Below are 55,190 nucleotides of genomic sequence, written 5' to 3'. Positions count from 1 at the left end.
GTACCAGCTGTTCGTGCTGGAGCCGCAGGCGCAGCAGCGCCGCGCCGCCCAGGCTGAACAGGCCGCCGTCGCTGCAGCTACCGGCCTGCCGGTGGGCGAGGATGCCCCGACCGCCGGCTCCGGCCTGATCACCGACCGCGCCCAGGCCCTGGCCGCCTCGGCCCGGGTGCCGATCGAGACCCCGACCCTGAGCGGTTCGCTGTCGCTGCTGGGCGGCCGCGTCGACGACCTGTTCCTGAGTAACTACCGCCAGACGCTGGACGCCGACTCCCCGCCGGTGGAGCTGTTCCGGCCGCAGGGCATGGAGCACGCCTTCTTCGCCCAGTTCGGCTGGACGGCCCAGAACATCCCGGGCGGCGTGCCCGGCCCGAACACCGTCTGGCGCCTGACGTCGGGCGAGCGCCTGACCCCGGAAACGCCCATCACCCTGACCTGGGACAACGGCCAGGGCCTGCGCTTCACCCGCGAGGTCAGCGTCGACGACCAGTACGTCTTCACCGTGCGCGACACCGTCGCCAACCTGTCGGCCCAGCCCGTCACCCTCGCCCCCTACGGCCTGGTCGAGCGCGACGGCATCCCGTCGGACCTCGGCAAGCAGTTCATCCTGCACGAGGGCGCGATCGGGACCTTCGTCGACGGCGACCGCGCCACCACCCGCCAGATCAAGTACGGCGACTGGGCCAAGCGCCCGCGCGAGGAGTTCACCTCCACCGGCGGCTGGCTCGGCGTCACCGACAAGTACTGGCTGGCCGCTATCCTCCCGGACCAGGCCGACGAGGTGACCGGCGTCGTCACCATGCGCGGCGAGGCCGGGACCGGCGTTTACCGCACGCGCCTGCAGTCCGAAGCCGTGACGATCAATCCGGGCCGCCAGGTCACCGAGACCCAGCACCTGTTCGCCGGCGCCAAGCGCAACGAGATCCTCAGCGCCTATGAGGACAGCCTCGGCCTGCCGCGCTTCATCTACGCCATCGACTGGGGGATGTTCTGGTTCTTGACCCGGCCGATCTTCCTGACCGTGGAGTTCTTCTTCGGCATCCTCGGCAACTTCGGCCTGGCCATCCTGGCCCTGACCGTCGTGGTCAAGCTGATCATGTTCCCGCTGGCCAACAAGGCCTACGAGAGCCTCTCCAAGATGCGCACGCTCGCGCCCAAGATGGAGGAGATCAAGAAGAAGCACGGCGCTGATCCGCAGAAGCAGCAGCAGGAAATGATGGCCCTGTATCAGCGGGAGAAGATCAACCCGCTGGCCGGCTGCCTGCCCATCCTCGTGCAGATCCCGGTGTTCTACGCCCTGTACAAGGTGCTGTTCGTCACCATCGAGATGCGGCACGCGCCCTTCTTCGGCTGGATCCAGGACCTGTCGGCGCGCGACCCGTCGAACATCTGGAACCTGTTCGGCCTGATCCCGTGGAACCCGGACTCGGCCCCGCTGATCGGCGGCCTGATCGGCAGCGCCGCGACCGGCGGCTTCACCCTCGGCCTGTCGATCCTGGCCATCGTCTACGGCCTGACCATGTGGCTGCAGCAGGCGATGAACCCGCCGGCGCCGGATCCGGTGCAACGCCAGATCTTCTCGCTGATGCCGATCCTGTTCACCTTCATCATGGCCCCCTTCGCGGCCGGCCTGCTGATCTACTGGACGTGGAACAACATCCTCTCGATCCTGCAGCAGTATTTCATCATGCACCGCTTCAAGGCCGAGAACCCGATCGACGACTTCATCGCGAAGGTGAAGGCGCGCACTGCGTCGAAGAAGGCGTGACCGGCTCCTCAGCCGACACGCCCGGCGCGGAGGGCCCCGGCGCGGACGGGCCCGATCTCGAAGCTCTCGAGCGGGCGCGCGTCGTCTTCGCCCGCCCGGCCACCTTCGTGCTCGGCTGCGCCAAGATCGAGCAACTGCCCGATCCCGATCTGCCCGAGGTGGCCTTCGCCGGCCGCTCCAATGTCGGCAAGTCCAGCCTGATCAACGCCCTCGTGGGCATGAAGGGCCTGGCCCGCGCCTCCAACGAGCCGGGCCGCACGCGCGAGGTCAACTTCTTCGACCTGGACGGCAAGCTGCGCCTCGTCGACCTGCCGGGCTATGGCTGGGCCAAGGCCTCGAAGGGCGAGGTCAAACGCTTCCAGAACCTCGGCCGGGACTATCTGCGCGGCCGGGTCACGCTGAAGCGGGTCTATCTGCTGATCGACTCGCGCCACGGCCTCAAGGCCGTCGACACCGAGGCGCTCGACGCCCTCGACCTCGCCGCCGTGTCCTACCAGATCGTCCTGACCAAGGCCGACAAGCTCAAGAAGGGCGAGGGCGAGCGCATGATCGCGGCCACCCTCAAGGCGGTGTCCAAGCGCCCCGCCGCCTATCCCGAAGTGGCCCTGACCTCGTCCGAGACCGGCCTCGGCATGCCCGAGCTCCGCCTGGCCATCATGACCGCCACCGGGGTTGAGCCCTGAGGGCGGGGTCCCCACCTGCCGTCCATGACGCCCCTGTCCGTGCTCGATCTCGCTCCGGTGCCCGAGGGCTCCGGGACAGGCGAGGCCCTCGCCGCCACCCTTGATCTGGCCCGCGCCGCCGAGCAGGCGGGCTACCGCCGCTACTGGCTGGCCGAGCACCACAACATGCCGGGCATCGCCTCGGCCGCCACCAGCGTGGTCATCGGCGCGGTCGCGGCCGCCACCTCGACGATCCGGGTCGGGGCCGGCGGGATCATGCTGCCGAACCACGCCCCGCTGCAGATCGCCGAGCAGTTCGGCACCCTCGACGCCCTCTACCCCGGCCGTATCGACCTCGGCCTCGGCCGCGCCCCCGGCACGGACATGGCCACCGCCCGGGCCCTGCGCCGCACGCTGGAGGGCGACGTCGACCGCTTCCCGCAGGATGTGCTGGAGCTGCTGCAGTGGTTCGCCCCGGTCCAGCCGGGCCAGCGCGTCGCCGCCCATCCCGGCGAGGGTCGCGCCGTGCCGGTCTGGATCCTCGGCTCCTCGACCTATGGCGCGCAGCTCGCCGCCCGCCTCGGCCTGCCCTACGCCTTCGCCAGCCACTTCGCGCCCGGCGAGCTGATGTCGGCCATCGCCCTGTACCGCCAGCTGTTCCAGCCCTCGGAGCGGCTGGACCGGCCGCATGTCATGCTGGGTTTCAACGTCTTCGCCGCCGACAGCGAGGCGGAGGCCCGACGCCTGTTCAGCTCGGTGCGGCAGGCCTTCGTCAACCTGCGCTCCGGACGGCCCGGCAAGCTGCCGCCGCCGCGGGACGACTTCGAGGCGACCCTGACGCCGGAGGCCCGCGCCATGCTGGACGGGGCCCTGGCCTGCTCGGCCGTGGGGACCCCGGACCAGGTGCGGACCCGGCTGGCCGACTTCGTCGCCCGCACCGGCGCGGACGAGATCATGGTCACCAGCCAGATCTGGGACCCGGCGGCCCGCCGGCGCAGCTACGCCCTGCTGGCCGAGGTCTGGCGCGACCGGTCGGCGGCCGCCTGAACCGCGGCGCGCGGGGCGCGTGACAGGGGGGACCGCGCCCTGTATCTGCGCCGCCATGAGCGAACATCCCCGCCCCGCCAGCCCCAGCGAAAGCGAGAAGGACGCCCAGGCCTGGGCCACCGCCCGCACCCTGGCCGAGGCCCTGCCCTTCATCCAGGTCTATGACCGCGAGACCGTGGTCATCAAGTACGGCGGCCACGCCATGGGCGAGGAAGCCGTGGCGAAGCAGTTCGCCGCCGATGTGGTGCTGCTCAAGCTGATGGGCGTGAACCCGGTCGTCGTGCACGGCGGCGGTCCGCAGATCAGCGCCATGCTGGACCGGGCCGGGGTCAAGTCGAACTTCGTCGACGGCCTGCGCGTGACCGACGCCGACACCATGCAGGTGGCCGAGATGGTCCTGTCCGGCGCGGTCAACAAGGAGATCGCCCACTGGATCACCATGGCCGGCAAGGAGGCCGATGTGCGCGGCGTCGGCCTGTCGGGCAAGGACGCCGGCCTGCTGACGGTGGAGAAGACCACCCGCACCCGCCGCGACCCGGACAGCCTGATCGAGCACGAGGTCGACCTCGGCTTTGTCGGCGAGCCCACGAAGGTCGATCCCAAGCTGATCGCCGGCCTGATCGCCTCGGAGACCGAGGACTGGGTGCCGGTGGTGGCCCCGATCGGCGTGGCCGAGGACGGGCGCACCTACAACGTCAACGCCGACACCGTGGCCGGGGCGCTGGCCGGGGCCCTGAAGGCCAAGCGTATGCTGCTGCTCACCGACGTGCCGGGGGTGAAGGGCGCGGACGGCCAGATCATCCGCCAGATGACCGTCGGCGACGCCTCGCGCCTGATCGACGAGGGCGTCGCCACCGGCGGCATGATCCCCAAGCTGCAGACGGCCATGGCCGCCATCCGCGCCGGGGTCGAGGCCGTGGTCATCCTCGACGGCCGCCGCCCCCACGCCATGCTCGTCGAGCTGTTCACCGAGACCGGCGCCGGCACCCTGGTGAAGGCGGGATGACGTCGCACGACCCTTTTTCCTCCCCACAAGGTGGGGAGGGGGACCGCGAAGCGGTGGAGGGGCCCGGTCGCCAGGGCGACCGGAGGGCGGTGGAGGGGCCCGGTCGCCAGGGCGACCGGAGGGCGGTGGAGGGGCCCGGTCGCCAGGGCGACAGGCAGTCAGTCGAAGAGCGACAGAGCGCCGACAGCCCCTCCATCTCGCCGGCTCCGCCGGCGAGCCACCTCCCCATTCGCTCCGCGAACAGGGAGGAGAGTTTCGCCAATCTCGCCCATGTCGAGGCCTGGATCTTCGACATGGACGACACCCTGTACCCCGCCGAACAGGGGGTCATGCGGCTGGTGCAGGAGCGCATCAACGCCTTCATGGTCGCTGCCGTGGGCCTGCCGACCGACGAGGCGCGCACCCTGCAGCGCCAGTTTCTCGAGGAGTACGGCACCACCCTCGCCGGGCTGATGGCCAACTACGCCGTCGACCCCAGGCACTTCCTCGACGAGGTCCACGACGTGCCGCTGGACAGCCTCGAGCCGCACCCGGAACTGGCCGACGCCCTGATGGCCCTGCCCGGCCGCAAGTTCGTCCTGACCAACGCCGCCCGCTCCCACGCCGACCGGGTGCTGCACCGGCTCGGGATCACCCCCTGTTTCGAGGCCGTGCACGCCATCGAGGACATGGACCTGACCCCCAAGCCGGCCCCCTCGACCTTCCGCCGCTTCCTCGAGCTGCACGACATCGCCGCCCACCACGCCGTCTTCTTCGAGGACACGCCGCGCAATCTCGAGCCGGCCAAGGCCATGGGCATGACCACCGTGCTGGTCGGCGACGGCCGCGGCCGCCCTGTCGGCGACTGGATCGACCACATCACCCCGGACCTGATGTCCTTCCTCCTCCCCCACACGCGCTGAGGATTTCATGAGCCACGACCTCGTCTCCGTCATCGAAGCCGCCTGGGAGGACCGGGCCCAGGTCTCCGCCGCCACCCATGGCGAGGTGCGCCAGGCGGTCGAGCGCGCCCTGTCCATGCTCGATTCCGGCGAGGCCCGCGTGGCCGAGCGCGGCGTCGACGGGACTTGGACCACTCACCAGTGGCTGAAGAAGGCGGTGCTCCTGTCGTTCCGGCTCAACGACAACCAGATCCTGCGCGCCGGCGACCGCGGCATGAACAGCCCGGCCCCGGGCATCGGCCCCTTCTGGGACAAGGTGCCGAACAAGTTCGGCGACATGACCGCCACCGAGTTCCAGTCCGCCGGCTTCCGCGCCGTGCCCGGCGCCGTGGTCCGCCGCGGGGCCTTCATCGGCAGGAACGTCGTGCTGATGCCCAGCTTCGTGAACATCGGCGCGTACGTCGGCGAGGGGACCATGGTCGACACCTGGGCCACGGTCGGCTCCTGCGCCCAGATCGGGAAGAACGTGCACCTGTCCGGCGGGGCCGGCATCGGCGGCGTGCTGGAGCCGCTGCAGGCCAATCCGACCATCATCGAGGACGGCTGCTTCATCGGCGCCCGGGCCGAGGTGGCCGAGGGCGTCATCGTCCGCGAGGGCGCGGTGCTGGCCATGGGGGTCTATCTGTCGGGCTCGACGAAGATCGTCGACCGCGCCACCGGCGAGGTGTTCCGCGGCGAGGTGCCGGCGTACTCGGTCGTCGTCCCCGGCGCCCTGCCCGACCCGAACGGCGGCCCGTCGCTCTACTGCGCCGTGATCGTCAAGCGCGTGGACGCCCAGACCCGCGCCAAGACCGGCGTCAACGAGCTGCTGCGCGACTGACGCCCGTGCCCGGGCCTGTCCTCGATCCCGGTATTCTGGCCCTGCTCGGCGGCGGGCTGGGCCTGATCCTCGGCAGCTTCATCGGCCTCGTCGCCGACCGGCTGCCGCGGGACGAGGACGTCATCTTCCGGCCGTCGCGCTGCGACGCCTGCGGGACCCCGCTCAAGCCCTGGCACATGATCCCGGTGCTCAGCTGGCTGATCCAGCGCGGCCGCGCCGCCGACTGCGGCGCTCCCCTGTCGCCCCGTCTTCCGGCGGTCGAGCTGGCGGCGGCGGCGCTGGGCGTCTGGGCCGCCCTGCACCATCAGGGCGAGGTCTGGCCGGCGCTGGCCACCGCCCTGCTCGGCTGGCAGCTGCTTCTGATCGCCCTGATCGACGCCGAGCACTTCTGGCTGCCCGACCTGCTGACCTGGCCGCTCGCCCTCACCGGCCTCGCCGCCGCGGCCCTGCTGGCCCCCGACACACTGATGGAGCGCGGCATCGGTGTCGTCGCCGGCTTCGTCATTCTGTGGGCGGTGGGCTGGCTCTACGCCTGTCTTCGTCGGCGACAGGGGCTGGGCGGCGGCGACCCCTTCCTGTTCGGCGCCGCGGGGGCCTGGGTCGGCTGGATGGGGCTGCCCTCGGTGCTGCTGTGGGGCTCCGCCGCCGGGCTCAGCCTCGTGCTGGCGCGGGTCCTGCTGCGCCGCCCGGTGACCATGAGCGACCGCCTCCCGTTCGGGACCTTCCTCGCCGCCGGGATCTGGCTGGTCTGGCTCTACGGCCCGCTGGGGCTCTGAGCGCCACCTACCCCCGCAGCACGCCCTCGGCGCGCAGGGTGGCGTCAGCGTTCTCGGTCACGCCCAGCTCGCGCACGACCAGCCCGGCGCGCTCCAGCTCGGCCAGCCAGACGAACAGCGGACCGGTGCCCGCCCCGCTGACGGCGAAGCGCACCGTCCCGTCGTCGCCGGGGGTGAAAGCGGCCGTCACCCCCGCGGCGCTGGCGGCCGCCGCGGCGACGTTCTCGACCTCGGGAGCCGTGCGCCCGCCCGCGCCCGTGCTGCGCCCGGACAGGGCCGACAGCAGGGCATGGTCCGCCTCGGCCCGCATCAGGTCGCGCGCGGCGTCCTCGCGGAACGCCAGCAGGGGCGCCAAGATCGCAAACCAGCCGAGGAACAGGGCGATGGCCACGCCCATGCCCGCCAGCATGCGCTGCTCGCGCACGCTGCGCCCGGCCAGCCAGCCGCGCGCGCTCGTGAACAGGCCGCTCATGCCGCGCCCCCGACGATCAGATCGGCGATGAAGCCGCCCTCGCGCGGCTCCACCGTCTCCTCGGTCAGGCCGTAGCCGCGCGCCGTCATCCCCGCCTTGATCCGTTCCAGATCCCCCGGCTCCGCATAGGTCAGGGTCGCCCGCAGGGTCCCGCCCGCGTCGCTGACCAGCGCGTCCAGATCGGCGCTCGACACCCCCTCCATGGCCCCGAACAGGGCCGCGGCCGCCGCCGCCGCGCCCCCCGGCGGCGGCAGCTCGCCGGCCCGTCGCCGCGCCTCTGCGGCCGGATCGGCCCCGGGCGGCAGGTCGGGAAAGAGGCCCTGCGCCAGGGTCCGGCTCTCGGCCTCCAGCGCCCGGGCCGCGCCGCCGTCGCGCGCCCCCTCGGCCGCGAGCACCAGCAGCGGCGAGATCGCCAGCGCCGCCGCCAGCGTCAACGGCAGCCGCCAGCGCCGCCAGCCGCCCGCCTCGCCTCGCGCAGGCCCGGCGATCAGGTTCAGCGGCGGGTTGAGGGCGGCGGCGATGAGCAGCTGCTCCACCGCCTCCGGCCGCTCGACCGGGACGATCCGGCGCTCCCCGGCCAGCAACGGCGCCAACTCCGGCTCGACGCTGGCGCACAGGTCGCGGCCGCGCAGGGCCACCCGCGGGCCGAACCGCACGGCCGTCACGGTGTCGTCCGTCTCCGGTTCCGGGATCACCAGACTGTCCGGCAGCAGCACGTCCGCCTCCAGTCCCAGCGTCCGCACCCAGTCGCGCCAGCCCTCGACGGTCGCGCGCGTCGCCACCGCCGCCAGCCGGGGCGCGTCCGGCGCCCCCGGGGACAGGGCCAGCGTCAGCCGCTCCGGCTCCTCGGCCAGCCCCTCGCGCAGCGACAGCAGCGCCGCCGCCCGGGCCTGCGCCTCCGTGCGCGCCGCCACCTGCACCCGCCGCACCGTCACCTCGCTGCCGGGGACGATGACGACGGTACGCATCTCGCCCACCGGGACCGGGTCGCCCGGCCCGATCTGGCCGCGCGCCAGCACCTGGCCGGCGGCGTCGAGGCTCAGCCAGGGGGCGGGGTCGCCGGCGACCGGCGGCAGCAGGATCAGGCGCGTGCGCGACATGCCTCAGCCGGCGTTCCAGTTGCCGATGTCGGCGTCATTGCCCTCGCCGCCCTCGCGGCCGTCCGCGCCCCAGGACCAGACGTCGAACTGGCCGCCATGGGCCGAGGGCTGCCGGTACTGGTAGGGGTTGCCCCACGGGTCCTCCGGCAGCCGCCGCACATAGCCGCCCTGACGGTAGCGCTCCGGCTGGGCCAGCCCGGCCGGCGGCGCCACCAGCGCCTGCAGCCCCTGCTCGGTCGTCGGGAACACCAGGTTGTCGAGGCGATAGGTCTCCACCGCCTGCTCCAGCGTCGCCACGTCGGCCCGGGCCTTGCCGGTCATGGCCCGGTCCTGGCTGGGCAGGACGTTGATCGCCACCACCGTCGCCAGCAGGCCGATGATGACGATCACCACCATCAGCTCCACCAGGGTGAAGCCGGCGCGGCGGTCGGAACGACGGGTGCGGGGACGCGAACGGGTCATGCGGGGTCAGCCCAGGGTCAGGGTGTTGATCTGCAGGATCGGCAGCAGGATCGACAGGACGATGAGGGCGACGAGGCCGCCCATGATGACGATGATGGCCGGCTCCAGAAGGCTCAGCATCACCGCGGTGAAGGTGCGCACCTCGCGCTCCAGATAGTCGGCGGCGCGGTCCAGCAGGGTCTCCAGCCGACCGCTGCTCTCGCCCGAGGCGGTCATATAGACGAGGATCGGCGGGAAGACGTCGGCGCGGCGCATGGCGGCGGACAGGCCGCCGCCCTCGCGCACCGCCTCGGCCATGGCCACCGTCGAGGCCTTTAGCACGGTGTTCGGCACCGTCCGGGCGGTGATGGCCAGTCCCTCCAGCACCGGCAGGCCCGAGGCCAGCATGATCGACAGGGTGCGGGCCATGCGCGCGGCGTGCAGGTCGCGGGTCAGCCGGCCGAGCACCGGCGCCTTCAGCACCGCCCCGTCGAAGCGCAGCCGAACCGCCGGCCGGTGCAGCGCCGCCGCCCCCGCCAGCGCCGCCAGCAGACCCAGCAGCAGGATCAGCCAGCCCCAGTCCCGCAGCCCCTCGGACAGGCCGATGACGATGCGCGTCAACAGCGGCAGCTGCTGGCCCAGGCTCTCGAACTGCTCCACCACCCGCGGCACGACGAAGGCCATCAGCACCCCGATGACGCCCAGCGCCACGATGGCCAGCACCGCCGGATAGACCAGCGCCGTCACCACCTTGCCGCGGATCTCCGCCTGCCGCTCCAGCAGGTCGGCGAGCCGTTCCAGAATCGGCGCCAGCGCGCCGGAGCCCTCCCCCGCCGCGACCATGGCCCGGTACAGTGGCGGGAAGGCCCGCGGCTCGCGCCCCATGGCGTCGGACAGGCGGTAGCCCTCCAGCACCCCCGTATGGACGTTGCCCAGCACCGCCCGCAGCGCCGGCTTCTCGGTCTGCAGCGTCAGGGTGCGCAGGGCCTCCTCCAGCGGAGACACGGTCACCAGGGTGGCCAGCTGGCGCGTCACCAGCGCCAGGGTCCCGCCGCTCATCCGCCCGCGGCCCGGCCGCGCCGCTCCGGTCGCCGGGGCGCGTCCCGCCGGGGCGAGCTCGACCGGGGTCAGGCGGCGCCGGGCCAGCTCGGCGCGCGCCGCGGCCTCGTCAACGGCGGTCACCACCCCCGATCGGGTGCGGCCGGCGGTATCCACCGCTGTCCAGGCGAAGCCGGTGCTCACGCCGCCGCCTCGCGGCCGTCGGCGGCGGTCTCCTGCCGAGACACCCGCACCGCCTCCTCGACGCTGGTCACCCCCTCCAGCACCAGCGCCCGGGCCTGGGCCGCCAGCGTGTCCGCCGGCTTCAGGGCGGCGGCGGCGAGGGCGTCCTCGCCCGCGTCCTCCGCGATCAGCCGGCGCGCCGCGTCATCGACGCGCAGGATCTCGTAGACCCCCACCCGGCCGACATAGCCGGTCTGGTGGCAGTCGCCGCAGCCGTGCGGCCGCCACACGGTCTGGCCCGGCGTGACCCCCACCAGCCGCGCCGTCGCCGCGTCCGCCGGCTCGGCCCGCCGGCACGAGGGGCACAGCCGGCGCACCAGCCGCTGGGCCGCAATCAGCCGCAGGGTCGAGGCCAGCAGGAAGGGCTCCACCCCCATGTCGCGCAGGCGCGTCACCGCCCCGGCCGCGTCATTGGTGTGCACCGTCGACAGCACCAGATGCCCGGTCAGCGCCGCCTGCACGGCGATCGCCGCGGTCTCGGCGTCGCGGATCTCGCCGACCATGACCACGTCCGGGTCCTGCCGCAGGATGGCGCGCAGGCCCGCGGCGAAGGTCATGCCGACCTTGCTGTTGACCTGGGTCTGGCCAACCCCGTCCACGGCGTACTCCACCGGGTCCTCGACCGTCAGGATGTTGCGGCGGCCGTCGTTCAGCTGCTGCAGTCCGGCGTAGAGGGTCGTGGTCTTGCCCGAGCCGGTCGGACCGGTGACCAGCAGGATGCCATTCGGCTCGCGCAGCGCCCCTTCGAAGGCGTCAAGGGTGGCCGGGGCCATGCCCAGCTGCGCCAGCCCCAGCCCGGCCTGGGCCTTGTCGAGGATCCGCAGCACCACCCGCTCGCCGGCCCGCGACGGCAGGGTCGAGACCCGCACATCCAGTGTCCGGCCGCCCAGCGTCAGCGGGATGCGCCCGTCCTGCGGCACCCGCCGCTCGGCGATGTCCAGCCGCGCCATGACCTTGACCCGGCTGACCAGCAGGGGCGTCACCCGCGGGCTCAGGCTCAGCACCTCGCGCAGCACCCCGTCGACCCGCAGTCGCACCACCAGCGCGGTCTCATAGGGCTCGATGTGGATGTCCGAGGCCCCGACCCGCACCGCCTCGGCGATGACCCCGTTGATCAGGCGGATGATCGGCGCGTCGTCGCTGCTGTCCAGCAGGTCGGCGACGGCCGGGATCTCGTCGACCAGCCCGTCCAGCCCCGTCGGCATGTCGAGGTCGTCACCCGCGGCGAAGCCGTCGCCGGCGTAGATTTCCGACAGGCGGCGGTCGAACTCGCCGGCCTCGACCGTCTCCACCTGCAGCGGTCGGCCCAGCACCCGCCGCGCCTCGACCAGCGCCAGCGGGTCGGCCCCGCGGCGCACGGCCACCAGCGCCCGCTCCCCCTCGACGGCGAGCAGGGTCACGCCGTGACGTTTGGCGAAGCCATAGGGCAGCGCGGGCACGGTGGCGTTCACGGGATCGGCTGCCCCTCGATCCCCGTCGGCGGCTCGGGCGCGGCCGGCGGCTGGGTGCGGATGTAGTCGCGCAGCAGCACGTCGATCGACGGCTCGGCCGCCGGGTCGATGGCCAGCTGGCTGGCCCGCACCTGACCGTAGCGGTTGGCCGCCACCCGCGCCGCATCGGCTGGCCCGCGCAGGATCGTCGGCCGGATGAAGATCACCAGATTGGTCCGCTCGTTCGACCGGGAGGTCGAGCGGAACAGCGCCCCGACGCCGGGCAGATCGCCCAGCACCGGCACGCGGTCGGCGCTCAGGGTCTCGGCCTGCGACAGCAGCCCCCCGGCCACGGCGATCTCGCCGTCGCCGATGACGAGGGTGTTCTCCAGCTCGCGCTTGTTCAGCACCAGATCGGTGGCCGAGGCGGTCAGCGACCGGTTGATCGACGACACCTCCTGCCGGACATTGAGGGTGATCGAGCCGCCGGCATTGATCTGCGGCCGCACCGTCAGCTTGACGCCGATGTCCTGCCGCTCGGTGGTGGTGAAGGGGTTGGACTGGCCGTCCAGCAGGGTCCGGCCCGTCGTGATCGGGATCTCCTGCCCGACCAGGATCTCCGCCTCCTCGTTGTCCAGCGTCACCAGCGACGGCGTCGACAGGATGTTGGAGCCGGTGTCGGATTTCACCGCATTGACGATCGCGCCCAGCAGTACGTCGCCGACCTGGCCGCCGCCGCCACCGACCAGACCGTTCAGCGTCAGCAGGCTGTTCAGCGCCGCCTGCTGCACGCCCTGCCGCACCGGGTCATCGGCGTCGAGGCCATCAGCGGCAATGGCCCCGCCGATGGCGGTCAGCGGCGCAGGGGAATTGCCATAGCTGGTCACGAACAGCGGATTGCCGTCCTCGCCGGCCGCGCCCCACTGCACCCCCAGCTCGCGCAGGGCCTGGTCGGTCAGCTCGACCACGATGGCCTCGACCAGCACCTGCTGGCGCGGGCTGTCCAGCCGGCCGATCACCTCGGCGAGGGTCCGCTGCATCTCCGGCGAGGCGGAGATGACCAGGGCGTTGGCGCCCGGTACCCGCGCCACCGTGGCGAGGCGCTCGCCCGACGGCGTCGCGGCGGCGGCCACGGCCGGAACCGCTGCCCCCTCGCCCGTCGTCGGCGCCTCGGCCACCGAGGAGCGTCCGGCCGTCGTCGCCGTCACCGGCTGGCCGACGATCTCCTGCAGCACCGGCAGCAGCTGCTGGGCGTCGGCGTTCTCGAGGAACACCACCTGGATGTCCTGGGCGCTGGCGGCGCGGCCGTCGAGGTCGCGGGCCAGACCGGACACGCGCGCCACCGCCTCCGGATCACCGCGCAGCACAAGGGTGTTGGAGCTGATCACCGGCGTCACCGTGACCAGCCCGGGCGCGCCGCCCGGCCCGGCCAGCACCTCGTCCAGCACCCCGGCGATCTCGCGCGCCGAGGCGTTGTCCAGCGCCACCACCTCGAAGGCGGCGCGGTCGACGTCGATGCGGCCGATCAGGGCGCGGATGCGCGCCAGATTGTCGGCGAAGTCGGCCACCACCACGCTGTTGCCGGCGGGGTTGGCCAGCACCTGGCCCTGCGGCCCGACCAGCGGGCGGATGGTCTCGGCGGCCGAGGCGGCGTCGAGGTGGCGCAGGGCGAACACCTCGGTGGCGAAGCGCTCGGCGCCGACCGTGGCCGGCCCCTGCGCCGCGCCCGCCGCGGGGCTGATACGGTAGGCCCCCGAGGCGGTCGGCGTCACCACCAGACCGTTGGCGCGCAGGGTCGACAGGAACACCTCGAACAGCTGGGCCCGGCTGAGCGGCCGGTCGCTGGACACGGTCACTGTGCCCGACACTGCGGGATCGACGATGAAGGTCCGGCCGGTGGAGCGAGCGATGTCCTGGATGAAGGCCCGGATGTCGGCGCCCTGCACGTTCAGCGTCTGGCCGGCCTGCGGCGCGACGGGCGCGGCGCCCGCCAGCGGCGGCGTGGCGGCGGTGCTCAGGACCGCCAGCGCCGACACGGCGACGGCGAGCGGGCGGCGGGCGGCGGGCGGAAGCTGGATCAAGGGCCGGTCCTTCTGCCGGCGGAGGTCCCGGATGTCGGAAGCGATCGTTCCGGTCCCGGACGGACCCGCGCCGTCGTCGCCCCCCTCGGGCGCGACCGTTCCTTTAGCGCAGGCCGCCGTCGAGGGGCCTCACGGCCCGGTGACGGAACCGCGACAAGCGGATGACAGCGAGAGGCGCCTCAGGGGGCGCGCAGGGAGTCCCAGGTGCGGCCCGTCGCCGGTGCAGCGGCCTCGGTCCGCGCCTGCAGCCAGGCGAGGTTGGCGTCCGCCTGGTCCGGCGGCAGATTGCGGCGCAGCAGAGCCTCGGCCTCGGCCGCCTTCCCTTGCAGCCCCAGCACCAGGGCCAGGTTCTGCTGCACCTTGAGGCCGGCCCCCGGTTGGGCCGCGGCGCGGCGCAGCAGGGTCTCGGCCGCGGCCGCATCGCCGGCGGTCAGCCGCGCCATGGCGACATTGGCCAGCAGCGCCGGCTGATCCGGGGCCAGCCGCAGCCCCTCGGCCCAGGCCGCCTCGGCGTCGTCCGGGCGGCGCACCTGCTGATAGGCCACGCCGAGCAGCGACCAGACCTGCCAGTCGGTCGGGTCCAGATCGCGCGCCTGTTCCAGCGCGGCGATGCCGAAGAAGGCCTGCCCCCGCGCGATGTGCGCCCGCCCGGCGGTGAGCAGCAGGGCGCGATCGGTCGGCCAGCGCACCATGGCGGCGTCGGCCACGGCGGCGGCCTGGTCGGCCTGGCCCAGGTCGATCAGGGCGGCGGCCAGCTTCAGCGGCGCCTCGGCGTCGTCCGGCTGCGCCGCCATCTCGGCGCGCCAGAACACGGACCGGGTCAGGGCGTCGGCGCGGGCGATGTCCGCCCGCTGCTGCGGCGAGGCCGACGCCAGGGCGGCCGGGGCGGCGGCCGGCGGGGTCTGGGCGACGACCGGGCCTGCGAGGGCCAGGACGGTTGCGAGAACGGCGAGGCTGCGCGACATGGGTCGGGTCCGGATGCGGGACGTGAGCCGTGAGAGTCGCGCCCCGCCGTCAACCGACGGTTAACGTCCGGCCCGCTTCACGAAAGGCCTGCCATGCCCCGCGCCGATCTGTTCGCCCCCCACGACGCCCCCGCCCGCCCGGTCCGGCTGGTCGGCCCGGACGTGAAGCTGGACGGCGCGGCGGCCGCCTGGGCCGAGGCGCAGGGCTTCCGCGGCAAGCCCGGCCAGCTGCTGCTCGTCCCCGGCCCGGACGGGACCCCGGCCGAGGCCCTGTTCGGAACCGGCGAGCGCTTCGAGCCGGCCCGCTGCCGCGCCCTCGGGGCCGGCCTGCCCACCGGCGTCTGGCGGCTGGAGGGGCTCGCCCCCGACCTCGCCGGGCGCGCCGCCGTCGCCTTCGGCCTGGGGACCTACCGGTTCGACCGCTACCGCGCCCGTCCCGATGCCCCCGCCCCGCAGCTGGCCCTGCCCGAGGGCGTCGACGGCGCGCGGGTCGCGGATATCGTGGCCGCCGCCGCCCTGACCCGCGAGATGGTCGACACCCCGGCCGCCGACATGGGCCCGCTTCAGCTCGAGACCATCGCCCGCGAGATCGCCGGGGCGCACGCGGCCAGTCTGACCGTCATCACCGGCGACGCCCTGCTGGAGGCCAACTATCCGTCGGTGCACGCCGTCGGCCGCGCCGCCGACCCCGCCCGCGCCCCGCGCCTGATCGAGCTGGGCTGGAAGCTGGACCAGACCGCCCTGCCGCTGGTCGCCCTCGTCGGCAAGGGCGTGGTGTTCGACACCGGCGGCCTCGACATCAAGCCCGCCGTCGGCATGCGCAACATGAAGAAGGACATGGGCGGCGCCGCCCATGTGCTCGGCCTCGCCCGGCTGGTGATGCAGGCGGACCTCCCGGTGCGCCTCGTGGTCATCGTCCCGGCGGTGGAGAACGCCATCTCCGGCGACGCCTTCCGCCCCGGCGACATCCTCGCCACCCGTCAGGGCCTGACCATCGAGGTCGGCAACACCGACGCCGAGGGCCGGCTGATCCTCGCCGACGCCCTGACCCGGGCCGGGGAGCACAGCCCCGAGCTGACGCTGGACTTCGCCACCCTCACCGGCGCGGCGCGCATCGCCCTCGGGCCCGAGCTGCCGCCGCTCTATACCGACGACGAGGCGCTGGCCGCCGACCTGCTGGCCGCCGCCGCCGAAGTCGACGACCCCCTGTGGCGCATGCCCCTGTGGCGGGGCTACCGGCCGGCCGTCGAGGCCGAGATCGCCGACCTGCGCAACGATCCGGCCGGCTGGGCCCAGGCCGGCTCGGTCACCGCCGCCCTGTTCCTGCAGAGGTTCGCGCCGAAGACCGGGGCCTGGGCGCATCTGGACGTCTTCGCCTGGAACCCGCGCGGCCGCCCCGGCTGGCCCGAGGGCGGCGAGGCGCAGGGGCTGCGCGCCGCCTTCCGCCTGCTGGAGACGCGGTATCCCCGCTGAGGCCGCTGCTGTTAACGCGGCCTTCGCTCTCCCGCGCTAGTCAGAAGGCTCAAGGACGCGAGCCCGGCCGTTGACTGCACTTTCCGCCCTCGATCCGGAGACCACCCTCATCCTGGACGGCGTCGCCGCCCTGGAGCTCGAGGGGATTCTGCCGGCCCGGGCCTATCAGCCGGTCGTGCCGATGCAGGGCTGCGTCGCCGTCGCGCCGGTCCGGGAGCGCCCCGAGGACGACGGCCGCCAGCGTGACCAGCTGATCTTCGGCGAGATTTTCGACGTGTTGCACGAGGCCGACGGCTGGTGCTTTGGCCGCGGCCGCCGCGACGGCGTGGTCGGCTGGGTCGAGGCCCCCGCCCTCTCGGCGCCGGTGCTGCTGGCCACCCACCGGGTGTCGGCCCTGCGCACCTATGTCTATGCCGAGGCCGACCCACACAGCCAGCCGGTCATGCTGCTCAGCCTCAACGCCCTCGTCACCGTCCGCGGCGAGACCGGCGACTTCCTCGAGGTCGAGCGCGCCGGATTCATCGCCCGCAGCCATCTCGCGGACCTGCACGCCTTCGAGACCGACCCGGCCGAGGTGGCCGAACGCTTCGTCGGCGCGCCCTGGCAGGCCGGCGGCCGCGAAAGCCTCGGCCTCGATGACGCCGGCCTGGTGCAGCAGGCCCTCTACGCCTGCGGCCTCGGCTGCCCGCGCCGGGCCGACGACCAGGCTCGCAGCCTCGGCGTCGCCGTGTCTGCGGCCGAGGCCCGTCGCGGCGATCTGGTATTCTGGAACGGCCGCGCCGGCGTGCTGGTCGATGCGGGCCGGGTGGCCCACGCCAGCCTGGAAGCCCTGGCGGTGCGGATCGCCCCCCTGGTCGAGGTCGCCGCCGGCGCCGAACCGGCCTTCCGCCGCCCCTGAAGCGGCCTCCCCCTCCGGATCGCCCACGAAAAAGGGCGGCCCTTCCGGACCGCCCTGATCGTCTGGAGCCGTGCCGACGCCGTCAGGCCGTAGGCTGGGCCGGGCTCGTGGCTTCGACCGTCGGGGCCGCCGCGGCGCCCTCGACCGGCGCCTGGCCGTCGGCCGCCGCCTCGCCGCCTTCCACCGGGGCCTCGCCCTCGGCCGGAGCCGCCGCGCCCGGCTGACGCGCCGGATCCGGCGCCGGGATGGCGTAACCGCCCGACCCCTGCGAGCGCAGCCAGGCGATCAGGTTCACCCGGGTCTCCGTATCGCGGATGCCGGCGAACGACATCTTGGTGCCCGGGATGTGCCGCTGCGGCGCCTTGATGAACTGGTCCATCTCGTCATAGGTCCAGACCGGCGCCTCGGCCTTGTGCGCCGCGAAGGCGTCCGAATAGGCGAAGGCCGGAATGTGCATGACCGGACCGCCGATCACGGCCCACAGGTTCGGGCCGATGCCGTTGGCGCCGCCCTGGTTGACCGTGTGGCAGGCCTGGCAGCGGGCGAAGGCGGCCTCACCGGCGGCGAGGTCGGCGACCGGCAGGACGGTGCCCCAGTCCGGCGGCAGCTCGACTTCCGCGGCGCCCGACGCCTCTTCCGGCGCGTCGATGAAATAGCCCATCTTTTCCGGCGGCTTGGTCTTGTAGATGTAGCCGATCGCGTAGGGCATGCCGACCAGGACCATGGCCGTGGTCAGGCCCGCCGCGAAAATCTTGTTCCACTTCAGATCGCCGCTCATGCGCGTCGTCGCTTCCCGTCCAGTCTGAGTCGGGCCGGCGCAGGGCGCAGGCCTGTTGCGTGGGCGTCTGTTGCACGCTAGCGCGACCTTCGCAACCGGTCCGGAGGCGCCCCGGCGCCGCACGCCGCCGCCGGTCGACCCAGGAGCCCCGGATGAACCCCATCGTCGTCATCCCCGCGCGCATGGCCGCCACCCGCCTGCCAGGCAAGCCGCTGGCCGACATCGGCGGCCGGGCCATGATCCTGCGCGCCTGGGACCGGGCCTGCGCCTCGGGCCTGCGTGTGGCCGTGGCCGCAGGCGATCAAGAGATCGTCGATCTGGTGCGGGCCGCCGGCGGCGAGGCGGTCTGGACCGATCCGGCCCTGCCCTCGGGCTCGGACCGGGTTCGCGCGGCGCTGGAGACGCTGGACCCCGACCGCCGTCACGACGCCGTGGTCAATCTGCAGGGCGACATGCCCTTCGCCGACCCGGCCACCTCCACCCTGTGCGTCGAGCTGCTGGCCGAGGGCGGCGACATCGCCACCCTCGTGGCCGCCGAGGCCGATCCGTCGGACCGGACCAACCCCGATGTGGTCAAGGCCGTCCTCGCCCTGCCGGACGGCGCCGACCGCGGCCGCGCCCTCTACTTCACCCGCTCCACCCTCTACGGCGAGGGCCCGGTGTGGCGGCACATCGGCGTCTATGGCTACCGCCGTGACGCGCTCGACCGCTTCTGCGCCGCCCCGCCCTCGCCCCTGGAGCGCCGCGAGAAGCTGGAACAGCTGCGCGCCCTGGAGCTGGGCCTGACCATCCGCGCCGCCGTCGTCGCCGAAGCGCCGCTCTCCGTGGACAATCCCGCCGATCTCGACGCGGCGCGGTTGAAGGTGGCGTAGCGCCCCTCCCCCACCCCATCGTCATGGCCGGGCTCGTCCCGGCCACCCATAGACTCAGCCCTGCAAAGGTTCGCGCTTATGGGCCGCCGGGACGAGCCCGGCGGTGACGGTATGTTGGGGTGTGCGCGCGCTCACACGCCGCCGGGACAGGCCCGGCGGTGACGGTGAAAAATGCGGGCAGACAGTGCGCGCGGGCCCTCAGACCTCCGCCGTCTCCGTGCGCTTCTTCATCAGGGCGTCGAAGCTGTCCCACACGCCCTCGGCGCCGTGCCAGGCGCCCTTGGTCGCGGCCTTGGAGTACTCCGTCGCCCGGGCCTCGAAGAAGTTGGCGTGCTCCACGCCCGACAGCAGGGCCTGCAGCCACGGCAGCGGGTTCTCGGTCACGCCATAGACTTCCGGCAGCTTCAGCTGGCGCAGACGCCAGTCGGCGATGAAGCGGATGTAGGCCTTGATGTCATCGGGGGTCATGCCCTGCACTGGCCCCTGCTCGAAGGCCAGGTCGATGAACTTGTCCTCCATGGTGATGACGTGCTTGCAGCAGTCGACGATGTCGTCGGCCACGGCCTTGGTCACCGCCCCCGTCTCCTTGTTGAAGGCGTGGTACAGCTTGATGATGCCTTCGCAGTGCAGGCTCTCGTCGCGCACCGACCAGCTGACGATCTGGCCCATGCCCTTCATCTTGTTGAAGCGCGGGAAGTTCATCAGCATGGCGAAGCTGGCGAACAGCTGCAGCCCTTCGGAGAAGCCGCCGAACATCGCCAGGGTGCGGCAGATGTCGGCCTCGGTCTCGACCCCGAACTGGCCCATGTAGTCGTGCTTGTCCTTCATGGCCTCGTATTCCATGAAGGCGCCGAACTCCGCCTCGGGCATGCCGATGGTCTCGAGCAGCAGGGCGTAGGCGGCGATGTGGATGGTCTCCATGTTGGCGAAGGCCGCCAGCATCATCTTGACCTCGGTCGGTTTGAACACCCGACCGTAGCGCTCCATGTAGTTGTCCTGGACCTCGATGTCCGCCTGGGTGAAGAAGCGGAAGATCTGGGTCAGCAGGTTGCGCTCGCCGTCGTCCAGCTTGGCCGCCCAGTCCTTGCAGTCCTCGCCCAGCGGCACCTCTTCCGGCATCCAGTGGACCTGCTGCTGCTTCTTCCACATGTCGAAAGCCCAGGGGTACCGGAACGGCTTGTAGGCCGCCGAGGCGGTCAGCAGGCCGGGCAGGGCGGGCGTGATCGGCGTGATGGCGTTCATGGCGAGCGATTCCAGGGGAGCAGACAGGCCTCGCACCATGCGGCGCCCGGCCCGACTGGCCAAGCCCAAAATCGCTCATTTAGCGATCACATTTAGCCGCAGCCCCAGATGTAGTAGGTTGGCGCCAGATTCCTGGGGAGGGAAGCGGGGATGAGTTTCACGGTCTACGGCGCCGCCGGTTCAGGCTCGGTCCCGGTCGAGGCGACCCTCACCCTGCTCGACCTGCCCTTTACGGTGATCGAGGCGCCGACCTGGGAGGGAGAGGCCGAGCGGGAAAAGGTCGGGGTGGTCAATCCCATGCGGCAGCTCCCGGTCCTGATCACCCCTGAAGGCGAGGTCCTGACCGAAAGCGCCGCCATCCTGATCTGGCTGGCGGACCGGTACGCCTACCGGCCGGGCGGCGCAGCGCCCTTGGCCCCCGCGCCGGACGACCCGCGCCGCGGCCAGTTCCTGCGCTGGATGAGCTTCATCCCGGCGGCCATCTATTCGATGTACTGGGTGCGCGACGTCCCGTCCCGGCTGGCTGGCGACGATCCGGCGGACCAGGCCCGCATCCTTCATCTCACCGGCGAGCGGATCGCCGAATGCTGGGGCGTCATGGACCGGCAGATCACCCCGGGGCGGTTCCTGCTGGGCGAGCAGCTGACGGTGCTCGACCTCTATGTGACCGTGGCCAGCCGCTGGACCCCGCGTCGGCGACGCTTCGCCGAGGTCGCCCCGAACATGGCGCAGGTGGTGCAGCGCGTGGACGCCCTGCCGGCGCTGCAGGACCTCTGGTCCCGACGCTTCCCCTTCGCCGCCGGCTGGGAGGGCTGACCTCTCTCCTCCCCGTGAAACGGGGGAGCGGGCCCCTGCGAAGCCGCAGGCGAAGCAGGGTGGAGGGGGCGAGGTCAGGCGCTGCGCCCCCCACTTCACCCCCGTCATCCTCGGGCTTGACCCGAGGATCGAGCCCGACCGCCCCGCGACACCCCCCGCCCTCGCGCGACGGACCGCCTGACCCTCGGGTCAAGCCCGAGGGTGACGATGGCCCCCCTCTCCTCCCCCGCCCGCGGGGGAGGGGGACCGCGAAGCGGTGGAGGGGGCGAAGGACGAAGCGCAGTGCTGGCGGTCGCCCCCTCCACCATGCTGCGCATGGTCCCCCTCCCCCATACGCTCCGCTATGGGGGAGGAGAGGGACTTCAGGCCCCCTGGTCCACCGCCGCCCGCACCTGCTCGAGGAAGGCGTCGCGCGCGGCGCTGCGGGCGCGGCCGGTGGCGGTCGGCCAGGACGACAGGATCACCACCACCAGCCGGCGCTCCGGGTCGACGTGGATCTGCTGGCCGAAGATGCCGTTGGCCTCGAACCGCGTGCCCTCGGCGCGGGTCCACCACTGGAACCCGTAGCCCCGGTCGTTCTCCGGGAAGTCGACGTTCTGGGTCGTGGCCTGCTCGAACCAGTCCGGGCTGGCGATCTGGCCGCCCGGAACGGCGCCGCGCTCCAGCGCCATCAGCCCGACCCGGCCCCAGTCGCGCAGGGTGGCCGAGACGCAGCAGCCGCCGCTCTCCCTGCCTTGCGCGTCCAGCATCCAGAAGGCGGCGCTCTCCATCCCCGCCGGATCCCAGATCTTCGCTTTCAGATAGGCGGCCAGCGGCTGGCCGGTCGCCTGCGCCACCAGCGCCCCGATCAGGTTGGTCTCGCCGGTGTTGTAGTTCCAGCGCGCGCCGGGCGGGTGCGCCCGCTCCAGCCGGCGCATATAGGCCACCGTCGCATCCTCGCCCGGCGGCGGCGGCGTGAGGTAGAAGCGCGCCACGTCCGAGGTCGGGTCGGTATAGTCCTCGTCCCAGCGCGCGCCCGAGGTCATGGTCAGCACATGGGCCAGCGGCACGCCCTCATAGGCGCTGCCTGCGAGCTCGGGGATGTAGCGGTCCACCGGATCATTAACGCTGGCGATCTTCCCCTCCCCGATCGCCACGCCCACCAGGGTCGAGGTCAGGGACTTGGTCATGGAGAAGCTGTTCCACACGTCCTGCGGCGTCATGCCGAGGCCGTAGCGCTCCAGCCGCACACGCCCGTCCTGCAGCACCAGCACCCCGGCGATCCGCCCCGCCTCCATGTACGCCGTCGGATCAAGGCCAAGCGGCTCGCCGTCCGGCAGCGGCCGCGGGTTGGGCGAGGGCGCGATCCGCGCGTGGGGGATCAGCTCGGGCATGCGCCGCAGGTCGCGCTCGCGCCGCTCGGCCGGCCAGAACAGCACCTCCATGTCCGGCGGGATGGCGAAGGGCGTCGCGGCCGGCGCAGCAGGCGTGGGGGCGGGCGGAGTCTGCGCCCCGGCGGGAACGGCGGCGCCCACGACGGCGGCGGCGAGGGCGGGCAGGCAGCGACGCAACAGGGACATGGCGGGGCTCCGTTTCGACCCCGCGAGGAAGGCCCGGCCCCGACCCCGCGTCAAGCGCCGCGCCTCACTCCGGCGGCGTCCAGCGGGTGAGCACCGACCGCACCCGGCCATCACGGCCGACCTCGATCAGACCCGAGCGCACCGCCTCGCCCCCGGACCAGACCACCTCGGCCTCATAGGCGAAGTAGCGGGTCACGACCGTCGCCTGACCCCGCTCCACGGCGCCCACAGACAGCTCCGCCAGCGCCGGCGTGGCCCAGAAGGCGTCGACGTCGGCCCAGCCCCCGGCCGGCCGCGCCGCCAGCACCCGCCGCGCCGCCTCAACCGACAGCGTCTCCGGCGCCAGCATGGCCAGCAGGGGGGCATCGGCGGGGGTCAGGCTGTTCACATTGAACCGCGTCAGGCCCGTGGTCGGCAGGGCGCAGACCCGCGGCCGCAGCCGGGCGTAGGCCGCCGCCCCGACCCCCAGCCCGCGCAGCTCGCTCGGCTCCGCCAGCAGGCCGCCCTCGACGATCGCCGCCCCCAGCCGCGCCGCCAGCCGCTGCGCCTCGCCCGCCGGAACGCCCAGCCCCCGCTGGAAGGCCGTGAACTGCGCCTGCCCCGTCGGGCTCGGGACCAGCGCCCCGGGCGCCCCCTCGACCAGGCTGTTCAGGTTGAAGCAGGCCTGGCCGTCGCGCACGGTCAGGGTCAGCGCCCCGCCCTCGATGGGGAAGTCGAAGCGCCGGCCGTTCCACTCGGCCGGGGCCGGGGTCCGCTCCGGCGTCGCCTGCACCAGCTGGCGGATGCGCCGCCGCGCCAGCCGCTCGGCCCCGAGGGCGTACCACTGGGCCTGGGTCTGGGCCTCGACGTTCTGGGCCCGGCGGATCGAGAAGCGCACATCGTCCAGCACCACCACGGCGACGATCGACAGGATCGCCACCAGGATCAGCACGGCCAGCAGGGCCGCCCCCTCGCGCGCCGACCGGCTCATCCCGGGCCCCCGCCGACAAGGAACCACTGGGTGGTGCGGCCGAAGCGCGGCGCCGTCAGCTCCAGCGTCACCGCGTCCGGCAGGGGTTGCTGAGCCTCGGCGGGCCAGGCGGCGAAGGTGCGGCCGCTGGCGACGAAGGCGATGCGCACCTCCCGCGCGTCGGTCAGCAGAGTCTGGGTCAGGGGCGGCCCGGCCCCGGTCAGGTCCGGATAGACCCGCCGCTCGATGCGGTCCCCGTTCAGCACCCAGACCACCCGCTGCAGCGAGGCCCGCGGCCGCCCGTCCGGGTTCGCCCAGCCGGCCCTGGTCAGCTGCAGCAGCACCTCGCCCTGCCCCCCCGCCAGCGCCGGGCCGGCCCCGCCGCCCCCGCCGCCCCCGCCGCCCCCGCCGATCACCGGCCGGTCGACGGCCTGGCCCAGATCGGCGCGCAGGAGCTGACGCAGCCGCTGGAAGTCCGCCCCGGCCTCGGTCGCGGCGCGCACCACCTCGCGATTGGTCAGGGACAGGTTGAGCAGCGCCACCCCCGCCACCGCCAGCAGGCCGAAGATGGCCAGGGCGATCAGCGTCTCGACCAGGGTGAAGCCGGACCGCGCGCGCCTCATGCGCCGCTGTCCCGGAAGGCGGTCAGGCGCGCCGTCTCCTGCGCCCCGGCGAACACCCGCACGTCAATGCGCACCATGCCGGCGTCCGGGGTGGTCGCCACCGTCTGCGTCCAGCGCCAGCGGCGGTCGCCCATCACCGTTTCGCCCTCGGTTTCGCCGAAGGCCGGCGGGTTGGGCAGGGTGAGGGCCTGGACCACGATGTTGTCGGCGACGATGCCGGACAGCACCCGTGTCTCCACATGGGCCGCCGCGCGGGTGTTCTCGCCCGCCAGATTGATCAGGGCCAGCGCCGCCAGGGCGAACACGGCGAAGGCGACCAGCGTCTCCAGCAGGCTGAAGCCGGCGCGGGGATCAGGGGCGGGCGAGCAGGTCACGGGCGAACCGGGCGAGATCAGATCCCCGCCCGCTTACGACCCCAGTGTGACAATCCCGACGGCGCCGTCGGGCTCAGCGCCGCCAGAACCCGCCGCCGCCGCCCCAGCGCCGGTCGCCGACATGCCGGTCGTCCGGGACATAGCGCCCGTCGCGATCGTACCAGCCATAGCCCTGCTGGAACCGGGCGTAGCCGTCCGGATAGCCGACGCCGAAGTCCTCATAGGGATAGCCGAGGGCGCCGTCCTCCTGCCCCCACCACTGCTGCGGGTAGGAGTCGTAGACGCAGCGCCAGCCCTGGCCGCCGCCGCTCCAGTAGGGCTCGTAGCGGTCGCGCCAGCGCGGCCTGAACGACGGCCGGCACAGGTCCCGCGAATAGACGAGGTTGCCCGAGGCCTCGATCACCGCGCGCGGCTCCTCGTACAGGACCTCGCGGACGCCGGAGAAGACGTTGTCCGTGACCACCGCCCGGCCCGCCGCCGCGGCCAGACCGACGGTCCCGGCCCGCACCCGCGAGCGGTCCAGCGTCACCTCGCCGTTATAGAGCACCACGCCCTTGTCGACGCGGGTGATGCGGCTGTCGACGATGCCGACCGAAGCGCCCTCGATCGCCACGCCCTCGGCGTAGTCGGCGATCAGGGTGTTGGTCACCTCGACCCGCCCGGCCGCGCGCGCGGCCCGCACGATCAGGCCGATGGCCCGCGGACCGAAGTTGTTGGGCGTGGCGTCGCCGCGCAGGGTGACGTTCTGCAGCAGCGAGGGCTCGCCGGCGCCCGGGGTGATGTCGACCCCCGAGGTGGCGCCGACCACCGTCACCTCATAAGCCGTCAGGGTCGCGCCGTCGGCGACGATGGCCGGGGCCACCGTCTCGGCTTCCAGCACCGCATTGCGCAGATCGACCAGACCGCCGTCGGACAGGATGGCCGGCTCGTCGCCGGCGTGGCGGAAGCCGACCCGGCTGAGGATGGCCTGGCCGCCGTAGTTGGCGATGCACGGCGCCTCGCCGGCGTTGGGCGAGGCGAACACCACGTCGCGCACCTCGACCCGCACGCCGGGCGCGATGGTCAGGCACGGCAGGCCGTCGGGCGCCTGCAGGGTGGCGGCCGGCTGGCGGTTCCACTCGCGCGGATCGAAGCCCGCCCCGTCGCCGAGGATGGTCATGGGCCGGTCGATGTCGAGCCAGCCGACGCAGGGGCCGCCGCGGGCGCGCAGGATCAGGGTGCCGCCGGGGCGCACCCGGCGCACGGCGGCCTCGACAGCCCCGCTGCCCGGATTGCCGCCGCAGTCGACCAGCACCACCTCCTCCAGCACCGGCGGGCGCGGCGGCAGGGGCGGGCGGCCGTGGGGATAGCTCCCGTGGCCGAAGCGACGGTGCGCGCGCGGCCGGGCCTGGGCCGGCGGCTGCAGCAGCAGGCCGAAGTTCGGCCGGGTCTGGGCCTCGACCCGCGCCGCCGTCTGGGCGTGGGCCACATCTCCGACCAGCGGCGGCAACGCCATGGCGCCCAGCAGGGCCGCCGGCGCGGCCAGCGCCCGCACAGCGACGCGCCAGGCGCGGCTGCGGACCGGAGCGGCGGGGCGGCGGATCGTCGGGTCGGTCATCGTCACGCCCTCCTAGCGGCGCTGCGAACGGGACACCTGGGCCAGCACGGCCTGCAGCCGGGCGGCCGAGGGGGAGAAGCCGGACAGGGCCGAGTCGAGCCGGAAGGCGACCGCCTGGGCCTTGTCCTGGTCGGCGACCCCGGCGACACCGAGGGCGAAGTAGGTCGAGATGGCGAAGCGCGCCTCCGGCGAGCCCTGCCGGTCCGCCTCGACGAACCAGGAGTAGGCGCGGGCGTAGTCGGGCGGTACGCCCACGCCCTCGGCGTACATCACCGCCAGCACCAGCTGGGCCTCGGACGACCCGTTGACCGCCGCCAGCTGCACGGCCCGCACCATCTCCAGATAGGACAGCCGGCCCTCCATGGCGTGGCCCAGCATCGCCTCCAGCGCCTGCACCTGCCGTTGCGACAGGTCCGCCGCCCGCTCGGGCGCCGCGTCCGTGACCCCGAGGTAGCGCAGGGCGCGACCCACGTGGACGAACGGCAGCTCGGTCATGCGCTGCAGGGCGTAGTCGAAGGCGTCGCCGCGCGGCCGGCTCTCGTCCGAGAAGGGCACGCCGGACTGCGGCGCGGTGTTGGGATAGAACTCGAACGGCGGCACCCACTGGCGCGCCTTGGCCTCGACGAAGGCGGCGTAACGCGCCCGGTTCGGCGACGAGCGCTCGAAGTCCTTGAGCAGCACATAGGCCCCGACGTCGCCGGTCTGCACCGCCAGGTAGTTGTAGAGATAGGCGTCCACGTCGTTGCGCTGGAACAGCGTCACCGCGGCGCTGCGGCCGGCCCCGGCGCGCGCGCCGCCGCCGCCCAGCGCCTCGCGCGCCTCGCGGTTGTCCTGGGGTTCGCCGAAGGGGCCGTAGAGGGCGTCGTGCAGCCGGGCGAGGGTGCGATAGCCCTCGGCGTCCTGGGTCGACAGCACATAGATCACCCGGTCGCGCACCGCCTCCTGCTCGGCCAGGGTCATGCGCGACAGGTGCGCGTCCAGCCGGCGGTAGGCGGTCTTGCGCTCCGACGCCCGGCAATGGTCGTAGCTCGACACCGGCCGCCAGCCGAACAGGCCGTCGCGCTGCACCCGGTTGGTCGGGGCGAAGCCCTCGCTGTTGGTCAGCGCCATGGCGTACCAGACGGCGCTCTCGATCGGGTCCTCGATGTTCTTGTCGGTGGCGCGCAGGGCGGCGTAGCGGTCGCCGAGCTCCAGCTGGGAGAAGAAGTCGCCGCGGAAGGCCGCGCGCCGCAGCCGGCGCAGGCCCGCTTCCTGGTCGTTGAACTCCCCGCCGGTCAGGGCCGCCGGTCGCGGACAGGCGGTGTTGGCTGCGTCGCGGCGCCAGAAGGCGGGGCCGGACGACGGGCTGCAGGCGGACAGGACCAGCGCCACGACCAGCATCAGCACAAGCGTCGCCGGGGCCGTGATCGGCCAGCCGGCCAGACGCCGCGCGTTCCCGTCGTGGCCTCTGAAGACCGACATCCCCGCTCCCTCCGGACCTCGCGCCCGGCGCCGTCTCACCCGCCCGAAGGGTCGGGGGACGTTCACCTTCTGTCAAGGTTAACGCCTATGGTTAACGACCGTTGCCGTCGAAAGGCGGAAATGTGTCCCCGTGGCGCCGCAGGGTGACAAATTCTGCAAGGACTGGCGTGGCCTGGCCGGCGCCCTATATGGCGCGTTTCGCCCGCTCCGGAGTTCTCCATGGCCTATGTCGCCCGCGATCGTCCCGCCGACAAGGCGGCCCGCTACGCCGAGCTGGAGGACGAGATCCTCGCCGTGCTCGACGGCGAGCCCGACCGCACGGCGCGCATGGCCACGGTCGCGGCCATGCTGGCCGACGCCTTCGACCACTATTTCTGGACCGGCTTCTATGTCGTCGATCCGGCCCGCGAGGCCGAGCTGGTGGTCGGCCCCTACCAGGGCACCCTCGGCTGCCTGCGAATCGCCTTCGGCCGCGGGGTCTGCGGCACGGCGGCGGCCGAGCGCCGGACGCAGCTTGTCCCTGACGTCCATGCCTTCCCCGGCCACATCGCCTGCGACGGCCGCTCGGCCAGCGAGATCGTCGTGCCGGTGTTCGACGCCGCGGGCGAGCTGATCGCCGTCTTCGACGTCGACGCCACCACCCCGGCCGCCTTCGACGAGACGGACCAGGCCGCGCTGGAGCGACTGCTGGGCAAGGTGTTCGCGGGCTGACGGGCCTTCGCCACGGACGCCGGGGCTGCTAGGCCGGACCCATGCAGATCGGCGTGGACTTCGGCGGGACCAAGATCGAGGCGGCCGCCCTCGCCCCGGACGGCGGGGTTCTGACGCGCCTGCGCGAGCCCAATCCCGGCGCCTACGAGGCCGCGCTGGAGACGGTGGCACGGCTCATTGCTCGGGTGGAGGCGGAGACCGGCGGCATCGGCTCCATCGGCGTCGGCATTCCCGGCTCGCCCTCCCCACGCACCGGACGGATCCGCAACGCCAACTCCACATACCTGAACGGGCGGCCGTTCGGCGCGGATCTGGAGGCGCGGCTCGGCCGGCCGGTCCGCCTCGCCAACGACGCCAACTGCCTCGCCCTGTCCGAGGCTGCGGACGGGGCCGGCGCCGGGGCCCGCGGGGTGCTGGCGGTGATCCTCGGCACCGGCTGCGGCGCAGGACTGGTGGTCGACGGCCGGCTGGTCGAGGGCGCGCATGGCGTCGCCGCCGAGCTGGGCCACATCCCCCTGCCCTGGCCCGCACCCGACGAGGCGCCGGGCCCGGCCTGCTGGTGCGGCCTCAACGGCTGTCTCGAGACCTGGATCTCCGGCACGGGGCTGCAGCGCGACCATGCGGCGGTGACCGGCCAGGCCCTCGCCGCCCCCGACATCGTGGCCGCCGCGGCGGCCGGTGAGACAGACGCCGCCGCCAGCCTGGCGCGCTACGTCGACCGGCTCGGCCGCGCCCTCGCCATGGCGGTGAACCTCGTGGATCCCGACGTCATCGTGCTGGGCGGCGGCATGTCCAATGCGGCCGCCATCTACCCGGCGCTGCCGCCGGTCATCGCCCGCCATGTGTTCGCCGACGCGTGGGACGCGCCGGTCGTCCCGGCGCGCTGGGGCGATTCCTCCGGCGTGCGGGGGGCGGCCTGGCTCTGGCCGCGCTGATCGCCCGTTGATCTGGCGAGCGCGGCGACTATGGTCGCGCACCTTTACGGAGACGGCGGATGACGGATCGGGTGGCGGCCATCACCGGGGCCCACGGGGTGCTCGGGTGCGCGGTGGTCGAGGCGGCGATGGCCCGGGGTCTGAAGGTGGCCCTGATCGATCACGCCCGCGGCGAGACCGCGCCGGACGGCGCCCTCGAACTGTCCGGCGTCGACCTGACCGACGCGGCCCAGGCCCGCGCCGCCATGCAGAAGGTGGTGGAGACCTTCGGCCGGCTCGACATCGTGCTCAACATCGCCGGCGGCTTCGTCTGGCAGAAGGTCGATGACGCCGAGCCGGCCTGGGACCGGATGTTCGCGATCAATGTGAAAACGGCCCTGAACGCCGCCCGCGCCGCCCTGCCCCACCTGACACAGTCGTCTGATGGCCGCATCGTCAACGTCGGCTCCGCCGCAGCCCTCAAGTCCGGCGTCGGCATGGCCGCCTACACCGCCTCCAAGTCCGGCGTGCACCGCCTGACCGAGAGCCTCGCCGAGGAGCTCAAGGACACCTCGGTCACGGTCAACGCTGTCCTGCCCTCGATCATCGACACCCCCGCCAACCGCAAGGACATGCCCGACGCGGATCCGGCGCGCTGGGTCGCCCCCGCGGACCTCGCCGAGGTCATCCTGTTCCTCGCCTCCCCCGCCAGCCGCGCCATGACCGGGGCGCTGGTGCCGGTCACCGGCCGGGTCTGAGCCGCGCATGCGTCCGCCCTGCCGCACCGCCCTCTACCTGCCCGCGGCCAACGCCCGCGCAGTGGAGAAGGCGCGCGGCCTCGACGTCGACGCGGTTATTCTCGACCTCGAGGATGCGGTCGCGCCCGACCAGAAGGCCGCCGCGCGCGCCGCCGCCGTGGCCGCGGCGACCGCCGGCGGCTTTTGCGGCCGGCTGGGCGTGCGGATCAACGGCCTCGACACGCCCTGGGGCGCCGCCGATCTGGCCGCCGTCGCCGCCGCCCCGGTCGCCTTCGTGGTCGTCCCCAAGGTGTCCGGTCCGGGAGATGTGGCCGCCGTCGCCGCCGGCCTCGGCCCCGGTCAGGCGCTCTGGGCCATGATCGAGACCCCGGCGGCCCTGCTGGCCCTGCCGCAGATCGCCGCCGCCGGCGGCCCTCTCGAGGCGCTGATGCTGGGGACCAACGATCTGGCCCTGGCGCTGGGGACCGGCCCCTCGGCCGACCGCGAGCCCTTCAAGCCCTGGCTGGCGACCCTTGTGGCCGCCGCCCGGGCCCATGGCCGGCTGGCCATCGACGGGGTGTTCAACCGGATCGACGACGCCGACGGTCTCGCCGCCGAGGCCCGTCAGGGCCGGCTCTACGGCTTCGACGGCAAGAGCCTGATCCATCCGGCGCAGATCGCCCCGGTGCAGGCCGCGTTCGCCCCCACCGCGGCCGAGATCGCCTGGGCCGAAGCCGTGGTCGCCGCCTTCGCCGCGCCTGAGGCTGCCGGACGCGGGGCCGTCCGCGCCGCGGGCGGCATGGTCGAGCGCCTGCACCTCGCCCAGGCCGAGGCGCTGCTGGCCGAGGCCGCCCGCCTCACCGCAAGGTCGGCATGACCGCGCCCCTCCCCGCCTGGGTCTGCGCCCCCGGCCTGTGGCGCGTCCCCTTCCTGTCGACCTTCCTGCCGGAGTACGCCCTGCGCGCCACGCCCGGCCCGGACGTGCGCGCCGTCATCGGCTGGGGCCTCAAGCCCAGCACCCGCGCCGGCCGCGCCTGGGCCGCCGCCCGCGGCCTGCCCTATGTGGCGCTGGAGGACGGCTTCCTGCGCTCGATCGGCCTGGGCGAGGCCGGCGCCGCCAGCCTCAGCCTGATCGCCGACGATCTCGGGGTCTATTACGACGCGCGCCGTCCCTCGCGGCTGGAGGCCGACATTCTCGCCGCCGACGCCTGGCTGGATGCGGCCATGGCCGACCGCGCCCGCGCCCTGATCGCCCGGCTGGTCGAGACCGGCCTGTCCAAGACCAACCTCGGCGAGCCGCTGGACCGGTCCCTGCTGGACCGCGGCCGCCCCCGGGTGCTGGTGGTCGACCAGACCTTCGGCGACGCCGCCATCGAGACCGGCCTCGCCGGCCCCGACAGCTTCGCCCGCATGATGACCGCCGCCCGCGCCGCCCACCCGGGGGCCCAGCTGCTGGTCAAGCGCCACCCGGCCGTGGCCGCAGGCCGCAAGCGCGGCTGCATCCCCGACGCCCTGCTCGGCGACGCCACCCTGATCGACCGCAACGTCCGCCCCGCCGAGCTGCTCGACGAGGTGGACGCCGTCCACGTCGTCACCTCGGGCCTCGGCTTCGAGGCCCTGCTGCGCGGCCGGCCGGTGACCTGCCACGGCGCCCCCTTCTACGCCGGCTGGGGCCTCACCGCCGACGCGCTGGAGATCCCCCGCCGCAATGTCACCCGGCCGCTGGAGGCGGTCGCCGCCGCCGCCCTGGTCCGGGCCCCGCGCTACGTCGACCCGGTCACCGGCCAGCGCTGCGAGGTCGAGGCGGCGGTGGAGCGGCTGCTCGGCTTCCGCGCCCGCGCCGACCGGTTGGCCGGGGTCTGGTGCGGCGCCGGCTTCGCCCCGGCCAAGCGGCCGCAGGTGCGCCGCCTGCTCAACGCCCCGACCGCCCGGGTGCGCATCCACAACTTCGCCCGCAACGCCGCCCGTCAGGCCGAGGCCGAGGGCGGCCGGCTGATCTACTGGGCCGGCAAGGAGACCCCGGCCATCCGCCGCGCCGCCGCCGCCACCTCGGCCCCGGTCGTGCGCATGGAGGACGGCTTCGTGCGCTCGCGCGGCCTCGGCTCGGACTTCGTCGGCGCCCTGTCGGTCGCGCTGGACGACCTCGGCGTCTACTACGACCCCACCGGCCCCTCGCGGCTGGAGGCGCGCATCGAGGCCGGGGGCTTCACCCCGGCCCAGGTCGCCCGCGCCGCGGCCCTGCGCCGCCGCGTCGTCGAGGCCGGTCTCAGCAAGTACAATCTCGGCGCGCCCGTCGCCGGCCCCGAAGCCTGGCCGCGCGACCGCGAGCGGGTGCTGGTCGTCGGCCAGGTCGAGAACGACCGCTCGATCCTGACCGGCTGCGGCCCCCTGCGGACCAATTCCGGCCTCGTGCAGGCGGTGCGCGCGGCGCACCCGGACGCCTTCCTCGTCTATCGCAACCACCCGGACGTGCTGGCCGGCAACCGGCCGGGCCGGCTCGACGTCTCCGCCCTGGTCGAGGTCGACGCCACCGCCGACGGGCTCGACATCAGCGCCTGCCTCGACGCCTGCGACCGGCTCGCCACCCTGACCTCGCTGGCCGGCTTCGAGGCCCTGCTGCGCGGCAAGGCCGTCTCGACCTGGGGCCGCCCCTTCTACGCCGGCTGGGGCCTGACCGAGGACGCCCTGACCTTCGAGCGCCGCACCCGCCGCGCCAGCCTCGACGAGCTGGTGCACGCCGCCCTGATCGACTACCCGCTCTACATCACGCCCGAAGGCTGGCCGTGCGAGGCGGAGGACCTGGTCGAGGCCCTCATCGCCGCCCGCGACCGGCCCGCCGCGGCCGTCCCGCGCGGCCGGATCAGGCGCTGGTGGACCGGCCTGAGGGCCAGCCTCGACCGGACGCCGCCGCCGTCCTATTGAGACTTCCCGCCGAAGGCCTATCGTCCTTTCGCGCGGGCCCGTCCGGCGCTTCAGGAACACCGACCTTGCCCTCTGCCGTCATCGCCGCCACCGGCCTGTTCACGCCGGACCAGTCGATCACCAATGCGGAGCTGGTGGCCGCCTACAACGCGTACGCCGACCGCTTCAATGCCGAGCACGCCGACGCCATTGCGGCGGGCGAGGTCCAGGCCCTGACACCGTCCTCGGTCGAGTTCATCGAGAAGGCCTCGGGCATCAAGCGCCGCTTCGTGCTGGACAAGGCCGGGGTGCTGGACCCGGCCCGCATGGCCCCGAACATCCCCGAGCGGCCGGATGACGAGCTGTCTGTGATGGCCGAGATGGCCGTCGCCGCCGCGCGCGAGGCGATCGCCGCCTGGGGCAAGCCGGTCAGCGAAATCGGCGCCGTCCTGTGCGCCGCCTCCAACATGCCGCGGCCCTATCCGGCCCTGGCCATCGAGGTGCAGCAGGCGCTGGGCATCGAGGGCTTCGCCTTCGACATGAACGTGGCCTGCTCCTCCGCCACCTTCGGGCTCAAGACCGCCGCCGACTACATCCAGTCCGGCTCGGTCAAGGCGGTGCTGATGGTCAATCCCGAGGTCTGCTCGGCCCACCTCAACTTCCGCGACCGCGACAGCCACTTCATCTTCGGCGACGTGGCCACGGCGGTGATCGTGGAGGCCGACGACCAGGCCGGCCCCGGCGGGTGGGAAATCCTCGGTTCGCGGCTGAAGACGGTGTTCTCCAACAACATCCGCAACAACTTCGGCTTCCTCAACAACGCGGCGCCCGAGGGCATCGGCAAGCCGGACAAGCTGTTCATCCAGCAGGGCCGCAAGGTCTTCAAGGATGTGGTGCCCATGGTCGCCGAGATGATCGTCGAGCACGCCCGCGATCTCGGCCTCGACCCCACGGCCCTCAAGCGGCTGTGGCTGCACCAGGCCAACATCAACATGAACGAGCTGATCGGCAAGCGCGTGCTGGGCCGCGGTCCCTCACCGGAAGAGAACGTCATCATCCTCGATGACTACGCCAACACCTCCTCGGCAGGTTCCATCATCGCCTTCCACCTGCACCATCAGGGTTTCGCCCCCGGCGAGACCGGCCTGATCTGCAGCTTCGGCGCCGGTTACTCGGCCGGAACGGTGTTCGTCCGCAAGCGCGGCTGAGACTTTCTCAACGGCGACGCTTGCGTCCTCGCCGGAGGTCTGCGAGCCCTGTGGCTGTCTCCAGCACGCAGGATATCCGCATGACCGGGACCGCCCCTTCGACGCCCCCCGCCGCCACGCCCGTCCTCGACGCCCTCGCCCGCGACGTGGCCCTGGTGCTCAGACGGATGGGCGGGGCGGCCCACCAGCGCGACATCTGCCAGTGGGTCGCCGCCCTGCGCCGCCAGCGCGGCGAACCGGTTGGCCCCGACCTGCCGGTGCGGGTGCGCGAGGTGTTCGACCGTTACCGCGACTGGTTCTTCCGCCCCTTCGGCGAGGACTCGGCGCGCTGGGCGCTGGCGCCCGGGATCGCCTGACCGGCCATGAAAAAGGGGCGGCCCTTCCGGACCGCCCCTTCATCACCGTGATCCGTTCCGGATCAGAAGCGACGCACGTAGCCGATGCTCCAGACGTCAGCCTCGCCGCCGTCGCTGCGGAAGTCGCGGCGCGTCCAGTCGGCGCGGATGCCGTTCTTTCCGTCGAACAGATAGTTGGCGCCGACGCCGTAGTTGACGCTCTCCTCGCTGGCCGAAGCGCTGAGCGTCACCGACTCGGCGCGCACGCGGGTCGTGCCGTAGCCCAGACGGCCGAACAGCTCGAGGTTCGAGGTCACCGGGATCGAGCCGGTCACATAGGCGGCCAGGTCGTGCTTCAGCTCGACGGTGGTGCCCGGGATGCCGGTCACGTCCTGGTCATCGACGCCCAGCGAGCCCTCGGCCTCAAGGCCGATGTAGGGCGTCAGCTTCGCGCCGACGCGGGCGGTGACAGCGTCGAGGTCGGCGTTGTCGGCCTGCACCGTGCCATAGCTGATCGAGCCATAGGGGCCCGAGAACGGGTTGGAGACGCTCTGGGCGGCGGCCGGCATGGCCACGGCGGTCAGGGCGCCGATCGCGGCGGTCGCGAGAACAAGATTACGCATGATGTACTTTCCTTTCGCAGCGACGACTTCTTGCGGTCGTCAGTGATCCCCCTGCGATGCGGAAATGGAGATGCGTCCGTGGCCGTTCCATGGCCAAACGATTACACGCTCTTAAGCGTGTGCGACGAGACACATACATCGATCCGCCAATGACGGCGATGTAACGTCAGAATATGAACTTCAGGCCATCTTTCCGGCTACGGGTCCGCAGCCGGAAGGCCGTCAGCGCCGCGCCGCCAGCGCCGCCTGGGCCGCCGCCAGCCGGGCGATCGGCACCCGGAACGGGCTGCAGCTGACATAGTCGAGGCCGGCGCCCTCACAGAACGCGATCGAGGCCGGATCGCCGCCATGCTCGCCGCAGATGCCCAGCTTGACGTCGGCCCGCACCTTGCGGCCGCGCTCGGCCGCGATGCGGATCAGGTCGCCGACCCCCTCCTGGTCCAGCCGCACGAAAGGGTCATGCTCGAAGATGCCCTTGTCCATATAGGCCTGCAGGAACCGCCCGGAATCGTCGCGGCTGATGCCGAACGTCGTCTGGGTCAGGTCGTTGGTGCCGAAGCTGAAGAAGGCGGCGTGCTCGGCGAGGTCATCGGCCCGCAGCGCCGCGCGCGGCAGCTCGATCATGGTGCCGACCAGATAATCGACCCGGTCCCCGGCCTCGGCGAACACCGCCTCGGCGGTGCGGTCGGTCAGCTCGCGCAGGAACTTCATCTCCTGCCCCTTGGCCACCAGCGGGTGCATGATCTCCGGCGTCGGCGCCTCGCCCGAGGCGCGCTTCACCGCCAGCGCCGCCTCGAGGATGGCGCGCACCTGCATCTCGTAGATCTCGGGATAGGCAACCCCCAGCCGGCAGCCGCGGTGGCCCAGCATGGGGTTGGTCTCGTGCAGCTCGCGCGCCCGCCGCTTCAGCTTGTCGGCGTCGAGGCCCGAGGCCGCGGCGAGGGCGTCGATCTCGGCGTCGCCGTGCGGGATGAACTCGTGCAGCGGCGGGTCGAGCAGCCGCACCGTCACCGGCAGACCGGTCATGATGGTGAACAGCTCGACAAAGTCGGCCTTCTGGAAGGGCGCGATCTTCGCCAGGGCGGCGCGGCGGCCGGCCTCGTCGTCGGCGAGGATCATCTCGCGCACCGCCTGGATGCGCTCCTCGTCGAAGAACATGTGCTCGGTGCGGCACAGGCCGATGCCCTCGGCCCCGAAGCCGCGCGCCGTGCGGGCGTCCAGCGGCGTCTCGGCATTGGCCCGCACCTTCAGCCGGCGCAGGCCGTCAGCCCAGCCCATCAGGGTCTGGAAGTCGCCGGTCAGCTCGGGCTCGATCATGCGGACCGCACCGTTCATGACCTCGCCCTTCGAGCCGTCGATGGTGATGACGTCGCCGGCCCTGAAGGTCCGGCCGCGCACGGTGAAGGTCCCGGCCTTCTCGTCGATGCGGATCTCGCCGGCGCCCGAGACGCAGGGCCGGCCCATGCCGCGCGCCACCACCGCCGCGTGGCTGGTCATGCCGCCGCGCGCCGTGACGATGCCGCGCGCCGCGTGCATGCCGTGGATGTCCTCCGGGCTGGTCTCGTCGCGCACCAGGATGACCGCGTCGCCCAGCTGGCTGAGGCGCTCGGCCTCATCGGCGTCGAACACGATCTTGCCCGTGGCCGCGCCGGGGCTGGCCGGCAGGCCCTGAGCCACCACCTCGCGCGGGGCTTCCGGGTCCAGCGTCGGGTGCAGCAGTTGGTCCAGCGCCGAGGGATCGACGCGCCCGACCGCCTCCTCGCGGCTGATGACGCCGTCGGCGGCCATCTCCACGGCGATCTTCAGCGCCGCCTTGGCGGTGCGCTTGCCGTTGCGGGTCTGCAGCATCCACAGCCGGCCCTGCTCGACCGTGAACTCGATGTCCTGCATGTCGCGGTAGTGCCGCTCCAGCTTGCCGACGGTCTCGACGAACTGGCCGAACACCTCCGGCATGGCCTCTTCCATCGAGGGGGCCGTCTCGCCCATCTCCTCGCGGCCGGCCTTGGTCAGCGACTGCGGCGTGCGGATGCCCGCCACCACATCCTCGCCCTGGGCGTTGATCAGGAACTCGCCATACAGCCGCGCCTCGCCGGTCGACGGATTGCGGGTGAAGGCCACCCCCGTCGCCGAGGTCTCGCCCATGTTGCCGAACACCATCGACTGGACATTGACCGCCGTGCCCCAGCTCTCGGGGATGTCGTGCATGCGGCGATAGAACTTGGCCCGGTCGTTCATCCAGCTGGCGAACACGGCGCCGATGGCGCCCCACAGCTGGTCGTGGGCGTCCTGCGGAAACGCATGGCCCAGCTGGTCCTGCACCACCGCCTTGTAGTCGGCGACGACCCGCTCCCAGTCTTCCGCGGTCAGCTCGGTGTCGACGCTGACGCCCAGCCGGTCCTTGTGGTCGTCCAGAACCTCCTCGAAGTGGTCGTGACCGAGGCCCAGCACCACGTTCGAGTACATGGTGATGAAGCGGCGGTAGCTGTCGAAGGCGAAGCGCCGGTCGCCGGACAGGGCCGCCAGCCCCTCGACCGTCGCGTCGTTCAGGCCGAGGTTCAGGACCGTGTCCATCATCCCGGGCATGGAGGCGCGGGCGCCCGAGCGCACCGACACCAGCAGCGGATTGGCCGGGTCGCCGAAGGTCTTGCCGACCCCCGCCTCCACCTTGGCCAGACCGGCCTTCACCTGGTCCGCCAGGTCGGCCGGATAGCTCTGGCCGTGGGCGTAGTAGTGGACGCAGGCCTCGGTGGTGATGGTGAAGCCCGGCGGCACCGGCAGCCCCAGGGACGACATCTCCGCCAGATTGGCGCCCTTGCCGCCCAGCAGGTTCTTCATCGACGCATCGCCATCGGCGGACCCGCCGCCGAAGCCGTAGACCCACTTCGTCATATGCACCCCTGAGTTCGCGTCCTGAGTTCGCGCGCATGAGCGGCTCGAACGGCCGCCCTTGCGGCGCTGCTTAGCGCGCCGGCGCGGCGAAGGCTATGGCGGCTGTAACAGTGCGTGAGCGGCGCGGTTCCCGCCCGGCGTCGCGATTGTGGTTAATAGCTTCGGCGATACAATATGTTGCGGTGAACAAACGGCGAATCGGACGCGGTCGCCGATTCGGTCCTGATTCGTTTCGCGCCTGTTCCGAGGGTTGCGGGATCGTCGTTAACGTGCGCCACACTGGGCCCCATGGACCCCGCCCGCCTGTTCGAGATCGCCAACCTCGTCGCCCTCGCCGGATGGCTGATGCTGGCCCTCGCGCCGCTGCGGCGGACGCTGCTGGTCAACGGCGCCCGCCTCGTCGGCGTCCTGCTGGCCCTGACCTATACCGTCCTGCTCGGCGCGGCGGTCCTGACCCTCGGCGAGGCCGGCGAGGGGCTGGACTTCTCGACCCTTGAGGGCGTCACCCGCGCCTTCGCCCGGCCCGAGGGGGTGCTGGTCGGCTGGGTCCACTACCTCGCCTTCGACCTCTGGGTCGGGGCCTGGGCGACAGAGGACGCGGCGAAGCGCGGCGTCCCCCACTGGGCCCTGCTGCCCTGCCTCCTCTTCACCCTGCTGGCCGGGCCGTTCGGCCTGCTGCTCTATCTGGCGATCCGCCGCACGCCGCTGGCGCGACCGACGGCTTGAGGAACCGCCCGGGGCGGGCCACCTTCCCACAGTCATGAGCGACCGATCGACCGGACTTGGTCCCTCCCGCGTCGCCGCGGTGCTGGGGCCCACCAACACCGGCAAGACCCATCTGGCGGTCGAGCGGATGCTCGGCCACGCCTCGGGCATGATCGGCCTGCCGCTGCGGCTGCTGGCGCGCGAGATCTACGACCGCATCGTCGCCCGCGTCGGCCGCGCCCGCGTCGCCCTGATCACCGGCGAGGAGAAGATCCTGCCGGACCGGCCGCTGTTCTTCGTCTGCACCGTCGAGGCCATGCCGCTGGAGCGCCAGGTCGACTTCCTCGCCGTCGACGAGATCCAGCTGGCCGCCGACCCCGAGCGCGGCCACGTCTTCACCCAGCGGCTGCTGCACGCCCGCGGCCGGCACGAGACCATGTTCCTCGGGGCCGGGACCATGGAGCCGCTGATCCGCCGGCTGGTCCCGGACGCGGAGATCCTCCGCCGCGAGCGCCTGTCGGTGCTCAGCTACGCCGGCTCGAAGAAGATCACCCGCCTGCCGCGCCGCTCGGCCGTGGTCGCCTTCTCCACCGAGCAGGTCTACGCCATCGCCGAGCTGATCCGCCGCCAGAAGGGCGGCGCCGCCGTCGTCATGGGCTCGCTCAGCCCGCGCACCCGCAACGCCCAGGTCGCCCTGTTCCAGTCCGGCGAGGTCGACTACCTGGTCGCCACCGACGCCATCGGCATGGGCCTGAACATGGACGTCGACCATGTCGCCTTCGCCGGCCTGCGCAAGTTCGACGGCCGCCGCACCCGCTGGCTGCACCCGCACGAGGTCGGGCAGATCGCCGGCCGCGCCGGCCGCCACCTGCGCAACGGGACCTGGGGCGTCACCGGCGAGTGCCAGGAGCCGGACGAGGAGCTGGTCGAACAGGTCGCAGAGCACCGCTTCGACCCGGTCGAGGCCGCGGAGTGGCGCAACGCCCGCCTCGACTTCGACAGTCTCAACGAGCTGCTGCGGTCGCTGGCCGTCAGCCCGCACAGCCCGGGCCTGCGCCTGACCGAGCCCGCGCTCGACGAGGTGCTGCTGCGCCGCGCCGCCCAGGACCCGGACGTGCAGCGCGTCGCCCGTTCGCGCGGGGCCCTGATGCGCCTGTGGGACGCCTGCCAGCTGCCGGACTTCCAGAAGACCACCCTCGACGACCACGCCCGCCTGTCGAAGGAGATCTTCCAGACCCTGACCTCCGGCCGCGGCCGGCTGGACGAGGCCTGGATCGCCCCGCGCTTCGCCGCGCTGGATCGCGACGACGGCCAGATCGACCAGCTTTCGGCCCGGCTCTCCGGCGTGCGCACCCTCGCCTACATCGCCCAGCGCCCCGACTGGCTGGAGCGCCCGCGCGACTGGCGCGAGAAGACGCGGGCGCTGGAGGACCGTCTGTCCGACGTGCTGCACGAGCGCCTGACCGCGCGCTTCGTCGATCGCCGCACCACCGTGCTCCTGCGCTCGCTCAACGACCGGGAGACGGCCCTCGCCGAGGTCGATGACGACGGCCGGGTGCGGCTGGACGGCGAGGCGGTCGGCCAGCTCGACGGGGTGCGCTTCGCCGCCGACGCCGACGGCGCCGCCGGGGCCCTGGCCGACCGCACCCTGCGCACCGCCGCCCTGCGCGCCGTCGGCCCCGAGGTGGCCCGCCGGCTGGGCCAGCTGGCCGCTGCTCCCGACGAAGCCTTCGCCGTCACCCCGGCCGGCGAGGTGCTGTGGCGCGGCAGCCTGGCCGGCCGCATCACCGGCGGCGATCCCTTCACCCCCCGCGTCCAGCTGCTCGGCGAGCTGGGCCCTGCCCCGGCCCGCGAGCGGGCCCAGCGCCGGCTGGAGGCCTTCATCGCGGCCGAGGCCGGGCGGGCCCTGCGCGACCTGCGCCGCCTTCGCACCGCCATCGAGAGCGGCGCCCTGACCGGCCTGCCCCGCGGCCTCGCCTTCCGCCTGGTCGAGGCCGGCGGCGTGCTGGACCGCCGCGAGGTGGCGCGCGACCTCGCCGCCCTCAGCCAGGCCGAGCGCCGCACCCTCAAGGCCTTCGCCGTCCGCGTCGGCGCCCATTCGATCTGGCTCCCCGGCGTGCTCAAGCCGCGCGGCCGGGCCCTCGCCCAGGCCTTCACGCCCGTATCGGGACTGGGCGCCGGGCCCGGGCTGTCGCGCCTGCCCGAGCCGCCGCCGTCACCGCGCGCCCTCGCCGCCCGCGGCCTGCGGGCCGTGGCCGGCCTCGCCGTCCCCGTCGAGGCGCTGGAGCGGTTCGCCGAGGTGACGCGCGACGCCGGCAAGGGCCCCCTGCCCGAGGCGGCCCTGGCCGAACTGGGCTGGACCGGGGCCGAGGCGAAGGCCCTGCGCGCCGGTCTGCGCACCCCGCGGGCCCAGGACCCGGAACGCGCGCCACGGCCGCAGCCGCCGGGCGACTCGCCCTTCGCCGTCCTCGCCGCCCTGACGGCCCCGCCGCCGCCCGCGCGGCGCAAGCGTCCGCGGCGACGCCGCACGGCCGCGCCGGCCGTCGCCTCATGAGCCGTCCCGTGACCCCGCATGTCTGAGCCGGCGCCCGGGGCGATACGCGCCTTCCACGCCCTGCTGGCCAACACGGCCGTCGCGGGCGTCGTCAACTACACGGTCTGGTTCGCCCTGACCTTCTGGGTCTTTCTCGAGACCCGCTCGGTGTTCGCCACGGGCATGGTCGCCGGGGTCTTCCTCGTCCTGACCGCGGCGTTCGCCGTCTGGTTCGGCAGCCTCGTCGACCACCACGGCAAGCTCCGGGTGATGCTGGGCTCCAGCCTCGCCTCGCTGGCCTTCTACGCCGTCGGCCTCGGCCTGCTGCTGCTCACGCCGGAGCCGGCCTTCCGTGAGGTGGCCGGCCCGCACCTCTGGGTCCTGATCGGCCTGGCCATGCTGGGCGTCATCGCCGGCAACCTGCGCAATATCGCCCTGCCGACCCTCGTGACCGCCCTCGTGCCGGAGGACCGGCGCGACCGCGCCAACGGCCTCGTCGGCATGGCCACGGGCATCGGCTTCCTGACCACCTCGGTGATCTCCGGCCTGCTGGTGGCCTGGGGCGGCATGAGCGGGGCCCTCGTCTTCGCCCTCGGCATGACCGTCCTCGTCATCGCCCAGCTGCTGACCGTGCGCCTGCCCGCCCACGCGGCGGCCCCGGCCGCCGCCGGGCCCGACACCCCCGACGCGCCCGCCGGGGCCGGCCGGGGCGTCGACCTCGCCGGCACCCTGAAGGTCGTCGCCGCCGTCCCCGGCCTGTTCGCCCTGATCCTGTTCGCCACCTTCAACAACTTCCTCGGCGGCGTGTTCATGGCCCTGATGGACGCCTACGGCCTGTCGCTCATGCCGGTCGAGGCCTGGGGCCTGCTGTGGGGCGGGGTGTCGGTGGCCTTCATCGTCGCCGGTCTCGTCATCGCCCGCACCGGCCTGGGGCCGAAGCCCCTGCGCACCCTGATGATCGTCAACCTGCTGATGTGGGGCGTGGCCAGCATCTTCACCGTGCAGCCCTCCATCGCCCTGCTGGCCGCCGGCTGCGCCGCCTGGATGTTCCTCGGCCCCTGGGCCGAGGCGGCCGAGCAGACCACCCTGCAGAAGGTCGTGCCCTACGAGCGCCAGGGCCGGGTGTTCGGCTTCGCCCAGGCGGTCGAGCAGGCCGCCTCGCCCCTGACCGCCTTCCTCATCGGCCCCCTGACCCAGTTCGTGGTCATCCCCTTCATGTCCGACGGCGGCGCGGGGGCGGCGGCGATCGGCGGCTGGTTCGGCACGGGCCCCGAGCGGGGCATGGCCCTGGTCTTCACCCTCGCCGGCCTGACCGGCCTGCTGGTCACGGTGCTGGCCTTCAACTCGCGGCCCTACCGCCGCCTCAGCGCCGCCTACGCCGCGCCGGCCGGAGAGGCCCCGCCGCCATGAGCGAGGCCTGCCGCATTGATGTCTGGCTGTGGCGGGCGCGCTTCTTCAAGACCCGCGGGCTGGCTGCGGCGTTTGTCGAGAGCGGCCGGGTGCGGCTGACCCGCGCCGGTCGGCAGACCCGCCTCGACAAGCCCAGCCGCTCGGTCCACCCCGGCGACGAGCTGCTGTTCGCGCTCGGCGGCCGGCTGGTCGCCCTGCGCGTCACAGCCCTCGGCGAGCGCCGCGGCCCCGCCGACGAGGCCCGCGCCCTCTACCTCGAGCTGCCCCCGCCGGCGTGAATGGCTGCCATCGCGCCCCTTCTCCCCTTGTGGGAGAAGGTGTCATGCGGAGCATGACGGATGAGAGGTGTCAGCACGGACGCTTGTGCTGATGTGGCGACGGTCGCCGGTTCATCACCGAGGGCACGGAGGAAGGCACGGAGGGCACGGCGGCGTTGCGGCTCTGCGCCGGAGGCGCTCCAAATGTCCGTCCGACATTAGGACAAAGCGCTTCGCGCGCCGCCGCACAGCGACCGTTGTGTCCCCCGTGCCTTCCTCCGTGCCCTCGGTGATGAACCGACAACGCCAAGGACATCTGGTCGGCGTCCGTGCTGACACCCCTCATCCGACACGCGCCGCGCACCACCTTCTCCCGCAAGGGGAGAAGGTCAGCGCAAGGCGTCGTTCTGACTCACCCCGCCGGTTGCAGGACGAACTCGCCCTCGAGGTGCAGCTCGACCTCGTCGCCGATGGCCGGCAGGGCGTAGTTGATGCCGAATTCCGAGCGGCGGATGGTGGCCTCGCCGTCGAAGCCGACCTTGTACTGGCCGCGGAACTCGCCGGCGGCGTTGAACTCCACGTCCATGGTCACCGGGCGGGTGACGCCGCGCAGGGTCAGGTTGCCGGTCACCTCGGCCTCGGTCGGGTCATCGCGGTCGACCACGATCGAGGTGGCCACGAAGGTCGCGGTCGGGTGGTTGGCGGTGTCGAAGAAGTCCGCCGTCTGCAGGTGGTTGTCGAGGCCGTCCGAGTTGGAGTCGACGTCGGTCAGGGGCACGGTCGCCGTCAGGCGGCTGTTGGCCGGGTTGGCCGGGTCCAGCGTCAGCTCGGCGGCGACGTTGACGAACTGGCCGTAGTAGGTCGACAGGCCGAGGTGATCGACCGACCAGGTGATCTTGCCGTGCTCGCTGTCCAGCACATAGGTCCCGGCCCGGACCTCGGACGGGGTGGTGGTCATCTGGGCGCGGGCGACGACCCCCCCGGCGAACAGCAGGGCGCCGGCGGCGACGGCCAGGGCGGCGGGACGGATCAGGTGACGCATGGGGCTTCTCCTCGGGTTTGGACCGTAATCGACGCTGTTGCAGATTGGAGCCCCGGCGTCGCGGCGCAAGCCCTCTCGGTTGACACGCCGCCCCGGGAAAGCCATCTGCGCTGGCCTCCCGTCGAGACTCCCGACCGCCATGACCTACATCGTCACTGACGCCTGCGTCCGCTGCAAGTTCATGGACTGCGTGGAAGTGTGTCCGGTGGACTGCTTCTACGAGGGCGAGAACTTCCTCGTCATCGCCCCGGATGAATGCATCGACTGCGGCGTCTGCGAGCCGGAGTGCCCGGTCGACGCCATCAAGCCGGACACGGAGGACGAGCCCGACGGCAAGTGGCTGCAGGTCAACGCCGACTACGCCAAGGTCTGGCCCAACATCACGGTCAAGGGCACGCCACCGGCCGACCGCGAACAGTTCGAGCGCGAGACCGGCAAGTTCGAGAAGTACTTCTCGCCGAAGCCCGGCAAGGGCTCCTGACCCCCGTCGGGAACGATCCGCCCCCGGTCGCCCCGGGGGGACGCATCAACCGTTTTGAAAATCCGTCACTTTGTGATAATGTCCTCGCATTGGATCGGGCGGCGGCCGTTGAACGGGACGCCGCTCATTTTGCGACAGAACCCCGCCCGCAAGACGGGGTCGGCCTGAGGTTTGGTGATCCGCATCCGCATGTAACGTCTGAAGGCTCCCGCCCCGGCTTCCCCCGGCAGGGCCGCCTTTTGTCGTTGCTCACGCGTCTGCGCTCGCCGTCCCGGCCGGGAAAGGACGAGAAGTCATGACGAGCAAGACCGGTCTTGAATTCAAGGTTGGCGACGCGGTCGTCTATCCGGCGCACGGCGTCGGCAAGGTGGCGGCGATCGAGACCCAGGAAGTCGCGGGCATGTCCCTCGAGGTCTATGTGGTCACCTTCGACCACGAGAAGATGACCCTGCGCGTCCCGACCAAAAAGGCCAAGACCGCCGGGCTGCGCTCGCTGGCCGCCGACGACGTCGTGACCAAGGCCCTGACCGTTCTCAAGGGCCGCGCCCGCATCAAGCGCACCATGTGGTCGCGCCGCGCCCAGGAGTACGAGGCCAAGATCAACTCGGGCGACCTGGTGTCGATCGCCGAGGTGGTGCGCGACCTGCACCGCGCCGAGAGCCAGCCGGAACAGTCCTACTCGGAGCGCCAGCTGTACGAGTCGGCGCTGGACCGCATGGCCCGCGAGGTCGCCGCCGCCAACAAGATCGACAAGGACGAGGCCGTCGCCCTGCTGGCCAAGTCCCTCAGCGCCAAGAAGCCGGTGGTCCAGGCCGAAGCGGCCTGATCGGCCTTCCGGACACCGGACATGACAAGGGCGGGCCCGGCGACGGACCCGCCCTTTTCGTTTGCGCCGACGCGCAGACTCAGAAGTATTCCGCCCCGGCCGGGCATTCGGCGCTGACGCGGCGGGCGGTGATGCTGGCCGGGATGAAGGGCGTGCCGCGGGCCAGCTGGGCGCCGCCGGTGAAGCGGAAGCTCTCGGCCTCGTAGGGCCCGTTCAGGCGCACCTGCACGGTCCGGCCGCGGCGGTCGCGGCACACGCCCTCGAACCGGGCCGTGCCGCCGCCGACCACCCGCACCGGATAGGTGCAGGACCAGCGCCGCGTCGACAGGCCGCCGAAGAAGCGGTTGATCTCGCTCTGGCGCACGCACTTGGTCTCGGTCTCGCCGACGCCGAGCACGCGGGTGCTGTACTCCCAGTAGCCCGGCTGGGGCTGGGGGGCCTCCTGGGCCGGGGCCGAGACCGTGGGCGCAGCCAGCAGCAGCGCGCCGCCGGTCGCGGCGGCCGCCACGGCCAGCAGACGGGGCAGGCGGTCGGTCAGGGTCATGTCGCTCCTCGCAGACAGGTCATGGGCCTCGGGTCTATAGATGCGGGCTTGAACGGGGGCTGAACAGGGGGGTTCCGCCGCCGCGCCGGGCCGCCCCGGTCCGCGAACCGGCTGGCCCCGCTTGACGCCCCGGCCCCTTTGCCCCTATACGGCCCCCTCTCGCGCGGGCCCCTGTCCCGCGCGTCCCTGTTTTACGCGCCCGTGACGCTCCGTCATGGTCGCGCCGACGAAGGATCTGACGATGTCGCGTCGCTGCGAACTCACCGGGATCGGCCCGATGGTCGGCCACCACGTGAGCCACTCGAACATCAAGACCAAGCGCCGCTTCCTGCCGTCGCTGAAGGCCGTCAAGGTGACCTCGGACGCCCTGGGCCAGACCTTCTCGCTGCGCATCTCCAACGCCGCGCTGCGCACCCTCGACTTCAAGGGCGGCCTCGACGCCTACATCGTCAAGGCCCGCGACGAGCAGCTGTCGCCGACGGCCCAGCGCATCAAGCGCCAGATCAAGGCCAAGCTGGCCGAGCAGACCGCCGCCTGAACCGGCGCGACCTGCTGAAAGACACAAGGCCGGCGGCGACGCCGGCCTTTTTCTTTGCGCCCCGCGGCCGCCGCCCCTAGCCTGCCCGCAGACGCCTCGGGGGGCCATGATGTCGTGTTTTCACCAGATTGCGTCGGCCGTCGCCGCGCTCCTGCTGGCCAGCGCCGGCGCCGCGGCGGGGCAGGACGCCCCCGCCCGCGCCTCCACCGCCTTCACGCTCGAGACCGATAATCCCCGGTCGCCCGAGCAGGAGGCCGTGCGCTTCGACCGCGCGGACCTGACCTTCCATGTCCGCCCGGAGAGCCGGTCCCTCGACGGGGTCGCCGTCCTCGACTTCACCGTACTGTCGCCCGTCCAGCGGCTGTCGGTCGAGCTGGACACCCTTTACGCCATCTCCGGCATCCAGCTGGACGGCGAGGCTCTGTCGCCTGACCGGTGGGCCAATCCCGAGGGCCGGCTGACCATCGAGGTTCCCGCCGGGCTGGCCGCCGGGGCGACCCCCCGCCTGACCATCCGCTATGGCGGACAGCCGCGCACCGCGCCGCGCGCGCCCTGGGACGGCGGCTTCGTCTGGGCCACCGCGCCGACCGGCGAGCCCTGGATCGGCTCGGCCATGCAGCTGCACGGCTGCGACCTGCTGTGGCCCTGTATCGACAACTCCAACGCCGAGCCGGGCGTGGTCGACCTGCATGTGGTCGTGCCGGAGACGCTGGTCGCGCCGGGCAACGGGATCTTCCAGGGCGTGCGCGACAACGGCGACGGCACCCGGACCTGGAGCTGGCGCACCGAACGGCCGAACATCTACGCCATCAACATCAATGTCGGGCCTTACGCCGAGGTCTCCGCGCCCTACGTCAGCCGGTTCGGCAACACCATCCCGATGCACTTCTGGCATCTGCGCTCGGACGACCCGGCCAAGGTGGCGCGGCTGTTCGCCGAGTTCCCGCGCATGCTGGACTTCTTCGAGTCGACGATCGGGCCCTATCCCTTCGGCCACGAGAAGATGGGCGTGGTCGAGACGCCCTACCTGGGCATGGAGCACCAGACCATCAACGCCTACGGCAACGGGTACCGGCTGGACGGCCGCGGCTACGACACCCTGCTGCAGCACGAGTTCGCGCACGAATGGTTCGCCAACCAGCTGACCAACCGCAACGCTGACGACATGTGGCTGCACGAGGGGCTGGGGAGCTACATGCAGCCCCTCTACGCCCGCTTCCTGCACGGCGAGCGCTACATGCAGGCCGAGCTGGCGGCCCAGCGCGGCGGACTGGCCAATCGCTTCCCCGTGGTCTCGCGCAGCCCCCGCACGGTCAACCAGGTCTACAACCGCGTCGACGGCCCCGGCGGCGACATCTACAGCAAGGGTTCGCTGATCGCCCACACCCTGCGAATGACGATCGGCGACGAGGCCTTCTTCGAGGTGCTGCGCCGGCTGGTCTATGGCCGGCCCGATCCCCGGCCGGGCAACTTCGAGCCGCAGCTCGCCTCGACCGCCGACATGAACGCCATCGTCAACGCCGTCACCGGCCAGGACTACGACTGGTTCTTCGACGCCTATCTCTACCAGGCGGCCCTGCCGGTGCTGCACCAGACGCGCGAGGGCGACCGGCTGACCCTGAGCTGGACCGCCGCCGGCGGCGGCGACTTCCCGATGCCGGTCGAGATCGAGGTCGACGGCGCGCTGATCGCCGTCGCCATGCCCGGCGGGCGCGCCACCGTCGAGGTCCCGGCCGGGGCGACCCTTCTGGTGGACCCGGAGAACAAGGTGCTGCGCCAGCTCGACTTCATCGACGACTGGAACGCGTCCCGGCGCGAGGACGCCGAACGCGCCGCCGCCGCCGCCGCTCGCGCCGCGGCGCGCCCGTGAGGAGCCTGCCCATGCGATCCTGCATCCCCGCCACCCTCGCCGCCGCCCTCGCCGCCGCCCTCGTCCTCACGCCCCCCGCCCTCGCGCAGGAGGCGGCGACGCCGCCCGCGCCGCGGGCCTCGACCGCCTTCACCCTGGCCAGCGAGCAGCCTCTGGCCCCGGAGCAGCAGGCGGTGCGCTTCGACCGGGCCGTGCTGGCCTTCCGCATCATGCCCGAGAGCCGGACGATCGCCGGCGACGCCGTCCTGACCTTCACCGCCACCGCGCCGGTGGATCGCCTGTCGGTCGAGCTGGACACGGTGTTCGACATCTCCGCCGTCGAGCTCGACGGCCAGGCCGTGGCCCCGGAGGCCTGGCGCAACCCGGAAGGCCGGCTGACGGTCGATCTGCCGCGCACGCTCGCCGCCGGCCAGGCCGCCACCCTGCGGATCCGCTACCACGGGGCCCCGCGCGTCGCCCCGCGGGCGCCCTGGGACGGCGGCTTCGTCTGGGCCAGCGCCCCGTCAGGCGAGCCGTGGATCGCCACGGCGGTGCAGGGCGAGGGCTGCGACCTGTTCTGGCCGTGCATCGACCACCCGGCGGGCGAGCCCGGCGAGGTCGAGCTGCACATCACCGTGCCCTCCAACCTGTCGGCCCCGTCGAACGGCGTCCTGCTGGGGACCGAGGACCACGGCGACGGCTGGACCACCTGGCGCTGGCGCGCGCGCCAGCCCAACACCTACGCCATCGCCCTCAATGTCGGCCCCTATGAGCGGCTGGCGGCGACCTACGAGAGCCGCTTCGGCAACAGCTTCCCGATGGAGTTCTGGCACCTGAAGACCGACGCCCCGGCCGATGTGGCGGCCCTCTTCGCCCAGTTCGCGCCGATGCTCGACTTCTTCGAGGCCAATGTGGGCCCCTACCCCTTCGCCGACGAGAAGATGGGCGTGGTCGAGACCCCGCACCTGGGCATGGAGCACCAGACCATCAACGCCTACGGCAACCAGTACCGCGTCGACGGCCGGGGCTACGACTGGCTGCTGCACCACGAGCTGGCCCACGAGTGGTTCGGCAACCAGATGACCAATGTCGACGGCGACGACATGTGGCTGCACGAGGGCCTCGGCACCTACATGCAGCCGCTCTACGCCCGCTGGCTGCATGGCGACCGCTACATGGAGGCCGAGCTCAAGGGCCAGCGCGAGTCGCTGGCCAACCGCTTCCCCGTGGTCTCGGGCCGGCGCGGCGTCAGCTACTTCAACGGCGACGGGCCGGGCAACGACATCTATTACAAGGGCTCGCTGTTCGCCCACACCCTGCGTCACCAGATCGGCGACGCCGCCTTCCGCCAGGCCCTGACGCGGCTGGTCTACGGGACCGACGATCGGCAGCCGGGCCAGATCCGGCCGCTGACGCGCACCACGCCCGACTTCGCCGCGATCGTCCGCGACATCACGGGGCGGGACTACGACTGGCTGTTCCGCGGCTATCTCTACAACGCCGCCCTGCCGGTCCTGCACCAGAGCCGCGAGGCCGGCGTTCTGACCCTGCGCTGGGAAACCGGCGACGGCGCGCCCTTCCCCCTGCCGGTCGAGGTCGAGGTCGACGGCCGCCTCATCACCGTGCCGATGACCGGCGGCGTCGGGCGGCTGGAGGTCCCGGACGGCGCCCATGTGCTGATCGACCCGGACAACCGGGTGCTGCGCCAGTCGGACGCCGTGGACGCCCTCGTCGCCTACCGCCGCCGCGGACGCTGACCCCGGGGCTCAGGCCCCGGCCGGGCGCTCCTGACGCAGGTGCCCGGTCAGGCGCGACAGGCCCTGCAGCAGGGTGATCGACGCCGCGTCGTCGCGGCAGCCGCCCTCGAGGATCAGCCGCATCGCCGTGACGTGCAGGGTCACGGCCTCCCAGTTCCAGCGCCCGGCGTGCAGCATGTGATCGGTGATGTCGCACAGGCTGGAGACCGCCGGATGCAGTGGCCCGGTGTCGAAGAAGCCGGCCAGGTCGAGCAGCTTCTCGGCCACGGCATAGACCTCGGCGGTCGTCTCCGGGCGCTGCTCGGCGGCCAGATACTCCAGCCGGGACAGGCGCTGGCGAATGGTCGCCATGGCCTCGTCATAGTGGCTGGCCAGCCCGGCCTCGGCCTGGGTCAGCGCCTCCTCGACGGTGATGCCGCCCGGCTCGGCCATCTTCTCGGCCAGCGGCGAGGTCCGGTAGATCTTGCGTACAGCGCTCATATCGAAACCCGCATCGGCTTGAACATGCCGTCAATGTCTTCCTGGGCGAGGTTCTCGCCGGCGGCGGCCCCCACTTCGCCCGACAGGTCGGTGGCGCGCCGCCCCTCCATGCCTGCTGGCGGGCCGAGGTTGCGGATCCGGCGATCCGGCCCGGCGTAGGCGTCGCATTCCACGAACGGGCGCGTGTCGCGCCCCAGCCAGACCACCCGGTCCAGCACCACGGAGGGCGTGATGGGCTTGGCGATAACGAAGCTGGCTCCGCAGTCGCGGCTCTTCTCCACCCGGCTCTGGGCCGCGTGACCGGTCAGCATGATGATCGGTGTCATGTTGAGCGGCGCCGGGGCCTCGCGGCGCACCCAGCGCACGAAGTCATAGCCGTCCATCTCGGGCATGGAGCAGTCGATGAACACGAGGTCCGGCTGACGCGAGGTCAGGATGTCGACCGCCTCGCGCGCGGTCTCGCAGCGCATCTGCTGCCGCACGCCGAAGCCCTGGACGACCGAGCTCATGATGGCGAGGGCCTGCGGATCGTCATCGACGATCAGAACCGTCGTCTTGTCGAGATTGACCCGCCGGTTCGAGCGCAGGGTCATGAGACTATCCGGCGGCTGCCGCCGCGCCGGTGTCGTCCGCGTCGGCGAGGGCGTCGCGCAGGCGATGTTGCATCTGCGCCAGGGTCACGGTGCCGATGGCCCGTGCCGGATCGGTGCCCGACGCCACGGCGAGCATCACGCCCTCCATGGCGCGCAGCGACTGGGCCATCAGGTCGGCGCTCTGCACCGTGTGCCACATCTCCGGCTGGATCTGGCCGCCGCGCTCGCGCAGCAGCTGGCCCAGCAGCTCGCCCAGATCCTCGACCTGGGTGGCGATCTCCCCCATCTCGCTGGACAGGGCGGACATCAGGGCTTCCTGAGTCGGCGTCATCAGAACAGCTCCAGCACGCCGGTCGCCACGGGTTCCGGGGCCACCACCGGCTTCTCGTTGACGGCGCCCTCGACGCCCCGCACCAGCGCGCGACCGCTCACCGGCCAGAACTGGACCCGCCGGCCGCCAAGGCCGCGCAGGCTGCCGCCGACCAGCGGAATGCCCTCGTCGCGCAGGAAGCGCTCGGCGAAGTCGGCGTTGGAGCGGCCCACATCGTTCAGCGAGTCGAACATGCGACCGCCGCCGAACAGCTTGGCCTCGAGCCGGTCGCGGCGCGCCCCGTGCTTGAGCAGGTCGTTGATCAGGACTTCCATCGCATAGGCGCCATAGCGCCGTCCGGCGGCGCCCTCGGCCCCGTTGCCCTCGGGCAGCAGGAAGTGGTTCATCCCGCCCACGCCCTCCTCGGGATCGCGCAGGCACGCGGCCACGCAGCTGCCGAGGATGGTGCTGAGCACGACGTTCGGATCGGTGCTGACGATATGCTCGCCCTGACCGACATGGACGCGACGGGCACGGGTGTTGGCGGTGAGTTCCATCATGTCAGGGTCCCGAACACCTTCTCGAGCTTTTCCTTGAGCTGGGCGACCGTGAACGGCTTCACCAGATAGTTGTTGACCCCGAACTGCACGGCCCGCTGGACCAGCTCGCGATCGGCCCGGCCGGTCAGCATGATGAACGCGGTCTTCGACGACGGGCCGTGGGCCCGGACGGCGCGCAGCAGGCCCAGGCCATCGAGGTTGGGCATGTTGAAGTCGGAGATGATCAGGTGCGGCGGCTGGGTGATCACCGAGCGCAGGGCGGCCTCCCCGTCGGAGGCGTCACGGATCTCCCGGAAGCCGATCTGCTGGAGGCTCGTCCGGATCAGGGCGCGCATCGTCTGCTGGTCATCGACGATGAGGGTGTGAATGGCGGCGGCGGCGGGCATGGTCAGCGAACCTCAGTGCGTTCCGGCGCGCGCCGACCGGGCGGCGCACAGGTCAAGGATGGCGTCGGGCATCTGGGACAGCGACAGCTGGCGCTCCACGGCGCCGATCTCGAAGGCGGCGCGCGGCATCCCGTAGACGACCGACGAGGCTTCGTCCTGACCGAGGGTGTGTCCCCCGGCCTGGCGGATGGCGAGCAGGCCCTCGGCCCCGTCCCGGCCCATGCCGGTCAGGATGACGCCGGTGCAGGGGCGCTTGCTGCGGGCGACCGAGTGGAACAGGACGTCCACGGACGGACGATGCCCGCTGACCGTGTCGCCGGCGACGAGGCGGCAGCGCGGCGTCGAGCCGGCGACCTCGAGGTGCATGGCGCCGCCGGGGGCGAGGTAGATGCGGCCCGGCTCCAGCGGGGCGCCATCGGTGGCCTCCTGCACCGTCGCGGCGCAGGACCGGTCGAGACGGGCGGCGAAGCTGGGGGTGAACGTCGCCGGCATGTGCTGGGTGATCACCGTCGCCGGGCAGTTGGCCGGGAAGCGGCTGATGATGCTCAGCAGCGCCTCGACGCCGCCGGTGGAGGCGCCGATGGCCAGGATGTGATCGCCGCCGGCGCGATAGTCCGCGCCACGGGCCGCCGGCGCGGGGGCGCCCGAGGCCGTGCGCACGCGCGAGCGGGCCGCGGTCTTGACGATGTTCGACAGGTTGGCGAAGGCCTCGGCCGTCGTCATTCCGGGCCCCGGCTTGCCGACCGCATCGACCGCGCCGAGCTCGAGCGCGGCGAGGGTCACCTCGGCGCCCGCCTGGGTCAGGGTCGAGACCATCACCACCGGCATCGGCCGCAGGCGCATGATCTTCTCGAGGAACTCGATGCCGTTCATGCCCGGCATCTCGACGTCGAGGGTGATGACGTCGGGATTGAGCCGCTTGATCTCGGCGCGCGCCTCCATCGGGTTGGCGGCATAGCCGACCACCTCGATGTCCGGATCGCGCTTCAGGGTGGCGGCGATCAGTCCCCGCATGGTCGGGGAGTCGTCAACAATCAGGACCGAGACCGTCATGCGCTGAGCCTGTAGGTGGTCAGGCCGTCCGTACGCAGCCGGGCCGAAGCCGGGCCCGCGACGCGTTCGGAGTGACCGATGTAGAGGGTGGCGTCCGGCGTCATCGCCGGCAGGAACCGCGACCAGATCTGCTCCTGGGTCGGCTCATCGAAATAGATCACGACGTTGCGGCAGAAGATCACGTCGAAACGGCCGCGCATCGGCCATTGGCCGATCAGGTTCAGTTCGCGGAACGCGACGAGCCGGCGCAGCTGGTCGCCGGCGCTGTACTGGGCGCCCTGCTTCTCGAAGAAGCGGTTGCGCAGCGCCACCGGGGCGGCGTCCAGCGCCTCGGACGAATAGACGCCCGCCGTCCCCTCGGCGACCATGTTCGGGTCGATGTCGGTGGCGAGGATCTTCACGTCGAGCTCGTTGGCCTCGGGCAGCTCCGACAGCACGACCATGCCCATGGAATAGGGCTCCTGGCCGTTCGAGCAGGCCGCCGACCACAGGCGCACGCGGCCGCCGGCCCGCGCCCGGCGGACCAGCTCCGGCATCACCTTGTCCTTCAGGTGATCGAAGTGGTGCGGCTCGCGGAAGAAGCGCGTGACATTGGTGGTGAGCGCCGCCGTCATGGCCTGGCGCTCGTCGAGACCGTCCTCGGCCTGGATCAGGGCGCAGTAGTCCCGGAAGCTGCGCAGCCCCAGGGCGCGCAGGCGCTTGGCCAGACGCGAGTAGACGAGCGCCGCCTTGCCTTCATGCAGGGCGATGCCGGCGTGGCCATGCAGGATCTGCGCGATCTGGCGGAAATCCTCCGGGGTGAGTGGAAACTCTCCCTCGACCAGCGACTCGCGCTCGGCGGTTCGGGTCATGCGGCCTCGGACTCCGGTTCCGGCAGGATCCAGTTGAGATCGATCAGGCTGACCATGCGGCCATCGATGGCGAGGATGCCCTTGACGAAGCCGCGGGCCCGGTCGCTGCCGATGTCCGGCGTCGGCTGGATGGCGTCGTCGGTCATCTCGATGATGTCGGACACCGCATCGACCAGCAGGCCGATGGTGCGCTCGCCGACCGCGACGACCATGATCACGTGGCGGGCGGTCGGCTCGGTGGTCTTCAGCCCTAGACGGGCCCCGAGGTCGATGATCGGCAGCACCGCGCCGCGCAGGTTGATCACGCCCTTCATGTAGCTGGCGGTGCGCGGCACGGCCGTGGCCGGGGTCCACCCGCGGATCTCGCGCACAGCCATGATGTCGACGCAGAACGCCTGTTCCCCGATGCGGAAGGAGATCAGTTCACGGGCGGCGGAGGCGGCGGTTGAGGCTTGGGTCATGACTCTCAGCTCGCGAGTTTGAATTCCGGGCGGGTCGGACGCCGCCGGGCGCTGGTGACGATGGCGTCGATGTCGAGGATCAGCGCCACGCGGCCGTTACCGAGGATGGTGGCGGCGGCCACGCCCTCGATCTGCTGGTAGTTGGTCTCGAGGCTCTTGATGACGACCTGGCGCTGGCCCTGGATGGCGTCGAACAGCAGGGCCGCGCGGGTGCCGGCCTCGGTCTCGACGATCACCGCCACGCCTTCCGACGGCGTCATCGGTTCGGTGCGATAGCCGAGCGACAGGGCCACATCGATCAGCGGAACAAAGGTCTCTCGGAACATGATCACCGGGTCGTGGCCGCCCACATACTGCACATCCTCCGCGCGCGGCGTGAGGCTCTCGACGATCGCCGGCAGCGGGGCCACGAGCGTCTGCTCGGCGGCGGTCACCACCATCCCGTCCAGCACGGCGAGGGTCAGCGGCAGGCTGAGGGTGAAGGTCGAGCCCTTGCCCGGCACCGAGGTGATCGAGATGCGGCCGCCCAGCGACTGGATCGAACGCTTGACCACGTCCATGCCCACGCCGCGGCCGCTGATGTCCGACACGGCGTCGGCGGTCGAGAAGCCCGGCAGGAAGATCAGGTTGTCGACCTCGTCGTCGGTCAGCACCGCGTCTTCCGGGATCAGGCCCTTGGACACGGCGATGCTGCGGACGCGCTCGCGGTTGATGCCCTTCCCGTCGTCGCTGATCTCGATGACGATCCGGCCCGAGCGATGCAGCGCGGCCAGACGCACCGTGCCCTCTTCGGGCTTCCCGGCCGCC

At 72.5% G+C, this 55,190-nt stretch carries 55 protein-coding genes (2 of these 55 cut by a window edge); 27 read left to right on the top strand and 28 right to left on the bottom strand.

What is annotated here, in order from left to right; genetic code table 11:
- From yidC to VGN74_RS10790, 7 genes are all read left to right on the top strand, one after another.
- A protein-coding gene (gene yidC / locus VGN74_RS10820) for a membrane protein insertase YidC (RefSeq protein ID WP_327448041.1) crosses the window boundary here: on the top strand, positions 1–1,765 show its 3' portion. 65 nt of this gene lie to the left of the window's left edge; 1,765 of the gene's 1,830 nt are visible here — the last part of the coding sequence; its start codon lies beyond the left edge, outside the window; it ends in the stop codon at positions 1,763–1,765.
- Complete coding sequence (gene yihA / locus VGN74_RS10815; protein ID WP_327448039.1) at positions 1,762–2,448, top strand: ribosome biogenesis GTP-binding protein YihA/YsxC; 687 nt, start codon at positions 1,762–1,764, stop codon at positions 2,446–2,448. The genes yidC and yihA overlap by 4 nt, the downstream gene beginning before the upstream one ends.
- A gap of 24 nt (positions 2,449–2,472) precedes the next feature.
- Positions 2,473–3,474, top strand: coding sequence for an LLM class flavin-dependent oxidoreductase (locus VGN74_RS10810; RefSeq protein WP_327448037.1), 1,002 nt, complete (start codon positions 2,473–2,475; stop codon positions 3,472–3,474).
- 55 nt (positions 3,475–3,529) lie between these two features.
- Positions 3,530–4,480, top strand: coding sequence for an acetylglutamate kinase (gene argB, locus VGN74_RS10805; protein WP_327448035.1), 951 nt, complete (start codon positions 3,530–3,532; stop codon positions 4,478–4,480).
- 194 nt (positions 4,481–4,674) lie between these two features.
- Entirely contained in the window at positions 4,675–5,382 is a 708-nt protein-coding gene (locus VGN74_RS10800) for a pyrimidine 5'-nucleotidase (protein WP_414643570.1), read from the top strand.
- Positions 5,383–5,389: 7 nt separating this feature from the next.
- Positions 5,390–6,241, top strand: coding sequence for a 2,3,4,5-tetrahydropyridine-2,6-dicarboxylate N-succinyltransferase (gene dapD / locus VGN74_RS10795; protein ID WP_327448033.1), 852 nt, complete (start codon positions 5,390–5,392; stop codon positions 6,239–6,241).
- Positions 6,242–6,246: 5 nt separating this feature from the next.
- A complete protein-coding gene (locus VGN74_RS10790) occupies positions 6,247–7,017 on the top strand; it encodes an A24 family peptidase (protein ID WP_327448031.1) in 771 nt (256 codons plus the stop codon).
- Positions 7,018–7,024: 7 nt separating this feature from the next.
- On the opposite strand, the gene gspM is transcribed toward VGN74_RS10790, so the two are convergent.
- From gspM to VGN74_RS10755, 7 genes are all read right to left on the bottom strand, one after another.
- The gene (gspM, locus tag VGN74_RS10785) at positions 7,025–7,489 is read right to left on the bottom strand and encodes a type II secretion system protein GspM (protein ID WP_327448029.1); all 465 of its coding nucleotides are present in this window, start codon (positions 7,487–7,489) and stop codon (positions 7,025–7,027) included.
- Entirely contained in the window at positions 7,486–8,589 is a 1,104-nt protein-coding gene (gspL, locus tag VGN74_RS10780) for a type II secretion system protein GspL (protein ID WP_327448027.1), read from the bottom strand. Before gspL ends, gspM begins: the two co-directional genes overlap by 4 nt.
- 3 nt (positions 8,590–8,592) lie before the next feature.
- Positions 8,593–9,051, bottom strand: a complete 459-nt coding sequence (gene gspG / locus VGN74_RS10775; RefSeq protein WP_327448025.1) for a type II secretion system major pseudopilin GspG — start codon at positions 9,049–9,051, stop codon at positions 8,593–8,595.
- 6 nt (positions 9,052–9,057) lie between these two features.
- Positions 9,058–10,272, bottom strand: coding sequence for a type II secretion system inner membrane protein GspF (gspF, locus tag VGN74_RS10770; RefSeq protein WP_327448023.1), 1,215 nt, complete (start codon positions 10,270–10,272; stop codon positions 9,058–9,060).
- Entirely contained in the window at positions 10,269–11,762 is a 1,494-nt protein-coding gene (gene gspE / locus VGN74_RS10765; RefSeq protein WP_327448021.1) for a type II secretion system ATPase GspE, read from the bottom strand. Before gspE ends, gspF begins: the two co-directional genes overlap by 4 nt.
- A complete protein-coding gene (gene gspD, locus VGN74_RS10760; protein ID WP_327448019.1) occupies positions 11,759–13,822 on the bottom strand; it encodes a type II secretion system secretin GspD in 2,064 nt (687 codons plus the stop codon). The genes gspE and gspD overlap by 4 nt, the downstream gene beginning before the upstream one ends.
- A 179-nt stretch (positions 13,823–14,001) precedes the next feature.
- Entirely contained in the window at positions 14,002–14,787 is a 786-nt protein-coding gene (locus VGN74_RS10755; protein WP_327448017.1) for a hypothetical protein, read from the bottom strand.
- 93 nt (positions 14,788–14,880) lie between these two features.
- On the opposite strand from VGN74_RS10755, the gene VGN74_RS10750 reads away from it, so the two are divergent.
- Both VGN74_RS10750 and VGN74_RS10745 read left to right on the top strand, forming a co-directional pair.
- Positions 14,881–16,260 (top strand): leucyl aminopeptidase family protein, encoded by a 1,380-nt coding sequence (locus VGN74_RS10750; protein WP_327448015.1) that lies wholly within the window; start codon positions 14,881–14,883, stop codon positions 16,258–16,260.
- 70 nt (positions 16,261–16,330) lie between these two features.
- On the top strand, positions 16,331–17,158 hold the full coding sequence (locus tag VGN74_RS10745; RefSeq protein WP_327448014.1) for an NlpC/P60 family protein: 828 nt from the start codon (positions 16,331–16,333) through the stop codon (positions 17,156–17,158).
- 82 nt (positions 17,159–17,240) lie between these two features.
- On the opposite strand, the gene VGN74_RS10740 is transcribed toward VGN74_RS10745, so the two are convergent.
- The gene (locus tag VGN74_RS10740) at positions 17,241–17,936 is read right to left on the bottom strand and encodes a cytochrome c family protein (protein ID WP_327448012.1); all 696 of its coding nucleotides are present in this window, start codon (positions 17,934–17,936) and stop codon (positions 17,241–17,243) included.
- Positions 17,937–18,088: 152 nt separating this feature from the next.
- Between VGN74_RS10740 and VGN74_RS10735 the strand changes: the two genes are divergently transcribed.
- On the top strand, positions 18,089–18,808 hold the full coding sequence (locus VGN74_RS10735; protein WP_327448010.1) for a 3-deoxy-manno-octulosonate cytidylyltransferase: 720 nt from the start codon (positions 18,089–18,091) through the stop codon (positions 18,806–18,808).
- A 198-nt stretch (positions 18,809–19,006) separates the two neighbouring features.
- Here the strand turns inward: VGN74_RS10735 and VGN74_RS10730 are convergent, their stop codons facing one another.
- On the bottom strand, positions 19,007–20,050 hold the full coding sequence (locus VGN74_RS10730) for a ribonucleotide-diphosphate reductase subunit beta (RefSeq protein ID WP_327448008.1): 1,044 nt from the start codon (positions 20,048–20,050) through the stop codon (positions 19,007–19,009).
- Between the two features lie 150 nt (positions 20,051–20,200).
- On the opposite strand from VGN74_RS10730, the gene VGN74_RS10725 reads away from it, so the two are divergent.
- Positions 20,201–20,866: a glutathione S-transferase family protein gene (locus VGN74_RS10725; protein ID WP_327448006.1), complete on the top strand. Its 666-nt coding sequence runs from the start codon at positions 20,201–20,203 to the stop codon at positions 20,864–20,866.
- Positions 20,867–21,228: 362 nt separating this feature from the next.
- Here the strand turns inward: VGN74_RS10725 and VGN74_RS10720 are convergent, their stop codons facing one another.
- The 6 genes from VGN74_RS10720 to VGN74_RS10695 all read right to left on the bottom strand — a co-directional run bounded on the left by VGN74_RS10720 (position 21,229) and on the right by VGN74_RS10695 (position 27,429).
- Positions 21,229–22,425, bottom strand: coding sequence for a serine hydrolase (locus VGN74_RS10720; RefSeq protein ID WP_327448004.1), 1,197 nt, complete (start codon positions 22,423–22,425; stop codon positions 21,229–21,231).
- 64 nt (positions 22,426–22,489) lie between these two features.
- Positions 22,490–23,395, bottom strand: a complete 906-nt coding sequence (gspK, locus tag VGN74_RS10715; RefSeq protein ID WP_327448002.1) for a type II secretion system minor pseudopilin GspK — start codon at positions 23,393–23,395, stop codon at positions 22,490–22,492.
- Positions 23,392–23,997 carry a type II secretion system minor pseudopilin GspJ gene (gene gspJ, locus VGN74_RS10710; protein ID WP_327448000.1) on the bottom strand — a complete coding sequence of 202 codons (606 nt, stop codon included), beginning with the start codon at positions 23,995–23,997 and terminating at the stop codon, positions 23,392–23,394. The genes gspK and gspJ overlap by 4 nt, the downstream gene beginning before the upstream one ends.
- Positions 23,994–24,371, bottom strand: a complete 378-nt coding sequence (gene gspI, locus VGN74_RS10705; protein WP_327447998.1) for a type II secretion system minor pseudopilin GspI — start codon at positions 24,369–24,371, stop codon at positions 23,994–23,996. Before gspI ends, gspJ begins: the two co-directional genes overlap by 4 nt.
- Before the next feature lie 73 nt (positions 24,372–24,444).
- A complete protein-coding gene (locus VGN74_RS10700) occupies positions 24,445–25,968 on the bottom strand; it encodes a hypothetical protein (protein WP_327447996.1) in 1,524 nt (507 codons plus the stop codon).
- Between the two features lie 12 nt (positions 25,969–25,980).
- Complete coding sequence (locus tag VGN74_RS10695; protein WP_414643548.1) at positions 25,981–27,429, bottom strand: tetratricopeptide repeat protein; 1,449 nt, start codon at positions 27,427–27,429, stop codon at positions 25,981–25,983.
- 219 nt (positions 27,430–27,648) lie between these two features.
- Here VGN74_RS10695 and VGN74_RS10690 point away from each other — a divergent pair, with 219 nt between their 5' ends.
- The 7 genes from VGN74_RS10690 to VGN74_RS10660 all read left to right on the top strand — a co-directional run bounded on the left by VGN74_RS10690 (position 27,649) and on the right by VGN74_RS10660 (position 34,256).
- The gene (locus VGN74_RS10690; RefSeq protein WP_327447994.1) at positions 27,649–28,140 is read left to right on the top strand and encodes a GAF domain-containing protein; all 492 of its coding nucleotides are present in this window, start codon (positions 27,649–27,651) and stop codon (positions 28,138–28,140) included.
- Positions 28,141–28,181: 41 nt separating this feature from the next.
- Positions 28,182–29,075, top strand: coding sequence for an ROK family protein (locus VGN74_RS10685; protein WP_327447992.1), 894 nt, complete (start codon positions 28,182–28,184; stop codon positions 29,073–29,075).
- Positions 29,076–29,134: 59 nt separating this feature from the next.
- Entirely contained in the window at positions 29,135–29,812 is a 678-nt protein-coding gene (locus VGN74_RS10680; RefSeq protein WP_327447990.1) for an SDR family NAD(P)-dependent oxidoreductase, read from the top strand.
- Positions 29,813–29,819: 7 nt separating this feature from the next.
- Positions 29,820–30,668 (top strand): CoA ester lyase, encoded by an 849-nt coding sequence (locus tag VGN74_RS10675; protein WP_327447988.1) that lies wholly within the window; start codon positions 29,820–29,822, stop codon positions 30,666–30,668.
- Positions 30,665–32,713 (top strand): capsular polysaccharide biosynthesis protein, encoded by a 2,049-nt coding sequence (locus VGN74_RS10670; RefSeq protein WP_327447986.1) that lies wholly within the window; start codon positions 30,665–30,667, stop codon positions 32,711–32,713. Before VGN74_RS10675 ends, VGN74_RS10670 begins: the two co-directional genes overlap by 4 nt.
- Before the next feature lie 65 nt (positions 32,714–32,778).
- Complete coding sequence (locus VGN74_RS10665) at positions 32,779–33,900, top strand: beta-ketoacyl-ACP synthase III (protein WP_327447984.1); 1,122 nt, start codon at positions 32,779–32,781, stop codon at positions 33,898–33,900.
- 80 nt (positions 33,901–33,980) lie between these two features.
- Complete coding sequence (locus VGN74_RS10660) at positions 33,981–34,256, top strand: hypothetical protein (RefSeq protein ID WP_327447982.1); 276 nt, start codon at positions 33,981–33,983, stop codon at positions 34,254–34,256.
- A 62-nt stretch (positions 34,257–34,318) separates the two neighbouring features.
- Here VGN74_RS10660 and VGN74_RS10655 read toward each other — a convergent pair whose 3' ends face one another.
- Complete coding sequence (locus tag VGN74_RS10655; protein ID WP_327447980.1) at positions 34,319–34,858, bottom strand: porin family protein; 540 nt, start codon at positions 34,856–34,858, stop codon at positions 34,319–34,321.
- A gap of 222 nt (positions 34,859–35,080) precedes the next feature.
- Complete coding sequence (gene ppdK / locus VGN74_RS10650) at positions 35,081–37,747, bottom strand: pyruvate, phosphate dikinase (RefSeq protein ID WP_327447978.1); 2,667 nt, start codon at positions 37,745–37,747, stop codon at positions 35,081–35,083.
- A gap of 288 nt (positions 37,748–38,035) precedes the next feature.
- On the opposite strand from ppdK, the gene VGN74_RS10645 reads away from it, so the two are divergent.
- Genes VGN74_RS10645 through VGN74_RS10630 form a run of 4 tightly spaced genes read left to right on the top strand, consistent with a single transcriptional unit; the run spans position 38,036 to position 42,673 of the window.
- Positions 38,036–38,473 carry an ABA4-like family protein gene (locus VGN74_RS10645; RefSeq protein WP_327447976.1) on the top strand — a complete coding sequence of 146 codons (438 nt, stop codon included), beginning with the start codon at positions 38,036–38,038 and terminating at the stop codon, positions 38,471–38,473.
- A 34-nt stretch (positions 38,474–38,507) separates the two neighbouring features.
- Complete coding sequence (locus tag VGN74_RS10640) at positions 38,508–41,006, top strand: helicase-related protein (protein WP_327447974.1); 2,499 nt, start codon at positions 38,508–38,510, stop codon at positions 41,004–41,006.
- 18 nt (positions 41,007–41,024) lie between these two features.
- On the top strand, positions 41,025–42,395 hold the full coding sequence (locus VGN74_RS10635; RefSeq protein ID WP_327447972.1) for an MFS transporter: 1,371 nt from the start codon (positions 41,025–41,027) through the stop codon (positions 42,393–42,395).
- A complete protein-coding gene (locus tag VGN74_RS10630) occupies positions 42,392–42,673 on the top strand; it encodes an RNA-binding S4 domain-containing protein (protein ID WP_327447970.1) in 282 nt (93 codons plus the stop codon). The genes VGN74_RS10635 and VGN74_RS10630 overlap by 4 nt, the downstream gene beginning before the upstream one ends.
- A gap of 391 nt (positions 42,674–43,064) precedes the next feature.
- Here the strand turns inward: VGN74_RS10630 and VGN74_RS10625 are convergent, their stop codons facing one another.
- Positions 43,065–43,694: a YceI family protein gene (locus VGN74_RS10625; protein WP_327447968.1), complete on the bottom strand. Its 630-nt coding sequence runs from the start codon at positions 43,692–43,694 to the stop codon at positions 43,065–43,067.
- A gap of 139 nt (positions 43,695–43,833) precedes the next feature.
- On the opposite strand from VGN74_RS10625, the gene fdxA reads away from it, so the two are divergent.
- Positions 43,834–44,175: a ferredoxin FdxA gene (gene fdxA, locus VGN74_RS10620; protein WP_327447966.1), complete on the top strand. Its 342-nt coding sequence runs from the start codon at positions 43,834–43,836 to the stop codon at positions 44,173–44,175.
- Positions 44,176–44,470: 295 nt separating this feature from the next.
- Entirely contained in the window at positions 44,471–45,001 is a 531-nt protein-coding gene (locus VGN74_RS10615) for a CarD family transcriptional regulator (RefSeq protein WP_175359265.1), read from the top strand.
- A 79-nt stretch (positions 45,002–45,080) separates the two neighbouring features.
- Here the strand turns inward: VGN74_RS10615 and VGN74_RS10610 are convergent, their stop codons facing one another.
- On the bottom strand, positions 45,081–45,545 hold the full coding sequence (locus VGN74_RS10610) for a DUF3617 domain-containing protein (RefSeq protein ID WP_327447961.1): 465 nt from the start codon (positions 45,543–45,545) through the stop codon (positions 45,081–45,083).
- A gap of 241 nt (positions 45,546–45,786) precedes the next feature.
- On the opposite strand from VGN74_RS10610, the gene rpmB reads away from it, so the two are divergent.
- The 3 genes from rpmB (at position 45,787) to VGN74_RS10595 (ending at position 49,689) form a co-directional block, all read left to right on the top strand.
- Complete coding sequence (gene rpmB, locus VGN74_RS10605) at positions 45,787–46,083, top strand: 50S ribosomal protein L28 (protein WP_327447960.1); 297 nt, start codon at positions 45,787–45,789, stop codon at positions 46,081–46,083.
- 106 nt (positions 46,084–46,189) lie between these two features.
- On the top strand, positions 46,190–47,953 hold the full coding sequence (locus VGN74_RS10600) for a M1 family metallopeptidase (RefSeq protein ID WP_327447959.1): 1,764 nt from the start codon (positions 46,190–46,192) through the stop codon (positions 47,951–47,953).
- 11 nt (positions 47,954–47,964) lie between these two features.
- Positions 47,965–49,689 (top strand): M1 family metallopeptidase, encoded by a 1,725-nt coding sequence (locus VGN74_RS10595; protein WP_327447957.1) that lies wholly within the window; start codon positions 47,965–47,967, stop codon positions 49,687–49,689.
- A gap of 9 nt (positions 49,690–49,698) precedes the next feature.
- On the opposite strand, the gene VGN74_RS10590 is transcribed toward VGN74_RS10595, so the two are convergent.
- The 9 genes in view from VGN74_RS10590 to VGN74_RS10550 are tightly spaced (at most 12 nt apart) and all read right to left on the bottom strand, a layout consistent with a single transcriptional unit that may run on beyond the window.
- Positions 49,699–50,169, bottom strand: a complete 471-nt coding sequence (locus VGN74_RS10590; protein WP_327447955.1) for a chemotaxis protein CheE — start codon at positions 50,167–50,169, stop codon at positions 49,699–49,701.
- A complete protein-coding gene (locus VGN74_RS10585; RefSeq protein ID WP_327447953.1) occupies positions 50,166–50,762 on the bottom strand; it encodes a response regulator in 597 nt (198 codons plus the stop codon). The genes VGN74_RS10590 and VGN74_RS10585 overlap by 4 nt, the downstream gene beginning before the upstream one ends.
- Before the next feature lie 4 nt (positions 50,763–50,766).
- Positions 50,767–51,093 (bottom strand): hypothetical protein, encoded by a 327-nt coding sequence (locus VGN74_RS10580; protein ID WP_327447951.1) that lies wholly within the window; start codon positions 51,091–51,093, stop codon positions 50,767–50,769.
- Positions 51,093–51,632, bottom strand: coding sequence for a chemotaxis protein CheD (locus VGN74_RS10575; RefSeq protein ID WP_414643547.1), 540 nt, complete (start codon positions 51,630–51,632; stop codon positions 51,093–51,095). The genes VGN74_RS10580 and VGN74_RS10575 overlap by 1 nt, the downstream gene beginning before the upstream one ends.
- Positions 51,629–52,018 carry a response regulator gene (locus VGN74_RS10570; protein ID WP_327447943.1) on the bottom strand — a complete coding sequence of 130 codons (390 nt, stop codon included), beginning with the start codon at positions 52,016–52,018 and terminating at the stop codon, positions 51,629–51,631. Before VGN74_RS10570 ends, VGN74_RS10575 begins: the two co-directional genes overlap by 4 nt.
- A gap of 12 nt (positions 52,019–52,030) precedes the next feature.
- Entirely contained in the window at positions 52,031–53,071 is a 1,041-nt protein-coding gene (locus VGN74_RS10565) for a chemotaxis response regulator protein-glutamate methylesterase (protein ID WP_327447941.1), read from the bottom strand.
- Entirely contained in the window at positions 53,068–53,922 is an 855-nt protein-coding gene (locus VGN74_RS10560) for a protein-glutamate O-methyltransferase (protein WP_327447939.1), read from the bottom strand. Before VGN74_RS10560 ends, VGN74_RS10565 begins: the two co-directional genes overlap by 4 nt.
- The gene (locus tag VGN74_RS10555; RefSeq protein WP_327447937.1) at positions 53,919–54,383 is read right to left on the bottom strand and encodes a chemotaxis protein CheW; all 465 of its coding nucleotides are present in this window, start codon (positions 54,381–54,383) and stop codon (positions 53,919–53,921) included. The genes VGN74_RS10560 and VGN74_RS10555 overlap by 4 nt, the downstream gene beginning before the upstream one ends.
- A gap of 5 nt (positions 54,384–54,388) precedes the next feature.
- Positions 54,389–55,190 carry the 3' portion of a chemotaxis protein CheA gene (locus tag VGN74_RS10550; RefSeq protein ID WP_327447936.1) on the bottom strand. Its footprint extends 1,397 nt past the window's final position, so the window shows 802 of its 2,199 coding nt (coding positions 1,398–2,199); its start codon lies beyond the right edge, outside the window; its stop codon occupies positions 54,389–54,391.

The organism is Brevundimonas sp., assembly GCF_035998205.1.
Classification (GTDB): Bacteria; Pseudomonadota; Alphaproteobacteria; order Caulobacterales; family Caulobacteraceae; genus Brevundimonas.
The sequence above is the reverse complement of the archived record's forward strand: the minus strand, read 5'-3'. Positions and strand labels throughout refer to the sequence as shown.

Bases quoted from the DNA above. Each gene is read 5' to 3' on its own strand.
- ppdK (WP_327447978.1), bottom strand. From the start codon at position 37,747: ATGACGAAGTGGGTCTACGGCTTCGGCGGCGGGTCCGCCGATGGCGAT.
- VGN74_RS10615 (WP_175359265.1), top strand. From the start codon at position 44,471: ATGACGAGCAAGACCGGTCTTGAATTCAAGGTTGGCGACGCGGTCGTC.
- VGN74_RS10610 (WP_327447961.1), bottom strand. From the start codon at position 45,545: ATGACCCTGACCGACCGCCTGCCCCGTCTGCTGGCCGTGGCGGCCGCC.
- VGN74_RS10625 (WP_327447968.1), bottom strand. From the start codon at position 43,694: ATGCGTCACCTGATCCGTCCCGCCGCCCTGGCCGTCGCCGCCGGCGCC.
- VGN74_RS10725 (WP_327448006.1), top strand. From the start codon at position 20,201: ATGAGTTTCACGGTCTACGGCGCCGCCGGTTCAGGCTCGGTCCCGGTC.
- VGN74_RS10730 (WP_327448008.1), bottom strand. From the start codon at position 20,050: ATGAACGCCATCACGCCGATCACGCCCGCCCTGCCCGGCCTGCTGACC.
- VGN74_RS10635 (WP_327447972.1), top strand. From the start codon at position 41,025: ATGTCTGAGCCGGCGCCCGGGGCGATACGCGCCTTCCACGCCCTGCTG.
- fdxA (WP_327447966.1), top strand. From the start codon at position 43,834: ATGACCTACATCGTCACTGACGCCTGCGTCCGCTGCAAGTTCATGGAC.
- VGN74_RS10700 (WP_327447996.1), bottom strand. From the start codon at position 25,968: ATGACCGACCCGACGATCCGCCGCCCCGCCGCTCCGGTCCGCAGCCGC.
- VGN74_RS10675 (WP_327447988.1), top strand. From the start codon at position 29,820: ATGCGTCCGCCCTGCCGCACCGCCCTCTACCTGCCCGCGGCCAACGCC.
- VGN74_RS10565 (WP_327447941.1), bottom strand. From the start codon at position 53,071: ATGACGGTCTCGGTCCTGATTGTTGACGACTCCCCGACCATGCGGGGA.
- gspG (WP_327448025.1), bottom strand. From the start codon at position 9,051: ATGACCCGTTCGCGTCCCCGCACCCGTCGTTCCGACCGCCGCGCCGGC.
- VGN74_RS10735 (WP_327448010.1), top strand. From the start codon at position 18,089: ATGAACCCCATCGTCGTCATCCCCGCGCGCATGGCCGCCACCCGCCTG.
- VGN74_RS10740 (WP_327448012.1), bottom strand. From the start codon at position 17,936: ATGAGCGGCGATCTGAAGTGGAACAAGATTTTCGCGGCGGGCCTGACC.
- VGN74_RS10585 (WP_327447953.1), bottom strand. From the start codon at position 50,762: ATGACCCTGCGCTCGAACCGGCGGGTCAATCTCGACAAGACGACGGTT.
- VGN74_RS10640 (WP_327447974.1), top strand. From the start codon at position 38,508: ATGAGCGACCGATCGACCGGACTTGGTCCCTCCCGCGTCGCCGCGGTG.
- VGN74_RS10690 (WP_327447994.1), top strand. From the start codon at position 27,649: ATGGCCTATGTCGCCCGCGATCGTCCCGCCGACAAGGCGGCCCGCTAC.
- VGN74_RS10755 (WP_327448017.1), bottom strand. From the start codon at position 14,787: ATGTCGCGCAGCCTCGCCGTTCTCGCAACCGTCCTGGCCCTCGCAGGC.
- gspM (WP_327448029.1), bottom strand. From the start codon at position 7,489: ATGAGCGGCCTGTTCACGAGCGCGCGCGGCTGGCTGGCCGGGCGCAGC.
- VGN74_RS10560 (WP_327447939.1), bottom strand. From the start codon at position 53,922: ATGACCCGAACCGCCGAGCGCGAGTCGCTGGTCGAGGGAGAGTTTCCA.
- VGN74_RS10570 (WP_327447943.1), bottom strand. From the start codon at position 52,018: ATGCCCGCCGCCGCCGCCATTCACACCCTCATCGTCGATGACCAGCAG.
- VGN74_RS10680 (WP_327447990.1), top strand. From the start codon at position 29,135: ATGACGGATCGGGTGGCGGCCATCACCGGGGCCCACGGGGTGCTCGGG.
- gspK (WP_327448002.1), bottom strand. From the start codon at position 23,395: ATGAGCCGGTCGGCGCGCGAGGGGGCGGCCCTGCTGGCCGTGCTGATC.
- VGN74_RS10655 (WP_327447980.1), bottom strand. From the start codon at position 34,858: ATGCGTAATCTTGTTCTCGCGACCGCCGCGATCGGCGCCCTGACCGCC.
- VGN74_RS10670 (WP_327447986.1), top strand. From the start codon at position 30,665: ATGACCGCGCCCCTCCCCGCCTGGGTCTGCGCCCCCGGCCTGTGGCGC.
- VGN74_RS10590 (WP_327447955.1), bottom strand. From the start codon at position 50,169: ATGAGCGCTGTACGCAAGATCTACCGGACCTCGCCGCTGGCCGAGAAG.
- dapD (WP_327448033.1), top strand. From the start codon at position 5,390: ATGAGCCACGACCTCGTCTCCGTCATCGAAGCCGCCTGGGAGGACCGG.
- VGN74_RS10555 (WP_327447937.1), bottom strand. From the start codon at position 54,383: ATGACCCAAGCCTCAACCGCCGCCTCCGCCGCCCGTGAACTGATCTCC.
- VGN74_RS10720 (WP_327448004.1), bottom strand. From the start codon at position 22,425: ATGTCCCTGTTGCGTCGCTGCCTGCCCGCCCTCGCCGCCGCCGTCGTG.
- gspL (WP_327448027.1), bottom strand. From the start codon at position 8,589: ATGTCGCGCACGCGCCTGATCCTGCTGCCGCCGGTCGCCGGCGACCCC.
- VGN74_RS10660 (WP_327447982.1), top strand. From the start codon at position 33,981: ATGACCGGGACCGCCCCTTCGACGCCCCCCGCCGCCACGCCCGTCCTC.
- VGN74_RS10645 (WP_327447976.1), top strand. From the start codon at position 38,036: ATGGACCCCGCCCGCCTGTTCGAGATCGCCAACCTCGTCGCCCTCGCC.
- VGN74_RS10630 (WP_327447970.1), top strand. From the start codon at position 42,392: ATGAGCGAGGCCTGCCGCATTGATGTCTGGCTGTGGCGGGCGCGCTTC.
- VGN74_RS10695 (WP_414643548.1), bottom strand. From the start codon at position 27,429: ATGTCGGTCTTCAGAGGCCACGACGGGAACGCGCGGCGTCTGGCCGGC.
- VGN74_RS10595 (WP_327447957.1), top strand. From the start codon at position 47,965: ATGCGATCCTGCATCCCCGCCACCCTCGCCGCCGCCCTCGCCGCCGCC.
- VGN74_RS10685 (WP_327447992.1), top strand. From the start codon at position 28,182: ATGCAGATCGGCGTGGACTTCGGCGGGACCAAGATCGAGGCGGCCGCC.
- VGN74_RS10575 (WP_414643547.1), bottom strand. From the start codon at position 51,632: ATGATGGAACTCACCGCCAACACCCGTGCCCGTCGCGTCCATGTCGGT.
- gspJ (WP_327448000.1), bottom strand. From the start codon at position 23,997: ATGAGGCGCGCGCGGTCCGGCTTCACCCTGGTCGAGACGCTGATCGCC.
- argB (WP_327448035.1), top strand. From the start codon at position 3,530: ATGAGCGAACATCCCCGCCCCGCCAGCCCCAGCGAAAGCGAGAAGGAC.
- rpmB (WP_327447960.1), top strand. From the start codon at position 45,787: ATGTCGCGTCGCTGCGAACTCACCGGGATCGGCCCGATGGTCGGCCAC.
- VGN74_RS10810 (WP_327448037.1), top strand. From the start codon at position 2,473: ATGACGCCCCTGTCCGTGCTCGATCTCGCTCCGGTGCCCGAGGGCTCC.
- VGN74_RS10750 (WP_327448015.1), top strand. From the start codon at position 14,881: ATGCCCCGCGCCGATCTGTTCGCCCCCCACGACGCCCCCGCCCGCCCG.
- VGN74_RS10580 (WP_327447951.1), bottom strand. From the start codon at position 51,093: ATGACGCCGACTCAGGAAGCCCTGATGTCCGCCCTGTCCAGCGAGATG.
- VGN74_RS10600 (WP_327447959.1), top strand. From the start codon at position 46,190: ATGATGTCGTGTTTTCACCAGATTGCGTCGGCCGTCGCCGCGCTCCTG.